General features: G+C 62.9%; 37 protein-coding genes and 2 pseudogenes. 12 read left to right on the top strand and 27 right to left on the bottom strand.

Annotation, left to right across the window (positions count from 1 at the left end; genetic code table 11):
- Positions 1–205, top strand: a pseudogene (locus BVH03_RS24075) (transposase); the annotation flags it as partial.
- 216 nt (positions 206–421) lie between these two features.
- Here BVH03_RS24075 and BVH03_RS24070 read toward each other — a convergent pair.
- The 14 genes from BVH03_RS24070 to BVH03_RS24010 form a co-directional block, all read right to left on the bottom strand.
- Positions 422–829 (bottom strand): SMI1/KNR4 family protein, encoded by a 408-nt coding sequence (locus BVH03_RS24070; protein WP_074886822.1) that lies wholly within the window; start codon positions 827–829, stop codon positions 422–424.
- A 271-nt stretch (positions 830–1,100) separates the two neighbouring features.
- Positions 1,101–1,958, bottom strand: a complete 858-nt coding sequence (locus BVH03_RS24065) for a Tim44 domain-containing protein (RefSeq protein WP_075963528.1) — start codon at positions 1,956–1,958, stop codon at positions 1,101–1,103.
- A gap of 183 nt (positions 1,959–2,141) precedes the next feature.
- The gene (locus tag BVH03_RS24060) at positions 2,142–3,239 is read right to left on the bottom strand and encodes a TRAP transporter substrate-binding protein (RefSeq protein WP_075963527.1); all 1,098 of its coding nucleotides are present in this window, start codon (positions 3,237–3,239) and stop codon (positions 2,142–2,144) included.
- A 465-nt stretch (positions 3,240–3,704) separates the two neighbouring features.
- Positions 3,705–5,906 (bottom strand): DNA helicase II, encoded by a 2,202-nt coding sequence (gene uvrD / locus BVH03_RS24055; RefSeq protein ID WP_075963526.1) that lies wholly within the window; start codon positions 5,904–5,906, stop codon positions 3,705–3,707.
- Between the two features lie 339 nt (positions 5,907–6,245).
- Entirely contained in the window at positions 6,246–7,661 is a 1,416-nt protein-coding gene (locus tag BVH03_RS24050) for a TolC family protein (protein ID WP_075963525.1), read from the bottom strand.
- Positions 7,661–9,811, bottom strand: coding sequence for a peptidase domain-containing ABC transporter (locus BVH03_RS24045; RefSeq protein ID WP_075963524.1), 2,151 nt, complete (start codon positions 9,809–9,811; stop codon positions 7,661–7,663). Before BVH03_RS24045 ends, BVH03_RS24050 begins: the two co-directional genes overlap by 1 nt.
- A 9-nt stretch (positions 9,812–9,820) precedes the next feature.
- Entirely contained in the window at positions 9,821–11,092 is a 1,272-nt protein-coding gene (locus tag BVH03_RS24040) for an HlyD family secretion protein (protein ID WP_075963523.1), read from the bottom strand.
- Between the two features lie 215 nt (positions 11,093–11,307).
- Positions 11,308–11,691 (bottom strand): hypothetical protein, encoded by a 384-nt coding sequence (locus tag BVH03_RS26210; protein WP_143486055.1) that lies wholly within the window; start codon positions 11,689–11,691, stop codon positions 11,308–11,310.
- Positions 11,692–12,297: 606 nt separating this feature from the next.
- A complete protein-coding gene (locus BVH03_RS24035; RefSeq protein WP_075963522.1) occupies positions 12,298–13,308 on the bottom strand; it encodes a PLP-dependent cysteine synthase family protein in 1,011 nt (336 codons plus the stop codon).
- Positions 13,305–14,513 (bottom strand): histidinol-phosphate transaminase, encoded by a 1,209-nt coding sequence (gene hisC / locus BVH03_RS24030; protein WP_075963521.1) that lies wholly within the window; start codon positions 14,511–14,513, stop codon positions 13,305–13,307. Before hisC ends, BVH03_RS24035 begins: the two co-directional genes overlap by 4 nt.
- An 18-nt stretch (positions 14,514–14,531) precedes the next feature.
- Entirely contained in the window at positions 14,532–15,908 is a 1,377-nt protein-coding gene (locus tag BVH03_RS24025) for an MATE family efflux transporter (protein ID WP_075963520.1), read from the bottom strand.
- Complete coding sequence (locus BVH03_RS24020; protein ID WP_218189569.1) at positions 15,902–16,858, bottom strand: hypothetical protein; 957 nt, start codon at positions 16,856–16,858, stop codon at positions 15,902–15,904. Before BVH03_RS24020 ends, BVH03_RS24025 begins: the two co-directional genes overlap by 7 nt.
- A gap of 74 nt (positions 16,859–16,932) precedes the next feature.
- Positions 16,933–18,342: an alanine racemase gene (locus BVH03_RS24015; protein ID WP_083640152.1), complete on the bottom strand. Its 1,410-nt coding sequence runs from the start codon at positions 18,340–18,342 to the stop codon at positions 16,933–16,935.
- A 134-nt stretch (positions 18,343–18,476) separates the two neighbouring features.
- Positions 18,477–20,666, bottom strand: coding sequence for a TonB-dependent siderophore receptor (locus tag BVH03_RS24010; RefSeq protein ID WP_075963518.1), 2,190 nt, complete (start codon positions 20,664–20,666; stop codon positions 18,477–18,479).
- 200 nt (positions 20,667–20,866) lie between these two features.
- Here BVH03_RS24010 and BVH03_RS24005 point away from each other — a divergent pair.
- Positions 20,867–21,070 (top strand): annotated as a pseudogene (locus BVH03_RS24005) (methyl-accepting chemotaxis protein); the annotation flags it as partial.
- Between the two features lie 52 nt (positions 21,071–21,122).
- Here the strand turns inward: BVH03_RS24005 and BVH03_RS24000 are convergent.
- A complete protein-coding gene (locus BVH03_RS24000) occupies positions 21,123–22,025 on the bottom strand; it encodes an alpha/beta hydrolase (RefSeq protein WP_075963517.1) in 903 nt (300 codons plus the stop codon).
- A 361-nt stretch (positions 22,026–22,386) separates the two neighbouring features.
- Between BVH03_RS24000 and BVH03_RS23995 the strand changes: the two genes are divergently transcribed.
- A complete protein-coding gene (locus BVH03_RS23995) occupies positions 22,387–23,637 on the top strand; it encodes an MFS transporter (protein WP_075963516.1) in 1,251 nt (416 codons plus the stop codon).
- Between the two features lie 77 nt (positions 23,638–23,714).
- Here the strand turns inward: BVH03_RS23995 and BVH03_RS23990 are convergent, their stop codons facing one another.
- The 3 genes from BVH03_RS23990 to betC form a co-directional block, all read right to left on the bottom strand.
- Positions 23,715–25,280, bottom strand: a complete 1,566-nt coding sequence (locus tag BVH03_RS23990; RefSeq protein WP_075963515.1) for a SulP family inorganic anion transporter — start codon at positions 25,278–25,280, stop codon at positions 23,715–23,717.
- 327 nt (positions 25,281–25,607) lie between these two features.
- Entirely contained in the window at positions 25,608–26,537 is a 930-nt protein-coding gene (gene choX, locus BVH03_RS23985) for a choline ABC transporter substrate-binding protein (protein ID WP_075963514.1), read from the bottom strand.
- Between the two features lie 92 nt (positions 26,538–26,629).
- On the bottom strand, positions 26,630–28,138 hold the full coding sequence (betC, locus tag BVH03_RS23980) for a choline-sulfatase (RefSeq protein ID WP_075963513.1): 1,509 nt from the start codon (positions 28,136–28,138) through the stop codon (positions 26,630–26,632).
- A gap of 110 nt (positions 28,139–28,248) precedes the next feature.
- Here betC and BVH03_RS23975 point away from each other — a divergent pair, with 110 nt between their 5' ends.
- The 4 genes from BVH03_RS23975 to pbpG all read left to right on the top strand — a co-directional run bounded on the left by BVH03_RS23975 (position 28,249) and on the right by pbpG (position 31,606).
- Positions 28,249–29,202: a LysR substrate-binding domain-containing protein gene (locus BVH03_RS23975; protein WP_075963512.1), complete on the top strand. Its 954-nt coding sequence runs from the start codon at positions 28,249–28,251 to the stop codon at positions 29,200–29,202.
- Positions 29,199–29,558 (top strand): DOPA 4,5-dioxygenase family protein, encoded by a 360-nt coding sequence (locus BVH03_RS23970; protein WP_075963511.1) that lies wholly within the window; start codon positions 29,199–29,201, stop codon positions 29,556–29,558. The genes BVH03_RS23975 and BVH03_RS23970 overlap by 4 nt, the downstream gene beginning before the upstream one ends.
- Before the next feature lie 54 nt (positions 29,559–29,612).
- Positions 29,613–30,476 carry a carboxylate/amino acid/amine transporter gene (locus BVH03_RS23965; RefSeq protein WP_075963510.1) on the top strand — a complete coding sequence of 288 codons (864 nt, stop codon included), beginning with the start codon at positions 29,613–29,615 and terminating at the stop codon, positions 30,474–30,476.
- 224 nt (positions 30,477–30,700) lie between these two features.
- The gene (gene pbpG, locus BVH03_RS23960; RefSeq protein ID WP_075963572.1) at positions 30,701–31,606 is read left to right on the top strand and encodes a D-alanyl-D-alanine endopeptidase; all 906 of its coding nucleotides are present in this window, start codon (positions 30,701–30,703) and stop codon (positions 31,604–31,606) included.
- A gap of 50 nt (positions 31,607–31,656) precedes the next feature.
- Here the strand turns inward: pbpG and BVH03_RS23955 are convergent, their stop codons facing one another.
- The 4 genes from BVH03_RS23955 to BVH03_RS23940 form a co-directional block, all read right to left on the bottom strand.
- Positions 31,657–34,041, bottom strand: a complete 2,385-nt coding sequence (locus tag BVH03_RS23955; protein ID WP_075963509.1) for a TonB-dependent receptor — start codon at positions 34,039–34,041, stop codon at positions 31,657–31,659.
- A gap of 59 nt (positions 34,042–34,100) precedes the next feature.
- A complete protein-coding gene (locus BVH03_RS23950) occupies positions 34,101–35,051 on the bottom strand; it encodes a DUF4880 domain-containing protein (RefSeq protein ID WP_075963508.1) in 951 nt (316 codons plus the stop codon).
- Complete coding sequence (locus tag BVH03_RS23945) at positions 35,048–35,566, bottom strand: sigma-70 family RNA polymerase sigma factor (RefSeq protein WP_075963507.1); 519 nt, start codon at positions 35,564–35,566, stop codon at positions 35,048–35,050. The genes BVH03_RS23950 and BVH03_RS23945 overlap by 4 nt, the downstream gene beginning before the upstream one ends.
- Positions 35,567–35,664: 98 nt before the next feature.
- Positions 35,665–36,567: a LysR family transcriptional regulator gene (locus BVH03_RS23940; protein WP_075963506.1), complete on the bottom strand. Its 903-nt coding sequence runs from the start codon at positions 36,565–36,567 to the stop codon at positions 35,665–35,667.
- Between the two features lie 147 nt (positions 36,568–36,714).
- Between BVH03_RS23940 and BVH03_RS23935 the strand changes: the two genes are divergently transcribed.
- Positions 36,715–37,326 carry an NAD(P)-dependent oxidoreductase gene (locus BVH03_RS23935; RefSeq protein WP_075963505.1) on the top strand — a complete coding sequence of 204 codons (612 nt, stop codon included), beginning with the start codon at positions 36,715–36,717 and terminating at the stop codon, positions 37,324–37,326.
- A gap of 121 nt (positions 37,327–37,447) precedes the next feature.
- Here the strand turns inward: BVH03_RS23935 and BVH03_RS23930 are convergent, their stop codons facing one another.
- Positions 37,448–38,749, bottom strand: coding sequence for an Nramp family divalent metal transporter (locus tag BVH03_RS23930; RefSeq protein WP_075963504.1), 1,302 nt, complete (start codon positions 38,747–38,749; stop codon positions 37,448–37,450).
- A 281-nt stretch (positions 38,750–39,030) separates the two neighbouring features.
- On the opposite strand from BVH03_RS23930, the gene BVH03_RS23925 reads away from it, so the two are divergent.
- Entirely contained in the window at positions 39,031–39,981 is a 951-nt protein-coding gene (locus BVH03_RS23925; RefSeq protein WP_075963503.1) for a 2-hydroxyacid dehydrogenase, read from the top strand.
- Between the two features lie 60 nt (positions 39,982–40,041).
- Here the strand turns inward: BVH03_RS23925 and trpA are convergent, their stop codons facing one another.
- Complete coding sequence (gene trpA / locus BVH03_RS23920; RefSeq protein WP_075963502.1) at positions 40,042–40,851, bottom strand: tryptophan synthase subunit alpha; 810 nt, start codon at positions 40,849–40,851, stop codon at positions 40,042–40,044.
- Complete coding sequence (trpB, locus tag BVH03_RS23915; RefSeq protein WP_075963501.1) at positions 40,848–42,059, bottom strand: tryptophan synthase subunit beta; 1,212 nt, start codon at positions 42,057–42,059, stop codon at positions 40,848–40,850. Before trpB ends, trpA begins: the two co-directional genes overlap by 4 nt.
- A gap of 282 nt (positions 42,060–42,341) precedes the next feature.
- Between trpB and BVH03_RS23910 the strand changes: the two genes are divergently transcribed.
- From BVH03_RS23910 to BVH03_RS23900, 3 genes are all read left to right on the top strand, one after another.
- A complete protein-coding gene (locus tag BVH03_RS23910) occupies positions 42,342–43,010 on the top strand; it encodes a DUF3592 domain-containing protein (protein ID WP_075963500.1) in 669 nt (222 codons plus the stop codon).
- A gap of 1 nt (position 43,011) precedes the next feature.
- A complete protein-coding gene (locus tag BVH03_RS23905; RefSeq protein ID WP_075963499.1) occupies positions 43,012–43,905 on the top strand; it encodes a LysR family transcriptional regulator in 894 nt (297 codons plus the stop codon).
- Between the two features lie 93 nt (positions 43,906–43,998).
- The gene (locus BVH03_RS23900; protein WP_083640151.1) at positions 43,999–44,499 is read left to right on the top strand and encodes a DUF3060 domain-containing protein; all 501 of its coding nucleotides are present in this window, start codon (positions 43,999–44,001) and stop codon (positions 44,497–44,499) included.
- A 33-nt stretch (positions 44,500–44,532) separates the two neighbouring features.
- Here BVH03_RS23900 and gloA read toward each other — a convergent pair whose 3' ends face one another.
- Together gloA and BVH03_RS23890 are read right to left on the bottom strand one after the other, a co-directional pair.
- Positions 44,533–45,060, bottom strand: coding sequence for a lactoylglutathione lyase (gene gloA / locus BVH03_RS23895; protein WP_075963497.1), 528 nt, complete (start codon positions 45,058–45,060; stop codon positions 44,533–44,535).
- 173 nt (positions 45,061–45,233) lie between these two features.
- Positions 45,234–45,692, bottom strand: a complete 459-nt coding sequence (locus BVH03_RS23890; protein WP_075963496.1) for a metallophosphoesterase family protein — start codon at positions 45,690–45,692, stop codon at positions 45,234–45,236.
- Positions 45,693–45,813: the final 121 nt, after the last annotated feature.

Below are 45,813 nucleotides of genomic sequence, written 5' to 3'. Positions count from 1 at the left end.
ACATCCTGAGATGATGAGCAGGCGTCGCAGCATCGTCGAACACCCCTTCGGCAATCTCAAACAATGGATAATGGGCAACGGCCGTTTCCTGATGCGTCACTTCAGTGGCGCGCGTGCGTAAATGTCACTGGCGGTACAGGCCTACAACCTCAAGCGAGCTATCAAGGTGCTGGGTGCGCAGCGAATGATCGAGCTGCTCACCTGAAAGGTTGGTCGCGACCTTTCGAATCGTACAAAAGCAAACGCCCCGAACAATGTCGGGGCGTCTGATGGGATCACTACCTGCATCAGCGACTTTTCACACGCTCTGTATAGGCGCCCTTGTCGTATTGGTCGTAGCCTGGTGTCGAGCGAAGCGATACCCAGGACAGCATTTCCCGGGTATCGCTGTGCTCAACCCGGGCTAAGAGGCTGGCTGGCATTACTCCTCCAGCCAGACTTCCCGCACCCAGTGCCACACCGAATCCCAGCTGTCGTCGGTGAGGTCTTCTTCCTCGCCGTCCCAGAGCAGCACGGTGCCGTCCTGTTCGACGCAGTAGTAGTTGCCCTGGTCTTCGCAGATCGGCACCAGCTCGCGTGGCACGCCCAGGGACCAGGCGACCGAGGCCACTTCGGGCAGGTAGGTGTGCGATTGCGGGTCGGTCACGGTGACCGGCTCCAGGCGGCCGTACACCACGTCGCTGACCTTGAGCAGGAATTCGCGTAGCTCGAAGGGCAGGTTGATGAGGATCTGCTCCTCGATCTCCACCAGCAGCTCTTCCTCGGGCAGCTCCAGCGGTACCGGCACCGGCTCGTTCAATTCACGCAGTTGTTCGATGACTTCTTCCACGGCGGCTCCACCTGAGTCCTGGCGATTCTGATCAGATTCCGGAGCGCACGACGCAGATGCAGGCCAGCTGGCCCGGCTGCATTGCTGCTCCTCGATAACGCAGCTTTTTACGCTGAATGGAAGGCCGTCACAAGCCACTAGGGGCAAAAGGCCATATGGGCATGTAACTGCATTCGCAGCGCATTGAGTAAGGCGGCTGCCTGGAGGTTCCGCAAAAAACGCTGCAAAAAAGAAACCCGGGCAAGCCCGGGTTCTTTCAGTGCGTGTGGGATCAGCCGTTCTGGCGGATACCGGCGACCAGCCAAGGCTGGTTCTCGCCAACGGCACGCTCCAGGCGCCAGCTTTCGCTGAAGGCCTCGCCCTGGTCGAAGCGCGAGGTCTTTGAAACACCGCTGAAAGTCAGGGTGGCAATGGTCTTGTCGGCGTGGTCGTCGACACCATCCAGCTGCACGTCGAGGTTGTCGATGTAGGTGGACTGGAAGCCATCGCCCAGATCGGCACGCTCACGCTTGAGGAACTCCAGCAGTTGCGGGGTCACGAACTCGGCGATCTTGTCCATCTCGTTCGCGTCCCAGTGCTGCTGCAGGCTCAGGAAGTGCTCGCGACCGGCATTGACGAAGCTTTCCTCGTTGAACCAGGCAGGTGCGTTGATCACCGGCTTGATTGCCGCGGCGCTGCTGCCACCGAAGATCGACGGCTGAGCCGGCTGCGGCTGGCCATGGGCCTCTCGCTGGAACGGCGCACCACCGGCAGCGGCGACGTTCGGCTGCTGCTTCTGGCGACGGGCGGCCAGGAAGCGGAACAGCAGGAAGGCGATCAGGCCGAAGATCAACATGTCCATGATCTGCAGGCCTTCGAAGCCGTCGCCCATGAACATGGAGGCCAGCAGGCCACCGGCGGCCAGGCCGGCCAGCGGGCCGAGCCAGCGCGAAGCACCGCTGGCGGCAGCCGGCGTGCGGCCTGGGGAAGCGGCGTTGGCGTTAGGTTGGGAAGGCGGCGTGGCCTGACGGGTCTGGTGGCTCGGCGCGGCGCCAAAGGATTTGCCGCCGCCCATACGCTTGGCGTCGGCAGTCAGGCTGAAAGACAGGCCCAGGCAGATTACCAGGGCGATGCTGAGGAAACGCTGCATTATCGGTTTTCTCTCGGTTATTGAAACACTGTTAGACATCTTGCCCGTGGCAGGTGGGCATGACCAGCAACAGAATGTTTCGAGCTTTTGCCCAGCGAAACGGTTCGCGCTACGCCAAGTCAATGAAAGCAGGAAGCGAAACGGAACCCGCAGGCTCCGTTTCACTGCACATCCGCTGACGCCTCATCGCCAGTTGTAAAGCTCTTTCTCGGTCACTTCGCCCACCGGCGCGGCTTCGTCCTGGAAGGTCTTCATCGATTTCCAGATGCGGCCGTTGAGCTCGTTCTGGCCGGCCAGGTCTTCGAGTACGGTGTGCGATTCACGCTTCATCGCCGCCAGTACTTCGTCGGGGAAACGTTTGATCGTCACACCCTGCTCCTTCAGCTGGGCCAGGGACTTGGCGTTGTGGAAGACGTAGTCGTCCATCATGTCCAGGGTCGCGGCGCGGGCGGCTTCGACGACGATCGCCTGCAGGTCGGTCGGCAGGCTGTCGAAGGCTTTCTGGTTGACCATCGACTCGACCACCGCCTGCGGCTCCTGCCAGCCCGGAAAGTAGTAGTACTTGGCCGCCTTGTGCAGGCCGAAGGCCAGGTCGTTGTATGGGCTGATCCAGTCGGTGGCGTCGATCACGTGGGTCTGCAGGGCCGTGAAGATCTCGCCGCCAGGCAGGTTGACGGTAATCGCGCCGAGTTTGGTCCACACCTCGCCGCCCAGGCCCGGCATGCGGATCTTCAGGCCCTTGATGTCGTCCAGGGAGTTGATTTCCTTGTTGTACCAGCCGCCCATCTGCATGGTGGTGTTACCCGCCGACAGGGGCTTCACGCCATAGGGCGCGTAGGTTTCGTCCCACAGGGCCTGACCGCCGCCCTTGCTCAGCCAGGCGTTCATTTCCAGGGTCGACAGGCCGAACGGCACCGAGGAGAAGAACTGCGCCGCCGGCACCTTGCCTTTCCAGTAGTACGGCGTGCCATGGCCCATTTCGGCGGTACCGCGGGACACTGCATCGAACACTTCCAAGGCCGGCACCAGCTCACCGGCGGCGTAGACCTTGACGGTCAGGCGCCCGGCGCTCATGGCATTGATGCGCTCGGCCAGCCGCTCGGCGCCAGTACCCAGGCCGGGGTAGTTCTTCGGCCAGGAGGTGACCATCTTCCAGTGGAAGGTCTCGGCTTTGGCAGCGGTGGCGCTGCCTTGCCCGGCGGGTGTTTCTTCCTTGCAGCCGGCCAGGCCGATGGCAGCACACAGCGCCATCGCGGCGCCGAACAGATTGCGGCGGTTCATGGTGTTCTCCCTTGAGTGTCGAGCAGCGTGCCCTGATTGCTTTTGTTATTGACAGCCGGCCGTTATGGCGGCTGCCATGGTTGTAATCGTCGAGCTGACTTAGAACCTGTTCAAAGTCTGCTGCGCGTCGGCACTGCGGCGTTAAAAACAGGCTGGATTGCCAGCCCAGTCAGACTGCTCATTTACAGCTCGTAAACTCCGCGTCCTCGCCTGTTTTTGCGGGGGCGCCTAGCCCTTGCATTGCTCTAGCTCGCGAGACTTCGAAAAGGCTCTTAGAGCGTGTTCACGCTACTGCAAACTGGCGGAAGCGGCCTTTCGCGTAATCCGTAGGCGGGGCTTCAGCCCCGAGCTTTATGAGCGTGCAAACAGCTCGGGGCTGAAGCCCCTCCTACACGTTCGCGCCACCGGCCACTCCCGCCACCTAGCTGCCCGTACGCATGCCCGGCAAGATCGTGAGCAGGCTCCTCAGATAGCCTCGAGCTTGGCGTAGGCCAACATCAGCCACTTGCTACCTTCGCTCTCGAAGTTCACCTGCACCCGCGCCTGGGGGCCCGAGCCCTCGAAATTGAGGATGGTGCCTTCGCCGAACAGCGAGTGCTGCACGCGCTGGCCGAGGTTGAACGGTGTGTCCGGCACGGCGCTGCCAGCGAACAGGCTGCTGCCGCTCATGCTGCGGCTGCCACTGCCGTACGGGCGGCTGACGCTGTTGGACAGGCGTACTTCCTGCACCAGATGGGGCGGCACTTCGCGCACGAAGCGCGAGACCTTGTTGTAGGTCTCGTTGCCGTACAGGCGGCGGGTTTCCGCGTAGCTGATCACCAGGTTGCGCATGGCCCGGGTGATGCCCACGTAGGCCAGGCGGCGTTCCTCTTCCAGGCGGCCGGGTTCTTCCAGGCTCATCTTGTGGGGGAACAGGCCCTCTTCCATGCCCACCAGGAACACCCGCGGGAACTCCAGGCCCTTGGCGCTGTGCAGGGTCATCATCTGCACGCTGTCTTCGTGTTCGGCGGCCTGGGTATCGCCGGCCTCCAGCGAAGCATGATCGAGGAAGGCCGCCAGCGGCGTTTGCGCGTCGTCGCCTTCCTCGCCTTCGTAGGAGTCGAAGGCCCGGGCGGCGGACACCAGTTCCTCGAGGTTTTCCACCCGCGCCTGGGCTTTCTCGCCCTTTTCATCACGGTGATAGGCGAGCAGGCCGGACTGTTCGATCACCAGCTGCGCGGTGCTGTGCAACTGCATGCCCTCGACCTTCAGGGCCAGGGTGTCGATCAGTTCGACGAAGCCGTTCAGGGCACTGGCGGCGCGACCGGCGATCACCTTGGTGCCGACCGCTTCGTGCAACGCGGCCCACATCGACAGGTCGTTGGCGCGGGCGAACTGGCGCAGGGTTTCCACCGTTTTCTCGCCGATGCCACGGGCCGGCACGTTGATCACCCGCTCCAGCGCCGCATCGTTGCCGCGTTGGTGGATCAGGCGCAGGTAGGCCATGGCGTTCTTGATTTCCGCGCGCTCGAAGAAGCGCTGGCCGCCGTAGATGCGATAGGGAATCTTCTCGCGCAACAGCGCTTCTTCCAGCACCCGCGACTGGGCGTTGGAGCGGTACAGGATGGCGATGTCGCTGCGACGCAGGCCGTCCTTGCGCAGGGCGTCCTCGATGGTCTCGACCACGTAGCGCGCTTCGTCGTGTTCGTTGAAGGCGGCGTACAGGCTGATCAGCTCGCCATCACCGACGTCGGTGCGCAGCTCCTTGCCCAGGCGCCCCTGGTTGTTGGCGATCAGTGCGTTGGCGGCGTTGAGGATGTTCGCCGTGGAGCGGTAGTTCTGCTCCAGGCGGATGATCTCGGCGTCGGCGAAGTCGCTGTCGAACTGCTGGATGTTCTCGATCTTCGCGCCGCGCCAGCCGTAGATCGACTGGTCGTCGTCGCCCACCACCATCAGGCTCTCGCCGCCCATGGCGAGAAAGCGCAGCCAGGCGTACTGCACGGCGTTGGTGTCCTGGAATTCGTCGACCAGGATGTGCCGGAAGCGCTTCTGGTAATGCGCCAGGAGGCCCGCATTGTTGCGCCACAGGTCGAGGGCGCGCAGCAGCAGCTCGGCGAAGTCGATCACGCCGGCACGGGCACAGGCCGCCTCGTAGGCTTCGTAGATGCTGCGCATGGTGGCCAGGAACAGATCGCCGCTGGCCTGGATGCCGGCCGGGCGGATGCCTTCGTCCTTCTGGCCGTTGATGAACCACTGCGCCTGCTTGGCCGGCCAGCGTTGCTCATCCAGGCCCAGCTCGCGGATAACCCGCTTGATCAGCCGTTGCTGGTCGTCGGAATCGAGAATCTGGAAGTTCTCGACCAGCCCGGCCTCTTGCCAGTGGGCACGTAGCAGGCGATGCGCCAGGCCATGGAAGGTGCCGACCCACATGCCCGCCGGGCTTTGCCCGAGCACGTCCTCGATGCGATGACGCATCTCGGCCGCCGCCTTGTTGGTGAAGGTCACCGACAGGATGCTGTGCGGCGATACGTCCAGGCGCTGGATCAGAAAGGCGATGCGGTGCACCAGCACGCGGGTCTTGCCGGAACCGGCACCGGCCAGCACCAGTTGATGACCGGGCGGCGTGGTGACCGCATGGTGCTGGGCTGGGTTGAGAGAGCTGAGTCGCTGATCGAGGTCATTTTGCATCGCGGCATTCTAGGGGGCCGGCGCAGCTTGGGCAAACGGCGCAGTGCAGCGCTGTTGCCTGCCGTCTATCCGGCGCTGTCCCCCTGCGCCTGGATTGCTGTGCAAAAGCTCATTTAGCCGCCGGTTGCCGCGTGAGGTGACCAGTGGCAAACGTCCGCTGAAGTCGGTTTGCCGGCGCACGCGCTGGTGGACTTCCTTCGTCATCACCTGGCTTTTCAGTCTGAGAATCCGGACGGGTACGTGCTCGCATCTTCGGCCAGCGCCAATCCAGCCTGCGAAACTCGCGCCGCAAACGATCCTGTTGATCTGAAAGAGATTTCCATGGGCGCGAAATCCGTCTCACTGCAATAACCAGAACCCCAGACGGCCGAGGCTCTCGGCGAGTCTCAGACGGGATATCTGCCAATTGCTGAGCGCGCGGATATACTGCTCCTCGGCGCTGGAATAAGCGCTCAATGCGTTGAGCAGCTCCACCATGATGCCGACACCTGATTGATAGCGTCCTCTGGCCACCTCGAGGCTCTGGCGCGCCTGGTCGACCAACTCACGGGTCAGCGTCAGGTTACGCGTTTCCATGCTGAGCGACTGATAGCTGCTCCAAACGTCCAGGGAAACCTGCTGCTCTAGCTCGGCTAACTCTGCAACACTGGCTTCGCGCCGAGCGAGTGCGTTGCGAATCTGGTACGTGCGGTTGAACCCTTCGAAAAGCGGAACAGTGAGTTGCAGACCTATGCTGCGGTCATGGCCGCGGAAGTCTCCACTGAACTCTCGAGACTGGTGAGTGGTGCTGCGACTCAGGTTCGCGGTCAGCGCCAGGCTTGGCCGACCCGCGGCATGACTTTCTTCCACGCTCGCGGTCGCGGCGCGAAGGCGTGCCTGAGCCGCCAACAGCCCCGGATGATCGCGCTTGGCGTCGACGATCAGTCGTTCGATATCCGTGGCGAAGGTGGCATCGAGTTGCTCACTCAACTCATCGTAAAGGCGCAGCGAGGTGTCCGGTGCAAGCCCCATGCGTATAGCGATAATGCCTAGCGTACGTCTGAGCGTCCCTTCATCGCGGATTTGCGCCAAGCTTGCCTGGGACAGGGCCGTTTGCGCTTGCAGGCGGTCTGACAGGGCCGCGGCGCCCGCATTGTACTTGGCGTTGGCAGCCTCCAGGTTCTGCGCGGCAAGCTCAGCCACCTGCCGCGAGGCTTCCAGGCTGCGCTGGGCAGCCAATGCCTCGTAGTAGGCCTGAGCAGCAAGGGAGAAAGCGCGCTGCAGAGCCGAGTCCTGGCTGGCATTGGCAGCCAATAGCAATTGCTGCGCATTGCGCAGAGCAGCGCTACGTCGCCCAAAATCAAAAAGCTCCCAAGTCAGCTCAACGTCAGCAGCGTAACGCTGACTACGGTTCTCTCTTGAGGGCACGTCGCGGTAGTTCAACTCGTTGTAGGCTTGATTGGCGCCCAGGCGCCCGTTCAGGCGCGGCAGATAGGCTGCCTTACTGCTGCCGACTTGCGCTGCCTGAGCCTTGGCGCTCGCCCAAGCCAGTTGAGTGCTTGGGTCGCGGCAGAGGATCCGCTCGATAGCATCCTCCAGGCGTAACCGCTCCGGCAAAGGCGCATTGGACGAGCAGTGCAGATTGCTGCCTCCAAGATCGTAGCTTGCCTGGTTGGCGAGGCCGCGAGCGGTGCCAAATACGTCGGGCTCGTACCCCGCTGCACTCTGGCTGGTGCTTAGCAGGCCGGCACACAGCAAAGCGATGAACCGTCGCATCAGCTCGGCTCCTGACGGCCGGAACCTGAGCTGTGCTCAACCCTCTGATCCAACGCCACCTTACCCTTGTGGAGTTGCACGACCCGATTCGCTGAAAGTATGGTCTCTGGGCGATGGGCAATCATAATCCGGGTAATGCGCAAGGCACTGATCGCGGCGTTGACCTGCTGTTCGCTGTGAAGATCCAGATGACTGGTGGCTTCATCCAGGAAAAGAATCTTGGGGCGCTTGTACAAGGCCCTGGCAAGCAGCACGCGCTGCTTTTGCCCACCCGACAGCACCGTCCCCATATCACCGACCAAGGTGTTGTAGCCCATCTGCATCTGCTGAATATCGTCGTGGATGGCGGCAACCTTTGCGCATTCCATCAGCCAGGGCATATCCGGCTGCGGGTCGAAGAAACTGATATTTTCCTTGAGCGAGCCCGCGAACAGCACGTCATCTTGCAGCACCGTTCCCACTAGCCCGCGCAGCCCGCCCAGCCCCAGTTGCGACAGTTCCAGGCCGGCGACCCGGATTTTGCCCTCTGCCGGTGGCAGGATACCGAGCAGGACATTAAACAGCGTGCTTTTGCCGCAGCCGGAAGGACCTATGATCGCTACCGATTCGCCCGCCTCGATGTGCAGGTCGATTCCGTCCAACACCCAGGGCTCTTGCTCCGAATAGCGGTAACGCAGGCCCTCCACCTGGATGTCCGCTTGACGATCGTGCACGCTCTCAAGAGGGGTATCCCCGTGGCTCTCTTCCGGTGCCTGGAGGACGATGTCAGCCAGACGCTCGCCTTGCAGCTGCAGCATTCGCAACTCGAAAAACTTATCGATCAAGCTGCCGACACGGCCATTGAACTGGGATTTATAAGCGGTGAATGCCAGTAAGGCACCTACAGTGAAATACCCGTCCATTACCATGTTGGCGCCGAGCCAGATAATGAGCAGGTTTTCTATGCCGAACAGGATGCCGTTGAGCTGTTGATAGAAGAGATGCAGTTTCTGCGTTCGCAGCCCAGCGTTGATCTGTTCAACCAGCAAACCAAGCCACACGGATCGTCTTTCATCTTGTCGTTGAAACAGCTTCAGTGGGCGTATGCCGCGAATGCTTTCGAGAAAATGGCTCTGTTGGCGCGCCGCATGGATGATTTCCGCTTCCGTGGCACGGCGCAGGGGCTGGTACCATAGCCAGCGCCCAAGGCCGTAGAGTGTCATCGCGGCAATCGCAATGCCCGCGAGTTTAGGGCTGTATAACAACATCATCGACAGCGTGGCGATGGTCATCAGGCCATCCAGTATGGCGGCGAGGAATGCTGTCGTCAGCGTCTGCTGGATGCTGTTCACGGCACCGAAGCGCGATACCACATCGCCAAGGTGGCGTTTCTCGAAGTATTGCGCCGGAAGGTGCAGCAAATGGCTGAAGACTTTAGCCTGCCACTGAACGCCCAGCAGTGTGCTCATGTGCATGATGACCCAGTCGCGCACCCCGCCGACCGCCTGCTGCATCACCAGCAGTAAGCCAAACCCGATGATAAGTGTCGTCAGCAGATCACTATCCTCGCTGACGATCACGTTATCGATGGTCCACTGCATGAGAAAAGGGCTGATGAGGGAGAACACTTCCAATGCCGCTGACAACAGCACGATCTGGCCGAGCGAGCGGTATAGCCCGGTCACCTTGCCAAGCAAGTCACGGAGTTTGATGCGCGGCGGCTCTTCCTGCTTTTCAAAATTGCTGCCTGGCCAAAGCTCCAGTGCGACGCCAGTGAAGCTTTCTGATACCTCGTGCAAGTTCAGGCGGCGGACACCATGGGCTGGATCGTGAATGACAACAGCGTTTCGCTCGACGGACTTCAATACAACAAAGTGATTGAAGTTCCAGTGCAACAAGCAGGGTAGTTTGAGGCTGCCAAGCTCGTTGAGCTGCAATTTCACGGCACGTGTTTGTAAGTCCAGGCGTTGGGCAGTTTGATTCAGCTGTTTGAGCGAAACCCCTTTGAGCGACGTAGAAAATCGCCGGCGCAGTTCCACCATATCGGTGTGATGGCCGTGGTAGCCGGTAACCATCGCGAGACAGGCCAGGCCGCATTCGGTGGATTCTGTTTGCAACACTAGCGGCAGGCGACGGCCCAGGCGCAAGGCTAGGGCATCGAGAAATTGCATGGGCGGATCCTAGAGCTTACCGGTCAAGCTGTAGAGTGGTTCTAATACCCACTCGTAGAGTCGGCGAGTGTCCTGAAGAATTTGAGCGTCGAGCAGCATGCCGTTCTGAAGCGGTCGTGGCTCGCCATAGGCTTTCACGGCTTGGTCATCTAGCGTCACCCGCAAGCGATAGAGTGGCTCACCCTCCAGCCCCGCCAACGGTACGCCACCGACCATGTTGGATAGCTGGGCATAGGGAATGCTGGTTCGGGATATGGATTGAACCCTACCGTGGTATTGGCCGAACTTTTGATAGGGATAGGCTTGGTAGCGAATCCGTACCGGATCCCCGGCGCGAATAAAGCCGATGGCTCTGCTTGGTGCGTAGAGCTCGGCCTGAAACGACGCATTGGCGGGTGCGATGCTTAATAGTGGGCGTGAGCTATCCACAGCCCTGCCCGGTTCGGCGAACACCGCTGTGGCGATGCCGGGCTCAGGTGCGGTGATCAACAAAGTACGCCGAGCTTCGCTTTCCGCCAGCTCCTGCTCGACGACGCTGAGCTGGCGTTTGATGCCGGCCCGTTGATTGGCCTGGTTAGCCGGGAGGCTGGAAAGCTCGTTACGGCGTTCTGTAAGGCGCTGTTTGACAGAGGTATATTCTCGCTTCAGGCCTTGCAGGGTCTGGCGCTGGGCCAGCAACTCGGCTTGTCGCTGTTGCAGCTGGTCCATGGAGATGTAGCCTTGTTCCATAAGCCCCTGGTAACGCGTGGCTGCATCGCTGGCTAATGCCAGTAGGCGCTCCTGGCTGTCGATCTGTGAATCAAGAATCACCAGTTCACCTCCTAGGCTGGCGACATGGCTGTTCAAACTGCTGCGTTCGGTGTTCTGCAGACCATTCAGTTCTTCCAGCTCCTCGCGCAGCGACTGACGACGTTTTTCCAGTTGTTGAATGATGGAGGCCTGGATCGGTCCGGCCTCGCTGTCATAACGCTCACTGGAAATGATCATCAAAGGATCACCGCCCTGTACGAGTTGCCCTTCCTCGACGAATGTGCGCAGTACAGTCCCTGTCTGTGGCGAATATACGGTGGCCACACCGCCAATCGGCACCAGTTGACCACTTACAGTGCTGCGTTTGGTATAACTGCCGAATATAAATAAGCCCACGACCATCAAAACCATCACGGCGGCTAGCAACGTGAGTACGCTGAAAGAGACGGGGCGGATCAGTATTATCTTGCCGAAGCCGTCAGCTTGCTGGGCATCAAGCGCTTCTTGGCGAAATAGTCGATTGTCGGTCATGGATACATAGATGCAAGGATGAGGCGCGCAACGCTGCAACACGCTCTACCTGCAATAGTGATATTTGGTTGAAGTGAACCGTAGCCAATTCGAACCAAATCAAGCCCGATGTTTTGGCTGCCAGAGCCATCCTGCAATTCACAAAGCATCACGTTAGGCCCCGATATGCACAGGCCTAGCGTGATGCAGCACAGACTCGATGATCTGGTTGGTTCTTATGCAGCGAATACACCTGGCGCACGACTATAGATAGCACCAGACAAATCAGGGATTTGTGGCATGCCAACTCCCGTAATTTGGGAAATACCGCGGATGCTTGCCTCTGCGGCTGCCCCTACGGCAAAGCCTGCAACTGCACCACCTGCAAACCCAATGCCTCCGCCCACAAGCCCGCCGCCAGCTGCGCCCAGCGTCGCGCCAACGACTCCAGTCACCGGCGTACCAACCGCTGTGCCGAGCAGACCTGCAGCTGCACCGCCAATAGCGGCGCCAGCACCCACACCCAGCATGGCGCCACCCACTGCGCCAGCAGCGGTCGTCGTGCTGGCCAGGCCAGCCCCGGAAACAAGCTCGATTTCAACCAGATTGAGTTCTTGCATGAGAAATATCCCTTAGCTGCTTATATAGATGCGTCACACTGTTGACTTAAAAGGCTATCCATAGAGCCAATTGGTTGCCTACCTGGCGTTTTGATATTATCTCGTTAGTTGGCGAATTCATATGACAAGTTGGTGAAATTCGCGCCGTCGCATAACAGCTATCGGCGTTTGTTGGGCGAGTCGAATTCGCGATCCCACAGCTAACATGAGATAGCCAAGCTCGTTCAGTAAGGAGCAGTATGAATTAGCCTGATTATTAAAAGTCTATGATATCGGGGTGATGGATTATTATTGGTAACTTGCGGTTCAGCATAAAAAGCTTTACCGACGAGGACCTCGGACAGGTATGAACTCTTGATCCGACAACAGGAGCTCCCGGCCCCTGTCAGTACACCGGTAACTTGCGCCAAACACTCACCCCCACTTGGGTTGGCTCATTCAAATTCGGAGGGTAATCTAGGCCGAAATATCCACTTTATAGACTTGGGGTGGGTCACTATAAATCTGAATATGTAACTTTATTATTCGGCCTGGGTTTTCCGATAGGTTCCAGTCTCACAGCGAGGCGGTGTCGTCAGTTTTTAAAACTCCCCGATCGTTGTCAGGCTAGGGGCGCATGAATAGGTTTAGCTCTTCGATGATTTTGGGGTTGGTGAGCCCTCTGGCGTTCATCCAGGCGTCGTTAAAGACTGTATCAAGGTACTTCTCGCCACCATCGCACACGAGTACCACCGTGGTGGTATCGGGCGGTACGCTCCGTGCGTGGCGCAAGGCTTCGTAAATGACCCCGCCTGCCGAGCCACCCACCAGCAAGGCGTGTCGACGCGCCAGGTAGCGTGCTGTCTCGAAGGCCGTGCTGTCGCTAACCTTGAGCCCTGTGTCAATCAGGTCGTAGTCAATCAGTGCACCGATCTCTGCACCTGCCGGAGTACCTGTTCCGGATTGGTAGTAGGGCGAGCCCTCGCCTCCGAAAATCACAGAGCCTTCTGGCTCTACCCCGACTATCTTCACCGCCGGCAAATGCGCCCTCAACGCTCGGCCGGTACCGCACAAGGACCCGCCCGTGCCGATGGCGCCGAACAGGTAATCGATCGAGGAGCCCAGGGAGTGCCGCAGCTCGTCGGCCAGGGCGTTGTAGCCGTTGGCGTTGCCTGGGTTGTTGTGCTGTTGGGTCCAGTAGGCACCTCGCTCCGTGGCAATACGGGCGGCCGCCGCATCTCGGTCGGCGGTGGCCAGGCCACCATCGGGCTCACCGACACGAACAAGCTCCGCGCCGTAGGCCTGCATGCCGCGCAGTTTGTCCATGCTCGCGTGAGCGTCCACGACTGCAGTGAAGCGATAGCCACGCTCAGCTGCAATCAGCGCCAAGCCCAGCCCGGTGTTACCTGACGTTGACTCGACAATGCAGCCACCAGGCTTGAGCCTGCCTTGCGCTTCGGCCTCGTCGATCATCTGCCGCGCCATGCGAATCTTGGCGGTTGCGGTGGGGTTGAATTGTTCCAGCTTGAGCAGCACCCGCCCACTGTCCGGCGCTACGGGCAGCGCGAGTAACGGGGTGCCTCCAATCAGGTCGGAAACGCGAGTTAGGATGGGCGGTTGGAACGTGAGGGCAGTCATGGCGAACTCCTTCCAGAATCATTGGCAGTCTTGGCTTCGTTGGGGCGTGGTGGTGACTCGTCAGGCCGGGCGCCCGGTGAGTGTTTCTGCAGCCGGGAAAGCGCCCGCAGAAAAGCGTCGTTGTCCTCGGGTAGCGATAAAGAGGCGCGGATGAAGTGCTGGTAGTCCGGTTCACGCCAAGCCTTGACGATGATCCCTTCGGACAACAGCCTCTCGACGACCTGCAGCGCATCCTGCGCGGTGTCGATAAAGAGAAAATTGGTAAGCGAAGGCGCTACGCGGTAGCCCATCTCCTGCAAGGCGGTACTCAGCCGGATGCGCTCGCGGCTGATCAGGCCGACGCTTTTTTGCAAATGCGCAGTGTCCGTCAGTGCCGCTATGGCCGCCTCCTGTGCCAGCAGGTTGACGTTGTAGGGGGTGCGTACGCGATGCAACGCGTCTACCACATGGGCGTCGGAGGCGATGCCATAGCCCACGCGCAGGCTGGCCAGCCCGTGAGCCTTGGAAAACGTACGCAGAACGATCCAGGGCCGCCGTTGCTTCGCCAGTACCTGCAAGGCATCGGGGTAGTCTGGATGGCCGATGGCATACTCGAAGTACGCTTCGTCGATCACCAGCAGGCTGTCTGTTGGGCAGGCCCGCACAATGGCTTCGAGGGTCTGCCATGAGAAGGCGCTGCCGACGGGATTGCAGGGGTTGCTGATCAATATCAGCTTGACCGGCTGGGCCAAGGCGTCGCACCAGGCGGGCAGGTTGCAGGAGAAATCTGCGTTCAACGCTACCTTGCTGACTCGCGCACCCATCATCAAGGCGAAGATTTCATAGAGGCTGAAGCAGGGCGCCTGCGTCACCACCAGGTCTCCCGCGTTGAGGAACGCCTGGCAGAGCAGCTCCAGCAGGTTCTCGGAGCCGTTACCAAGGATGATGCGATCCTTGCCTATGCCATGGCGCTCGGCCAATACGCCACACAGGGCATTGCCTTGCGGGTCGGGGTAGCGCCCCAGTCCCGACGACAGGCATTCTTGCACCGCCTGTGCGGCCGCCGGCGAGAGGCCATAGGGGTTTTCGTTGTTGGACATCTTGATGATGCGGCTTAAGCCGTACTGCTGCGCCACGTGCTCGGGGCTGGAACCGGGGTCGTATGCGGGTAGGCGGCCGACCTCGGGTCGTATGAGCGACTGCGCTGCATTGAAATGATCATTCATGGCCGTGCATTCCTCTGCTTAGCGCACTCCGATGTTCAGTGCATCGGCACTCGACGGTCGCGACAGGCGGGCAATACGCTTGCGAAAGGCGATCACCAACAAGGCCGCCGTGGCCGCCAGGCCGACCGTTTGGCCTATCCACACACCATGGATGTTGTAGCCTGCGGTGATGCCGAGCAGGTAGGCGCAGGGCAGGCCAATCAGCCAATAGCCGAACAGCGATATGCGCAATGGCCCCACGGTATCGCCGGTACCGCGCAGAATGCCGTTGCCGATGTTCTGACTGGCATCGAATATCTGCATGACGATGGCGATCAGCAAACCAGAGGCGGCGAGGGCCAGGGTTGTGGCGTTGGCGGCCTGGTCAGCGGAGATGAACAACGCCACGATGCTGTTCGGTATCCATACATAAGGCACCGCCACCAGCAGCATGGCGGCTACACCCAACCAGAGCCCCACCAGGCCCAGGCGTCGTGCCCGTGCATAATCGGCCGTGCCGCAGGCTTCGCTGATATGGATCGACGCCGAGTGTGAAATGCCCGCAGAGATCATGAAGACGATATAAATGATCTGGTTGAGTACCGTCTGCGCGGCCAGCGCCTCTATGCCCAGCGTGCCGATGAGCAGCGTCAGCACGCTGAAGAACCCGGCCTCCGAGGCATAGGTACCGGAAATGGGCAAGCCCAGTTTCCAGACGTCACGCACCGCCGGGCCGGACCACCGCCATGTCGACAGCGAGAGGTACGGGCCGAGCACGCTGTTCCTGATCACCACGCCAAGGAACATCAGGAACGACAGCAGGAACACCAGCGTCGTGGTCAAGGCCACACCGGGAAATCCGAGCGCAGGCAGGCCGAACTTGCCGTACACCACGATGTAGTTCAAGCCAGCGGTCAGGACGATCGAGATCAACGTGATCGCCAGCAGCGGCCCGGGATGCTTCAGGCCTACGGTGAAATGCCGTAGGGTCTGGAACCACAGGCAGGGCAGTAGGCCGGGGGCGGCCAGCAGCAGATACTGGAAGGTCATGGCCGCGACTTCTGCCTCCAGGCCCAGCCATATCAATGGTCGCTCCAGCAGCAGCAATACGGCGACGAACAACAGGCCCGACACGGTGGCCCAGAACATGCCCGCGAAGAGCAGCTCGCGAATCCTGCCATGGTCGCCTCGGGCATGTGCCTCCGCCACCAAATTGCTGACGCCCGTCACCAGGCCGGTGCCCATGGTGCGCAACTGGTTGAAGAGGACGATGGCCAGCCCGCCGGCTGCCAACTCTCGGGCACCGAGCGTGCCAAGGACAATGATGTCGATGGTCGTCAACGCCACATGTGCGAAATTGGTCAGGATCAGTGGTAACGCCAGTACCATGATGAGGCGTACGTCGTGCTTCACCATAGCTTGACCCTCACGCCACGGTTGTTCTGCAGTGCCAGGTCGGCGAAGTAGCGGCCAAGAGCGACGTCTGTCACGACCATGCCGCTGTTGTAGGCGAACACCACGTCGCGTTTGTCGCGACGTGCCGCCGCCGTGCCCAGCAAGATGTCCGGCAGTTGCGCATCGATGCTGGGAATGCTGCCGTCCGCAGCAGCCAGATCACCGCAGGTGACTTTCATCTGATCGGTGTCGGTGGCAATGCGGTAGTCGGCGCCATGCAGTACATCGGCATCGATGCCATAGCCGAGCAGCACCGCGACTGCGCCAGGTTTGAGCCAGTCCAGGCGGACCTGCTGTTTCGCGGTCAGGCCTGAGGCACCGATGACGATGTCAGCACGACGAGCTGCCGCTTGCAGGTCTTCGACGACCTCCACGCCGCGCCCAGGATAACGCTGGCTGACCTCGTTCTGAACCGCTTGGAGCCCGTCCTGGTACTGCCCGTAAACCAGCAGGTGTTCAAGGTCGGGTAGGGCCGCCAGTAGCATGGCGTGGGCAATTTGCCCTTGTACGCCGGAGCCGACGACCAACGCGGTACGCGCATCCGGGCAGGCCGCGCGAGCCATCAGTGCCGAGCTTGCCGAGGTACGCAACGGGCCCAGCTTGACGACATCCATCATGGCGATGGGCTCGCCGGTAAGGTCGTCGCACAGGAAGATGAACGAGTGGAAACCGTAGGCGTCGAGTTTGCGTTGTGGGTCGAACTCGTAGACCACCTTGAAGCCCAGCGTGTCGCTGGCACCATCACGGCCAACCATCGAGTAACTCAGCGAGCGCTGATCAGCCGGCTGTACCACGGTTTTCAGAGGATTCTGCGAGTCACCTGTGCGCAGCGCCATGAACGCCTGCTCGACAACCTTGAGTACCTCTTCATAGCTCGCATTCAGGCCTTCCAGATCCGTTTGTGAAAGCAACCAGAGCTCACCTGGCTGACCATATCGATGCGGTGACTGCATCATTTACCACCTCTCGTCTTAGCATGAAAAGCTCACACACCATCCAGCCGCCACTGCAGTTCCAAATCGGCATCGAGATCCACCACGACTTTCTTTGGCAGTTCCGCTTCATGGAAGGGGGACTCGTTGGAATCCATCTGGTAGCCCGCGGTATTGAGGTACACCAGCTGATCACCAGGGCGAAGCACTCGTGGGAAACCGATCTTTCGCCAGGTCAACATGTCGCACTCAAGGCAGGTAGAGGCGCCAATACAGGCCTGAAACACCGCCTGGCAATGAGCCTGATCGTCACTGTCGAGCAGGATTGGGTCAGGTAAGAATTCGCTGTTGAACCACTGCTCCGATAGGCTGAGGCTGCTGCCCTGCACCGTCACCAGCGCGTAGTCCTGAGCGGCCTCGCGCTGTTTGACGCCGAGCACTTGAAAGAACGACATTCCCGCCTGGTCGAGCAGGGCACGGCCGGGTTCGACGATGAGGCCGATACCGTGGCGGCGTGCCTTGTCCGCCAGGCTGACGCCGCTGTCGACAGCGCAGGCCAGCAGGTCAACCAGGCTCTGGCCACTCTGGGCAAGGCCGCCGTAGGGATAGAACTCGCCGAAGGTTTTGGCGGCGTGATAGTGCTCGGGAGCGTCCTGACGCAGGAACGCCTGCCATTGCCGAGGCGCCACGTATTGAACGGGAAGGCCACCGCCGATATTGACGCGTCGGCAGGTCGCGATGCCTTGCTTCTGCACCTGCAAGCACAGATCCATGGCTTCACTGGCGCAGCGTGCTCGTTCCTCAAGCGAGTAACCGCCAAGGTGGAACGAGAAGCCTTCCAGCGTCAGTGCCTGCCGATGGGCCTGGCAGAAGTCGAGGGCTTGCGCCAGCGCCTTGGTATCGAGGCCGAACCGGCTGTTGGCCTGATTACTGGTTTTTCTACGTAATAGGATGCGTGCATTGCAGTTGATCACATTCGCCAGCGACGTCAGGCGTACGAGTTCCTCGACAGAGTCAATGGCAATCAGGCACTGGTGATAGAGGGCTTCGGTGAGCAGTCGACTGGGCTTTTCCGGGCCGGAGATGCCGATGTGTTTACCGAGCACGCCGGCGGCCAGCGCTTTGCCCAGCTCGCCACTGCTGGCCACGTCTATACCAATACCCTGTTGGGCACAGGCTCTCGCGAAGCAGTCGGCTTTGTTCGCTTTCTTGGCAAACAGTATGTCGCCGCTCAGCCCCGTATCGGTAAAAGCCTTTTTCAAGCGGCAGACATTCTCAGTGAAAATCTGCGGCAGCACGACGTGCAACGGCGAGCCCAGGCCGCGAACCAGTTTGCTCAGTTCTGCGCTGTGGCGTTTCAGCAGCTGCGCTACCAGAGGATGCTGGTGCGAGCGCAGCTCGAAAGCCGGGGAAAGGTTGTCCGCAAGGACAGCGGCGGCCTCTTGAGCGGTAGTGGAGTTCATCGTCGCCTCTCGGCCATTTCCGGTGGCTGAGCGCAGGCCGCTCAGCCACCGGAGTGGCGTGTGGGATGGATGCTGCTTGGCGTTGGAAATGTCGAGGCGGTGCACTGCGGCGGCCCGCCCTTGTTTCACCGTCGTTAGAACGAGAAGCGCGTCGTTAGAAAGATTTCCCGCTCCCGGCCTACCTCCAGCCCCCCGTCCAAGGCGCCTAGGTAGTAGTACTTGTTGGTGAGGTTCTTGCCATGAAGGCGCACAGTTGTGGGGGTGTCGCGCAGCATGAAGTCATAGCTGATGCCGGCGTCCCACAGCGTGTAACTTGGAATGAAACCACTGTTCTGGGCATCCACCGGCCGGCTGCCGACATAGTTGAGCATGGTATCCACGGAAAGCCCCTGAACCTGCTCGAAGGCATAGCGAGCACCCAACGAGCTTTTCCAGCGGGGTACGCCCTGGCTGCGTTTGCCTCGGGTGGTATCGTCGACAACGTCTTTGAGTTCGGTGTCCAGGTAGGCCACGTTGCCGAGCAATGTCAGCTCGCGGGTGATCTTTGCACTGCCATTCAACTCGACGCCGCGATGGCGGAATTGACCGTCGCTGACAAAGGTATTCGAATTGTTCACGTAGCTGGCATCGCGCTTGATGTCGAACACTGCCACGCCCGCCTCGAAGCGCTGGCTGATATCGACCTTCATGCCGATCTCGTATTGCCTGGATTCGATGGCATTGGTCGGTTGGTTGGGATTGGTGACGGTTTGCGAGGAGTAGTCGCCTTTTTCAAAACCGCGAGAGTAGCTGACATAGGTCATGACGCTCTCCATCGGGCGATAGATCAGCGCACCCGTGGGGACGAAAACATTCTCGCTCTGAGGCTCTGCCGTGGCTGACAGATTGCGAGCCCTGTACCAGATGTAGCGGCCGCCCAGCAGCACCTGGAATTGATCGGTGAGGCTGATCAGGTCACTGGCGAAGACCGAGCGTTCTTCGATGCGTGACCTGAAGTCGATATCGTTCTTGGGGCCGAAGTGCCACCGGGGTGGCTGCACGGGATTGCGGATATTGCCTACCGAAATGTCACCAACACTGATCCCCTCCTCGCTCTGGATGTCGTCCCAGAACGGGCTCTTGTCCCGGAACTGTCGGTAGGCGGCTCCGACGAACAGGTCATGGCCTAACGTGCCGGTCGCAAGCTTACCGGCCAGATAAGACTGCAGGGCCCAGGTACTGAACTCTTCCCCACGCGACTGATACAGGCCTGCATGCCCGATGTCGCCATTAGGCTGGATGTCGAACAGATCCGCATAACCGCCGTGGCGGTCGACCCGAGAGTAATTGGCCTGGGTGATGGAGGTCCAGTCATCGCTCACGCTGTAGTCGAACTTGGCTTCCAGGTTATAGGCCTCGGTTTTATGCCGGTACCATGAGGGGGCCAGGGCATCGCGCCGGTCGATTTTCGGTGGCAGTACATAGCTCGATGGATTCAGTGCGTCGGCACGTTGTGTCTGGTCGGCACGCAACAGCGGATCAGACATGTTTTCCTTCCAGTTCCAGTCCGCATTGAGTTGCAGCAACGCACGCTCGCTGATCCGGAAGTCGGTAGCCAACCCGATGAACTTGCGCTCGAGGTCTCCGAAATGATTGAAGTTCCCCGTCTTTTCATAGCCAGTGTTCAAGCGGTAACCCACTGCGCCATCGGCCAGGGTATTGCTGGTGTCCACGGCCACGTAACGGTTACGCAGGTCACTCCCTTGCAGGGCCACGGTCGTAAAGGGTTCGAGCGTCGGCCGTTTGGGGATGTAGTTGATCGTGCCGCCGGGTGAGTTGAAACCGTATAGAAAGCCAGAGGGCCCTTTGAGCACATCCACTCGCTCGACGAGTTCCATCGGCACGTCGTAGTGCGGAGCCAGCGCCATGCCATCTCGGCGTATGGTGTTGAAGTTGTCCATGGCAAAGCCGCGCAAGCGGAAGTTGTCGAATCCGCCACCGTAGGAGGCGTTGAGTACCGATGGATCCGAGGCGAGCACCTCGCGCACGGTACGCGGGGACAGATCGGCAATGCTACGGGCGTCGTAGCTTTGGATCGCCAGCGGTATGTCCATTTTATCTTTGGCGCCGAAGCCACCCACATTGACCTCGAACGCGTTGTTCAGAGGCGGCGCCGAGACCGTAAAGGCGTCCAGCGTCAGCGAGCCTGCAGATTTGTCATCTTGGGCATTCACCGTTGTGCTGACGAGCCCCGACAGGAGCGCCGCCGCTACCAATGTGCCTGAGTAGCGATAGTCAGCCGCGCACGTCGCGGCCTGATTTTTCTTAACGTTTGACTTGGGCATGGATACCCTCCTTTGGCGCCCGCACGTTCTCTATGGCTTGCCTGGCGTGAGTCGATTGGAGTGAGATGAGAATGAATGTGAAATGATATAACGTAACATTAAGCGAATTTACTCCAGGTGCCTGTCTAGCTGCAACAGAAAAGAGCGTCGATTAACCGTGATGCGTTCGCCGCCGAAAACTCAGGCGTGAGAGCGGAAAATCCGTGCTGGTCGACGTGATTCGCGCGCTGGCCGAGCAGACCAATCTGCTCGCCCTCAATGCGGCCATCAAAGCGGCGCGTGCCGGCGAGCACGGTCGCGGGTTCGCGGTGGTCGCTGACAAAGGACGGGGCTTGGCGTCGCGTACCCAGCAGTCGACCGAAAAGATTGCCACACTGGTCAGCGCGTTGATGGGCGGCATCCGAACATCGGCAGCCTGCGCCTGTGCCTTGGTGGCCTCCCCTGGGCTGGGTGAAGTCAGCCCTTGCCGATCATCTGCTGGGAAAACAGCGTACGAATCGCCTCGCGGTATTCGCGGCTGCCGGTACGCATGCTGTTGTTGTGGTTGCCGCCGTCGATCAGCAGCAGACGCTTGGGCTGGTTGGCGGCCTGGTAAAGGCTTTCGCTGAAGCGCGCCGGCACGTAGCGGTCGCCGGTGCCGTGGGCGATCAACACGGGTACCTTGATGTCGCCGATCTTGCTCAGGGAGTCGAACTTCTGCGACAGCAGCCAGCGTACCGGCAGCGAGGTGTATTCGGACGCGACCTCGGTGGCGGCATCGGCCAGGTTGGTGAAGGTCGACTCGATGATCAGCCCGGCCAGCGGCGGTGTATGGCGATCACGGCCCAGGGAGTCGGCCAGGTTGACCGCCACCGCGCCGCCCAGGGAATGTCCGTAGATGAAGCGCTTGGCAGGATCCGGCTGCAGTTCGGTGAGGCGCTGCCAGGCGATCTCGGCGTCTTCGTAGAGGGTGCGCTCGGACGGCAGCTCGCCGCGGCTTTCGCCGAAACCGCGGTAGTCGATGGCCAGCACCGAGAAGCCCATGGCGTGCAGTTGCTCGATGCGAAACAGCTGGCCGGTCAGGTTCCAGCGCGAGCCGTGCAGGTACAAGAGGGTTGGCGCGTCGGCCCGGCGCGCCGGCCACCACCAGGCGTGGATGTTCTGGTTGTCGCCGAACTCCGGCACGCTGAGGGTCATGTCTTTCACGCCGGCAGGCAGGCCGTGGAACCAGCTGGCGGTGCCCGGCTCGATGCGGAACACCAGCTCGCGCTCCTTTTCTTCGAGCTTGGCGCAGCCGACCGGCAGGCCGACGGCCAGGCACAGCAGCAGGCCGACGCTCAGCCAGCGACGACGCAGGGTATGGACGAGTGAAGTAGCCATGGCTCTCCGCGGAGGTTACTAACGTGGCGCGCGCTGCGCATCGCTCACAGGCGGCGCAGAGGCATGGGAAGGTGATAGGCGAGTAGACCGAAACGCCTTGTCGGCGTTCGTCAGCTCCAGCGCTTTCGGGTATCGAGTTGTTTGCGAAGTATGACAGGGTCTGTCCCGCTTATTGGCCCGTCAAAGTCCGCAGTTGTGTGCCTCACATGGATGTGGGAGATACCGCAAACCCGCCGGCAGGGCGCGCTCGTGCAACAGCTGGCTCCTACGCGGCCATGCGTGAAACGCGAGAAGATTCTGGGGCTGCTGGCGCTTTCAAGCCTGCGCTATGCTGCGCCGCTGACCTCTCGCGGACGCCACCATGTCATCCAATCCTGCCGATTTGCGCCGCCCGGCCGGCGCCACCCTGGTGCTGCTGGCCTCGCTGTATTGCGCCCAGGGTTTGCCATCCGGGCTGATCGCCCATGCGCTGCCGGTGCTGCTGCGCCAGCATGGCGTGGATCTGGCGGTGATCGGGCTGCTCAAGCTGCTGGCGCTGCCCTGGCTGCTCAAGGTGCTATGGGCGCCGTGGGTGGATCGCCTGTCGTCGCGGCGCCTGGGCCATCACCGTGGCTGGATTCTGCCGCTGCAGGGCGCGGTGGTGGCGATCCTGCTAGCCCTGGCGCTGTTCTCGCCGGATGCGCTGTTCGGCGCCCATCTGCCACTGTTGCTTGGCTTGCTGGTGCTGGTCAACCTGGCGGCGGCGACCCAGGACATCGCCACCGACGGCCTGACCGTACGCCTGTTGCCCGAACGCTGGCGCGGCCTGGGCAATAGCCTGCAGGTGGGCGGCTACAAGGTTGGGATGATCGTCAGTGGTAGCGGCCTGTTGCTGGTGATCGACCGCTTCGGCTGGAACCTGTCGTTGCTGGCGCTGACCTTGTTGGTCGCCCTGATGCTGCTGCCGGTGTGGCGCTTTGCCGAAGCGCGGCAGCTGCCGCCCGCCGCTACAGCAGCCGAGCCAATGGGCGTTGGCCTGCTATGGCGCCACTACCGCGGCCTGCTGGCGCTGCCGGGCATGGGCCTGTGGCTGGCGGTGGTGCTGACCTTCAAGCTCGGCGACGCCCTGGGCTCGCCGATGATCAAGCCGATGCTGGTCGACCAGGGCTGGAGCAACGCCGAGCTGGGGCAACTGATCCTGGTCAGCAGCCTGGTCGGCATCGGCGGGGCGCTGTTGGGCGGCCTGCTCTATGCGCGTCTTGGCGTGCTACGTGCTCTACTGATCTTCGGCACCTTGCAGGCGCTGAGCCTCGCCGCGTTGGCGCTGCTGGTCAGCCGTGGCGGCGATGCGTCGCTGGTGTATGCCTTGACCCTGATCGAGCAGGCGGCTGACGGCTTATCCACAGTCGCCTTGTTCGCTGCGATGATGCGCCAGTGCCGCCGCGGCCACGAAGGTGCGGACTTCACCCTGCAGGCGTCCACGCAGATTCTGCTTGGCGGCTTCGTCGGTGCGGCCAGCGGTGTGCTGGCCAAGGCGCTGGGGTATGACGGGTTGTTCGTGTGTGCCGGGGCACTCGGGCTGGCGGCCTTGCTGCTGGTGGGATGTTACTTTCGTCGACACGGCTGGCGGTAGCCCAGGTCGAGCGTAGCGACGCCCGGGGATTCCTGGGTTTCGCTACGCTCAACGCCAGGCTACGGGCGGCTACTGGCTCACTCCTCGAACTGCACCGGGCAGGTGGCGCCTTCGAGTTTCTGGATCTCCTCGATCACGTGGGGGCGGGCGTGGCGCAGTACCAGCTGGCGGTTCTGCGCCTGCAGGCGGCGCGCTTCCAGATGAAGCATCTCCACGCCGGCGTAATCGATGAAGTTGATGTGCCGGGCATCCACCACCACCCGTTCGCCACGGCTGAGCTGCAGCACCTGTTGCACGTAGTGGCAGGCGCCGAAGAAGATCGAGCCTTCCAGGCGCAGCAGTTCGTCGTCGCCGTCGCGGGTGTATTTGAAGCGCGGCTGCGAGGTGCGCTTGAGGTAGAAGAACAGTGAAGCCAGCACGCCGGCGTAGATGGCGGTCTGCAGTTCCAGCACCAGGGTGGCGAGCAGGGTCAGCAGCATCACCACGAACTCGGCGCGGCTGACCCGCAACAACGCGCGCACGCCCTCGACGTCCACCAACCCCCAGCAGATCAGCAGGATCGCCGCGCCCATGCTGGGCAGGGCGATATGGGCGATCAGCCCCGCGCAGAACAGCGCGAACATGGCTACCAGCAGCGCCGAGAACACCCCGGCCATCGGCGAGGTGGCACCGGCCTGCAGGTTAAGCGCCGAGCGGGTGAAGGAACCGGCTGACAGCGAGCCGGAGAACCATGGCCCGATGAGGTTGGACAGGCCCTGGGCGCGCACTTCCTGGTTGGCATCCAGCAGTTGCTGGGAGCGGGCGGCCAGGGAGCGGGCAATGGACAGGCTGGTGACCAGCCCAAGCATGCCGCAGGCGATGGCCGCGGGCAGCAACCCGAGCAGGCTGTTGACCTCGACATGCAGCAGGGTAAGCGGCGGCAGCGAGCCCTCGAAGGCATCGACCAGGCGGATGCCGGCGAAAAAATTGGGCAGGGCGGCGACCAGCAGGCTGCCAGCCACTACGCCGATCAGCAGTGCCGGCAGGCGTGGCCACAGGCGCCGACAGAGCAGGCTGACCACCAGAGTGAAGGCCGCTACCAGCAAGGCGTGCCAGTCGGCCTGATGCAGATGTTGGCCGAGGTCGAGCAGGGTCGCCACAGCCGTGCGCTGGCTGTCCAGTTCCAGGCCCAGCAGGTTCGGTAACTGGCCAAGGGCGATCACCAGCGCCGCGCCCAGGGTGAAGCCGAGGATCACCGATGGTGAGACGAAGTTGACCAGGTTGCCGAAGCGCAGCAGCCCGAGCAGCCACTGGAACAGCCCGGCGAGAAAGGTCAGCACCAGCACCAGGGCGACGAATTCGTCGCTGCCCGGCCTGGCCATGGGGCTGACGCTGGTGAACAGGACGATGGAAATCGCTGCCGTCGGCCCACCGATCAGGTGCCACGAAGAACCCCACAGGCAGGCGATGATCACCGGCACGATGGCCGCGTAGAGGCCGTACTCGGCGGGCAGCCCGGCGATCAGCGCGTAGGCGATCGATTGTGGCAGGGCGAGGATGGCGCCGCTCAGCCCGACCAACAGGTCCGTACCCAGGCTGCGCCGGGTGACGGTCGGCCACCAGAGCAGGAAGGGCAACAGGCTGTAACGGCTGGGTAGGCGCATGCGGTTTTTCGTTAAGTGGTTCGGGTGGTGGGCAGGGTAGCAGAGGTGTCCGTGATTATTGCTCGAGGACCTAGAGTGCGCCTTCGATTTGGTGGGCTGAAGCCCACCCTACGAGTGTGGTTGCAGGACGTGTCTACTAGGCGTACCCCGCCTGCTCCCACATTCGATCACCGCAGTCAGTTTGTAGGGTGGGTTTCACCTAGCGGCCCGACCCATCCTACAAGCTGCAGGCAAGCCCATACCTGTGGGAGCGGGCCATGCCCGCGATTTCGCGCGCATGAACTAGGCGTCCCCGCGCGCTCCCACGTTTGACTTCCGCAACCAGGCCTACAACTTGGCCTTCACCGCCGCCAGCGCGTCGCCGCCCTCGCGGGTGGTCACGCCGTCGAGCCAGCCGTTCAGCACCTCGGGGTTGGCTTTGAGCCAGTTCTTCACGGCCTGGTCGTTGCTGGCCTGCTTGCTCAGCACCTGGTCCATGATGGCGTTCTCCATGTCCTGGGTGAACTTCAGGTTGCCGAGCAGTTTGCCGACGTTCGGACACTGCGCCGCGTAGCCCTTGCGGGCCAGGGTGTTGACGCTGCCGCTTTCGCCGAAATACTTCTCGCCGCCCTTGAGGTATTTCATGTCGTACTGCACGTTCATCGGGTGCGGGGTCCAGCCCAGAAACGCCACGAACTCGTCGCGCTTCACCGCCCGCCCGACCTGTACCAGCATGGCCTGCTCGCTGGATTCGACCAACTTCCAGTCCTTCAAACCGAACTCGTTGGCGGCGATGATTTCCTTGATCGACTCGTTGGCCGGGGCGCCGGAGGCGATGCCGTAGATCTTGCGGCCGAACTTGTCGGCGTGCTTTTCCAGGTCGGCGAAGGTCTTCACGCCGGCGTCGTAGGCGTAGGTCGGCACCGCCAGGGTGTACTCGGTGCCGCTGAGGTTCTCGGCGACTTTATCCACAGCCCCATTGGCGACGAACTTGTCGTAGTTGGCCTGCTGTGCCGGCATCCAGTTGCCGAGGAACAGGTCCACCTGGCCCTTTTGCAGGCCGGCGAAGATGATCGGTACGCCCAGGGTCTGGGTCTTCACGTCATAGCCCAGGCCATCGAGCACCAGGCTGGCGATGCCATTGGTCACGGCGATGTCGCTCCAGCCCGGATCGCCGAGCGTCACCGTGGCGCAGCTGGCGTCTTCGGCGTGGGCCTGGCTGGCCAGGGTAACGGCCAGGAGCAGGCTGCCCGCGACGGCTTTCTTGAATGTTTTCATGCCTCTGTCCTTATGCTGGTTTTCTGTTGGGCAGGCTATGCGACGCAAGCGAGCGCGCCAGGTTCCCGCTTTTTGGCCCCCGGCGCGTGCCGTCACGGTTGGGGAAAGCGGGCACGGCGCTCCAGATCGTCGAGGTCGATGTGGTTGCGCATGTATTGCTCGCTGGCATCGACCATCGGCTGGTGGTCCCAGCTCTTCAGGCGGCCCTTGGTCAGCGCCTCGGCAACCAGGCGGCGCCGGCGCTGGCTGGCCAGGGTGGCGCCATGGATGGCGGCCATGTCCCAGCGGCTGCGCGCCTCGGCGAGAAAGGCGGTGACCTGCTCGCGATGATCCGCCGAGGCAGCCAGGTTCTCGCGCTCCTGGGGGTCGTTGGCGACGTTGAACAGCAGCAACGGATCTTCTTCGCTGTAGACGAATTTCCATTCGCCGCGGCGAATCATCATCAGCGGGCTGGTGGTGCCTTCGGCCATGTACTCGCCGAGCACTTCGTCATGGCCACCGTTGCCCTGCAGGTGCGGCAGCAACGAGCGGCCGTCCAGAGCCAGGCCGGTATCGACCTGGCCGCCGGCCAGTTCCACCAGGGTCGGCAAAAGGTCGACGGTGGACACCGATTGCTTTACCCGATGCGCCGCGAAACGTGCTGGCGCATGCACCAGCAGCGGCACCCGGGCGGCCATCTCAAACCAGTGCATCTTGTACCAGAGGCCGCGCTCGCCAAGCATGTCGCCGTGGTCGCCGGAGAACACGATGATGGTGTCGTCGGCCAGCTTGCAGTCCTTCAGGGTCTTGAGCAGCTTGCCGATGTTGTCGTCGATGTAGCTGCAGGCGCCGAAGTAGGCGCGTCGTGCGTCGCGGATCTTGTGCTCGGGCAACGGCTTGTCCCACAGGTCGATGACCTTGAGCAGGCGCTGGGAATGCGGGTCCTGTTCGGCCTGGTCGATCACCTGACGGGGCAGGGGGATGTTGTCATCGCTGTAGCGATTCCAGTATTCCTCGGGGATGGTGTACGGGTCGTGGGGGTGGGTCATCGACACGGTCAGGCAGAACGGCTGGTCGGGCGTCACCCGCACGTGGTCGTAGAGGTACTGCTGGGCCTTGAACACCACCTCTTCATCGAAGTCGAGCTGATTGGTGCGCACGCAGGGGCCAGCCTGCAGCACCGAGGACATGTTGTGGTACCAGCTGGCACGCACCTCGGGCTCGTCCCAGTTCACTGCCCAGCCATAGTCGGCGGGATAGATGTCGCTGGTCAGGCGTTCTTCGTAGCCGTGCAGCTGGTCCGGACCGCAGAAGTGCATCTTGCCGGACAGTGCCGTGCGGTAACCGAGGCGGCGCAGGTAATGGGCGTAAGTCGGCACGTCGGCAGGGAAGTCAGCGGCGTTGTCATAGGCGCCGATCTGGCTGGGTAGCTGGCCGCTGACCAGGGTGAAGCGCGACGGCGCGCACAGCGGGCTGTTGCAGTAGGCGGAGTCGAACAGCACGCCCTCGGCGGCCAGACGCTGCAGGTTTGGCACCTTGATCGGCGAGTTGGCGTCGTGCAGCGGCAGCAGCGGTGCGGCCATCTGGTCGGCCATGATGAAGAGAATGTTGGGGCGTTTCATGGCGGCGTATTCCATATCGTTGTTTTATGCGAAATTGATCAGCCGATGATCAAGGCTCGATGAACAAGGGTAAACCCGGATGCAGCACATGGCTCGGATAAGCAGCGCTTATGTTTGAGGCGCTTGAGGGCATATCGCTCGATACGCTGCGGGTGTTCGAATCGGCGGCGCGCCATCTGAGTTTTACCGCCGCTGCAGCGGAGCTCGGCAGCACCCAGCCGGCAGTCAGCCAACAGATCAAACGGCTGGAGGCGCAATTGGCGACCCGCCTGTTCGACCGCGTTTACCGCGGAATCGTGCTGACCGATGCCGGCGAGGCCTTGCTGCTCCCGGTGCAAGAGGGCCTGGCGGCCATGGATGCCGGGCTGGCGGCGGTTGCCGGCCGCCAGCAACATGAGGTGTTGCAGGTGGCGACCGATTTCGCCTTTGCCGCCTACTGGCTGATGCCGCGCCTGCAGCGTTTCCACCAGCGTTACCCGGACGTGGACGTCAGCCTGATCACCAGCGAGCGCGACCTGGCCAGCCTGCCGGCGGAGATCGACGTGGCCATCTCCTTTGGTGACGGGCGCTTCAAGCACGGCGAGCAGCACCTGCTGTTCAGCGAGGAGGTGTTCGCCGTCTGCAGCCCGCTGCTGCTCAAGGATGTCGAGCCCTCTGCGGGTGAGCTGCTGGCGCGCCTGCCCTTGCTGCACCTGCGCCCGGAAAGCCGCTCGCGCTGGTTCGACTGGAGCGGCCTGTTCCGCGCCCTGGGCATCGCCGAGATGCCCAGCCCCGGCAGCCTGCGTTTCGACAACTACACGCTGCTGATCCAGGCGGCCATCGCCGGGCGCGGCGTGGCCATCGGCTGGCGGCATCTGGTCGACGAGCTGATCGGTCAGGGCCTGCTGGTACGGCTCGACTCGCGCTCGGCCACCTCGCGCTTCGGCTATTACGTGGTGCTGCCAGCGCGCAAACGGCGTATTCGCCTGGTGGAACACTTCGTCGCCTGGCTGCAGGATGAACTGCAGCGCGAACCCCTGCCGGAGCGGCCGGGCGGTATCGACCCCAAGAGACTTGCCCTATGAGCGAAACCAGAATCCGCGGCTACCACGCCCACGTGTATTCCGACGCCAGCAGCATCAGCCAGGCCCGGGCGCTGTGCGAAGCGGCCGCCGCCCGCTTCGCGCTGAAGATGGGGCGCATGCACGAAAAACGGGTCGGCCCGCACCCGCAGTGGAGTTGCCAACTGGCGCTGCGCGCCGAACTGTTCGGCGAAGTGATTCCCTGGCTGATGCTCCACCGTGGCGAGCTGGTGGTGCTGGTTCACCCGATTACCGGCAATGATCTGGTCGATCACCGCGACCACGCGTTCTGGCTGGGCGCTGCGCAGCGGCTGGATCTGTCGACCTTGTCGGGTGGGCCGGTGACCTTCGAACTCTGACGCCCGGGCTCGGGCAAGGTATGATCCGCGGCTGATTTTCCAAGAGCCCGCGCCATGCCTTACCTGCTCGCCGTCACCGTCCTCTGGGCGTTTTCCTTCAGCCTGATCGGCGAATACCTGGCCGGCCGGGTGGACAGCGACTTCGCCGTGCTGGCGCGGGTGGCGGTGGCGGCGCTGGTGTTCCTGCCCTTTACGCTCTGGCGCGGCCTGCCGCGGCGGTTGCTGGCCGGTTTCTGGCTGGCCGGGGCGCTGCAGTTCGGCGTCACCTACCTGTGCCTGTACCGCAGTTTCCAGGTGCTGACGGTACCCGAGGTGCTGCTGTTCACCGTACTCACGCCGATCTACGTGACCCTGCTCGACGATGCCCTGGCGCGGCGTTTCAGCCCCTGGGCGCTGGTCGCCGCGCTGGTGGCGGTCGGCGGCGGCGTGGTGATCCGCTTCGAGCGCCTGGAAGGCGAGTACCTGATCGGCTTCCTGCTGCTGCAACTGGCCAACCTGACCTTCGCCGCCGGCCAGGTGCTGTGCCGCCAGTTGCTGATGCGTTACCCGACCGAGCAGCCGCTGCACCGCTTCTTCGGGCACTTCTTCCTCGGGGCGCTGGTGCTGGTGCTGCCCTCGTTCCTGCTGTTCGGCAACCCGGACAAGCTGCCGAGCACTGCGCTGCAGTGGGGCATCCTGCTGTGGATGGGGCTGTTCGCCACGGCGCTGGGGCTGTTCTGGTGGGTCAAGGGCAGCGTCAAGGTCGATGCCGGCACCCTGGCAGTGATGAACGAGCTGCACGTGCCGGCCGGCCTGGTGGTGAACCTGCTGATCTGGAACCGCGACGCCGACCTGCCGCGTCTGGCCCTGGGCGGCGCGATCATCCTGGCATCGCTATGGCTCAATCGCCTCGGCAGGCGGCGACTGGCAACGCCCTGATCCATTTATCGGACAATAGGAACCTGCCTTGACGGGTGCTAACATCGCACCTTCAATTGCGAATGCAATTGGCTGTTTTTCAAACCCTATTTCCGGGGCCTCATAAAAGCACCGAGCAGAAGTCTGCAAGGCGTTTTTATCGCGCGCCCAAGGGTCATGGACGAAGTTCCTTCACCGGCATGGAGCGCCTTTTCCAGTCCATTTCTTGCCTTGTGAATGCCATCGTGAATATTCGTCGCCCCTTCGCCAGCCTCGCCCTGGCCTGCCTGTTCCTCGTCGCCCCCCTGGCCTCCGAAGCCGCCGCTCCCGCCAAGCAGGAGCTGGCCTCCGGCAGTGCCCTGCTGGTCGACCTGACCACCGACAAGGTGCTGTATTCCAGTAATCCGAACATGGTGGTGCCCATCGCCTCGGTCACCAAGCTGATGACCGCCATGGTCGCCCTGGACGCCAAACTGCCGCTCAACGAGCAACTGCCGGTGATCATCCGTGACGTGCACGACATGCGCGGCGTGTATTCGCGCGTGCGCATCGGCAGCGAGATCAGCCGCCGGGAAATGCTCCTGCTGACCCTGATGTCGTCCGAGAACCGTGCGGCCTCCAGCCTGGCGCACCATTATCCGGGCGGCGTCACCGCCTTCGTCGCGGCCATGAATGCCAAGGCCCGCGCCCTGGGCATGACCCAGACCCGCTACGTGGAGCCGACCGGCCTGTCCGAGCACAACGTTTCCACCGCCAACGACCTGGTCAAGCTGCTCAAGGCGACCCGTAGCTACCCGCTGATCGGTGAACTGAGCGCCACCGGCGAAAAGACCGTGGCCTTCCGCAAGCCCAACTACACCCTGGGCTTTCGCAACACCAACGCGCTGACCCGCAAGGCCGGCTGGGACGTGCAACTGACCAAGACCGGCTTCACCAACAGCGCCGGCCACTGCCTGGTGATGCGCACCACCATGGCCGGCAAGCCAGTGGCCTTCGTGGTGCTCGATGCCTTCGGCAAATACACCCACATGGCCGACGCCAGCCGCCTGCGCAAATGGGTGGAAACCGGCAAGGTCACCCCGGTGGCGCCCGCCGCCCTGGCCTACAAGCAGCAGCGCGCCTCGCAGCGCCAGTTGCAGGCGTCGCAGTAAGCCGCCTGCCACTCGCCCGCACTCCGTGCCGGCGAGTGGCCCCGCGCTGCCTAGAAGTCCACCTGATAGGCCAGGGCGAAGGTACGCCCGCGGCCTTTGAAGTTGGAGTCGTTGGCCACCCGGCCTGCCTGTGAGTAGTAGGTGAAGTAGTCTTCATCGAGCAGGTTGTCGATGCTCAGCGACAGGCTGCCGACCGGCAGGGCGCGGCTGACGGACGCAGACAGGAGCGAATAGCCGTCGAAGTCCAGATTTGGATTGTCGAAGCTACGGCTCACGTAATGGTCGTACTGCAGGTAACTCGACCAATCTTCGTTCCAGGTGGCGTTCCAGCCCAGGCTGTAGTGGTTCGGCGCGATGTTCAGGCCGTCGAGGGTGGTGTCCACCCGGCCGTCGTCATTGGTGTCGGACCACCCCTTGCTCTGGCTGTAGGCGAGTCGCAGGCGATGATCATCGCTAATCCGCCAGTTCGCAGTGGCTTCGAACCCCTCTATTTCGATGCGTTCGCGGTTCGCCACGTACAAGCCGTCGACCATGGCCAGGCGCTCGCCCTGGTTGGAAAACGACTCGTAGTAGCTGAGTTCGGCATCCACGCGGCCGAAGTCCAGACGCAGGCCCAGCTCTCGCGAACGGGTGATGATCGGCTCCAGTTCCAGCAGGCTTTCCACGGCCAGGCCGGGCGTGCGCAGGCCGCGCAGCACGCGACCGACATCGGGCATGCCGAAGCCTTCCGAGTAGCCGCCGTAGAGCTGCGCCCAGTCGTTGGCCTGGTAGGTGAAGCCGTAATTGCTCAGGGTCTTGCCGAAGGACAGTTCGCCGCCAGTGACGGTCACGCTGTTGTTGGCGGCCAGGGTGCGGTAGGTGTCCACCTCCAGCTCGGCGTGCTCGCGGCGCACGCCGGCGGTCAGGGTCAGGCGCTCGGTCGGGTGCAGGTCGCCCTGCAGGAAGATGGCCTGGTTGTCGTAAGTGGACGGTGGCACGTAGACGCGGTTGGTGAGCGACAGGTATTGCTCGGATTCGTCGCGCAGCAGATCCACCCCGCCGGCCAGGTCCAGCCAACCGTCGAAAAGCCCGCTGCGCCGCAGGGTGAACTTGCCGCCCCATTTATCCGAGATGCTGCGTGACTGGTCGAAGCCATCGGGCGCCACCTCGGGTTCGACGAAACTGGCGGAAGTCAGGGTGCCGAACTGGCCCTGGTAGCGTTGCCGGTAGAGCTGCACGTCCAGTTCGTTGCCGAACAGGTCGTGGTGGGCATAGCCGAGAGTGAACTGCTGGGTGCGGTTGAAGGCCGGTTCGCCACCGGGATCGCCCTTGCGCGCGGTGGTGGGTATTCCTGCAGCCACGTTGCCGGGCACTGCAATGTAATCGTTATGGCCCTTGAGCTCGTACTGGTTGGCGCTGAAACTCAGGTGCTGATCGTCGTCGAGCCAGTAGCCCAGCTTGAGCATCAGGTCGTGGTCGCGGCTGTCCTGGATCTCGCCCAGATAAGAGGTGCCGATGAGCCTGCCGTCGGCATCGCGATAGGCGCCGCGCTCCTGCCAGGTAGCGGCCAGCAGGGCTTCCCACTGATCCTGTTGCAAGCTGGCCTGGTAGTTGAACTTGTAGCCGAGGCCGTCGCTGCCGTGCTCGCCGCTTTCCACGCGTACGCCTGCCTGTTGGCGCAGGCCATCGCCACTGGCGCGTTTGGTGATGAAGTTGATGATGCCGCCGGTGGAGCCCAGGCCGTGTTCGGCGGTGGCACCGTGAACCACCTCGATGCGCTCGACCTGTGCCAGGTCGATGGCGTAACTGCTGCGTGAATCATCTCGCAAGGAACTGCCCTGGGGCACGCCGTCGACCAGGAACAGGGGCGAGCGACCGCGCAGGGTTTCGCCTGACGAGGACATCTTCTGCCGGCTCGGCGAATAGGACGGGATCAGGCTGCCGAGCACCTGGCCGGGGTCGCTGCTGAGTGCGAGCTGGCGTTGGATGTCGGCGCGTTCGATGACCGTGACGCGCTGCGGTGTACGGCCCACGGCCTTATCGTTGCGCAGGGTGCTGACCGTCACCTGGGTCGCGGAGAGCTCCAGCGGCGCTGCAACTTTCGCGTTAGCTGCAGGCACCAGCATGTACGCGCCATTGGCCTGGCGCTCGGCCTGCTGGCCGCTGCCCGACAGCAAGTGGGCAAAGCCTGCCTCGATGCTGTAGTGGCCTTGCAGGCCTGGGCTCTGCAGGCCCTGCAAGCGAGCGGCGTCGAAGGACAGGGCGACGCCTGCCGAGCCGGCGTACTGCGCGACGACCTGGGCCAGCGGGCCTGGCGCGATATCGTGTGCGGCAGCCGTCGCGCGGCTGGTCGCCTCCTGGGCGAGCGCCGGCTTTGCCAGCAGCACCGGCGACCAGAAGGCGGCGTGAATGACCAGGCACAGTGGCCGTGCCAGGAAAGTGCTTTTGCGTGTCATGGAAATCCCCTTGGTGTGGCAATCAAGAAGGGGCCGAATAACGTCTAGAAAAAGTGCAATCAGCGCGGCACCACGGTGACCCAGTAGCGGCTGCGCTGCTGCAGGCGCACTGCAAAGGCGTTTTCGAGCGAGGCCAGGGCCAGGTCGGTGTCGTCCAGCGGAAAGGCGCCGGAGACTTTCAGCCCGGCAATGCGTTCGTCGCAGTCCAGCAGCCCGGGGCGATAGCGACCGAGCTCGGCAAGCAGCACCCGAAGCGGTTGATCGAGCGCCACCAGATTGCCCTGCACCCAGGCAGCGGTGCTGGCATCGTTCGGCAGCGCCGGTTGCACCCGATGCTCATCGAAGCGGGCGTGATGACCGGCCAGCAGCGGCCTCGGCGCGAGCCCTGCCGCGCTTGGGCTGATCCGAACCTGGTGATCCAGCACGGCCACCTCGGTATAGCCGTCGTGCTGGCGCACGGTGAACCGGCTGGCCGGCGCGCGAATTTCACCCTCGCGCGTGCGCAGGATCAGCGGTGCCTGTTCGTCCCCGTTCGTGGCGGTCACCATCACCGCGCCGGCGCGCAACGTCAGGAGGTGGCGTTGGTGATCCACCTCGACGGCGCTGGCGGTGTCCAGCAGCAGGCGATTGCCATCGACCTGGAACTCGCGGCGCTCGCCCGTGCGGGTGCGCAGGTCGGCCAGCCAGGTTCGCCCGCTGTCGCTTCGCGAAGCGAGCCAAGCCAGGGGCGCCGCGCTGGCCAGGGCGAACAGGCTGGCGAGTACCTTGCGCCGTGAGGCGCGGGCTGTGAGCAGGGTGTTCGCGGCGAGCGTGCCCGGCAGCCCGGCGAAATGACCGCAGATGTCTTGCACCTGTTGCCAGGCCTCACGGTGCAGGGGCGACAGCGCGTGCCAGCGCTCCCAGGCCTGGAGATCGGCTGCGCTCGCCGTATCGCCATGCAGGCGGGTATGCCAGGCGGCCGCTTCGCGGATGGCCTGGGCCTGCGCCGGGCTGACCGGCGGCGCGGTCATGATAGGCTGCGCAACCGGCTCAGGCAGCAATGCTCCAGGGCGCGAGCCAGGTAGTTGTTGATGGTGCGTAGCGACAAGCCCATGGCCTGGGCTATTTCGCGGTAGGTCAGGCCCTCGACCTGGGACAGGATGAAGGCTTGGCGCACCTTGTTCGGCAGCCCGTCGAGCATGCGGTCGGCCTCTACCAGCGCTTCCAGTAATAGCGCCTGGGTTTCCGGTGACGGGTGCTGGTCCTCGGGCATTCGTGCCATGGCGTCGAGGTAGGCGCGTTCCAGGCTGCGGCGGCGATGCAGGTCGATGGCCAGGCCGCGGGCGATGGTGCTCAGGTAGTTGCGCGGATCCTGAATACGCGCCGTGCTGCCCGAGCGCAGCAGGCGTACGAACGTGTCCTGGGTGAGGTCGGCGGCATCGGGTCGATTGCCCACGCGCTTGCACAACCAGCTCAGAAGCCAGGCATGATGATCCACATAGAGCGTTTGCACGCAGGGGCTGGGCGAGGGCGGGGAGCAGGGCATCTGGCTGCCTTGATAATGATAATTTGTCGCATTTTCCAGTCGCGCGCTGGCCAATGCAACCGTACCGAGGCTGGCGCCCCTGCAGGCGGTGCGAGCTGTTACAAGGCCTGCCAGCGTGGATCGGCCGCCAGGCGCTCGGCGATGAAGTCGAGCAGGGTGCGCAGCGCCGGCAGCATCTGCCGGCGTGATGCGTAGATGGCGTGGATACCCAGCGACTGCGGTTGCCAGGCAGGCAGCAGGCGCACCAGGCGGCCGTCTTCCAGCAGCGGTGCGGCCGCGTAGAGTGGTTGCAGGCAGATGCCGCCGCCGTTGATCGCCGCCTCCAGCAGCACGGCGGTGTCGTTGCTGCTCAGGTTGCCATCCACCGGCACCTGCATCGGCCCTTGCTGCCCCGTGAAGTGCCACAGGCTGCGCCCGAAGTAGCTGTAGGTCAGGCAGTTGTGCTCGGCCAGCTGCCGGGGTTGGCGCGGAGTACCGGCGTGTGCCAGGTAGGCGGGGGCGGCGCATACCACCGAATGGCAGTCGCCCAGGTGGCGGGCGACCTGGTTGGGTTCGAGCTGGTTGGTAATGCGCAGGGCCAGGTCGATGCGTTCCTCGACCAGGTTCACGGCATGGCTGCCGACCAGCACATCCACTGAGGTTTTCGGGTAACGCGCCAGGTACTCCACCAGCACCGGGCTGAGCCAGGTCTGCGCGAAGGACTGGCTGGTGGCGATGCGCAGGTTGCCGCTCGGCCCGTCCGTGGCCTTGATGCCGGTGGCCAGCATCATCTCGGCGGTGTGCAGCATTTCCCGACAGTGCGGCAGCAGTTCGTTGCCCACCTGGGTCAGGCTCAGCTTGCGCGTGGTGCGATGCAGCAGGCGCGCGCCCACCCAATCCTCCAGTTCGGCCAAGTAGCGCGAAACCATGGCCCGCGACAGATCCAGATGCTCGGCCGCCGCGGTCTGGCTGCCGCGATCGACCACTTCGACGAAAACGCGGGTTGCGGTAAGTCTGTCCATGATTAGCCTGTTTCGTGCAACTGTGTTGCGGTGATTATGCGGCTTTTTGTGGCGCGACAGGTGAGTAAGCTCATGTCTCGTCCCTCGGCACCGGCGGCAATACCGTTGGTTGGCCGATATTCACTTGCCTGTCACAGGAGAACTCACATGAAAGTCGTCATTCTGGGTATCAGCGGGCGCGCCGGTTCGCGTCTGCGTCATGAACTGTTGCAGCGTGGCCATCAGGTCACCGGGATCGCCCGCGATGTCGGCGCGGTGCCGGCCCAGGATGGCCTGACCCTTGCCAGCGCGGACGTGGCCGATGTCGAGCGTCTGGTGCCGCTGCTGCGCGGCCACGATGCGGTGATCAGCACCACGCGCTTCGTCGGCAATGATGCAGCCAGCCTGATTGGCGCGGTTAAAACGGCGGGCGTGCCGCGTTTGCTGGTGGTCGGTGGGGCCGGCAGCCTGGAGGTGGCGCCGGGCGTCGCGTTGGTCGACACGCCGGAGTTCCCGTCGGCCTACAAGGACGAGGCCAGCGCGGGGCGAGATTTCCTCAACGTGCTGCGTGGCGAGCAGGCGCTGGACTGGACCTTCCTGTCGCCCTCGGCGCTGTTCGAGCCTGGCCAGCGCACCGGGCGCTTCCGCATCGGCAAGGACAGCCTGCTGGTCGATGCCAACGGCGGCAGCGCGATCTCCATGGAGGATTACGCCATCGCCCTGGTCGACGAACTGGAAAAGCCTCAGCACTCGTGCCAGCGCTTCACCGTAGGTTACTGAGCCCTTCGCCGGCAAAAAAAACGCGGCTCAAGCGCTACCCCCACTCGGCAATGTGGGGGAGCGGCTTGGCCGCGTGCAGGGCCTCGAGTCACTCAAGGCAAGTTGCTAGGGTTTGTCGACGTCAGGCCAGCATCTGCATGCCGAGCTGGATGGCGACCCATACCGCCAGGACGGTGGCGGCGCCGAGAGCCAGGTTCTCGAACCAGTTGTTGCAGTACTGGCCGAGCAGTTTCTTCTGGTTGGACATGATCAGCAGGCCGAGGGAAATGATCGGCAGGCCGACGATGTTCAGCGCGTTGACCGCGATGGTCAGGGTCACGAAGTCCGGCATGCCCGGCAGCGACCAGATCAGCGGGGTGACCAGAATGAACAGCAGGAACCACTTGTGCAGCGGGTCTTGCTGCGGCGTCTCGCCGTACTGCTGGCGGCGCTTGGGCTGGATATGGTGCAGGGCATCGGTGATCAGCATCGGGAACGCGGTGGTCTTGCCCACGACGCTGGCGAACAGCGTGGCGAACACGCCGATGAAGAAGATGTACCAGCCGCCTGGGCCGAAGAACATCTGCAGGGCGGCGCCAAGGTCATCGAGGGTTTCCACCTTCAGGCCATTGGGACGCAGAATTTCCGCACCCACAACCCAGATCGCCAGGTTGATGACGATACCGACGAACACCGCGAACAGCAGGTCGTTGCGCTGAATGCGTTTGTGTTCAGGGCCGGTCCAGCCCTTCTGCTTCATCACGTAGGGGTGCACGAAGTTGGCGATCGAGCCGGCTACGGCACCGATCACCGACACGGCGACCAGCAGCGCGCCATGCACGCCTTCGTCTTTTGGAATGCTGAAACCGAAAGTACCGGAAACGATGCCGCCCACGTCCGGGCCGGACATCACCGCCAGGGACAGGAACGCCAGCGTCATGATCGCCAGCAGCACCTTCATCACGCCCTCGATGAGGCTATAGATGCTGCGGCCAACCAGCAGCCAGACACCGAGCACCACGGCAAAGGAGCACAGCAGCGGTTGGTTCAGGTGCAGCAGCGTGGACAGCGCCTCGCCAGCGCCCTTGATCATGTAGGCGTTCATCAGGTGGCCCATGAACAGCGCGTAGCCGAACAGGAACCAGGCGAAGCTCGGATGCAACTGAGCGTAACCGCCGAGGATGGACATACCCTGGTTATTGCACAGCTGGAAGCGAGCGATGATGTTGACGATCAGAAAGCGCAGCAGCAGCGACACCGCCAATACCCACATCATCGCGTAGCCGTAGTTGGCGCCGGCGACGGACGAGGTGATCAGGTCGCCTGCGCCCAGCCAGGAAAGCACGGCAATGATGCCGGGGCCGAGCAGCTTGGCCATTCTGCTCAGAGGATTGCTTGAAGAGCTTGCGGACACGCCTTTATCGGCAACGTCGGTACGAGCCATGGGAGGAGCCTCTATCGTTGTTTTTGTTGGGAGTAGCACGCTGCGAGATACGACATCATACAAATTACTTTGTTGCAAAGTAGCAGTGAGAATTACCGGCATCTAACCGATAAGCGGCATTAGGCCCCGTAATCAGTGATCTTTTGCGGTTTCTTCGAGTTTAGATATGGCTGCCGAGCTGTATCCAGATGTTGCGGATGTATGATGTCTTTATGGTAGTTTCCTGGAAACCTCGCTGCCGCGTGCAACGTGCCCGCTCTGTATCGCCTCCAGGAGAGCCCATGACGACACCCGCCCCTACTGCGCAATTGCTGATGGTCGGCCCCTTGCCGCCAGCACTCGTCGCCCGTATCGAGCAGACGTACCGCGTACACCGTTTCTGGGAAGTCGATGACCCATCCGCCTGGTTGCAAGCCAATGCCGGCAGCATCGATGCCATTGCCACCAGCGGCGTGTTCGGTGCCAAGGCCGAACTCATCGAGGCCCTGCCGAACCTCAAGGCGATCATCAGCTTCGGCGTTGGTCATGACGCGATCGCCGTCGATACGGCAAAAAAACGCGGGATTACCGTGACCAACACGCCGGGCGTGCTGGACAACTGCGTCGCCGATACGGCGGTGGCGATTCTGCTCGACGTAGGGCGCCGGATCAGCGAGGCGGATCGCTTCGTACGGGCGGGCGAGTGGCAGAGCGGGCGCTTCCCACTGGCCGGCAGCATCGGCGGCAAAGTGTGCGGTATCGTCGGCATGGGCAATATCGGCCGTGCCATCGCCAAGCGCGTCGAGGCGTTCGGCATGACGGTCGCCTATCACAATCGGCGGCGCCGCGATGACGTCGACTACACCTACCACGAAACCCTCGAAGGTCTGCTCGAAGCGGCCGACTACGCCGTGCTGGTAGTGCCCGGTGGCAGCTCGACGGACAAGCTGATCGGCGCCGAGCAACTGCGTGCCCTCGGCCCTGAGGGCTATCTGGTGAACATCGCCCGCGGCTCGGTGGTGGACGAGCAGGCGCTGGTCGAGGCGCTGCAGAACGGCACCATCGCCGGCGCGGCGCTCGACGTGTTCGCCGACGAGCCCCAGGTGCCGGCCGAGCTGCTGGCGTTGGACAACGTGGTGCTCACCCCGCACATCGGCAGCGGCACCCATGAAACCCGCCAGGCCATGGCCGACCTGTTCTTCGCCAACCTCGACGGCTTCTTCAAGCACGGCAAGGCAGTGACGCCGGTATAACGCCCGGCAATAAAAAACCGCTGCCCGTACCGGAACAGCGGCTTTTTATGCGCGAGTTGCTTAGCGGCGAGCGCTGCGCACGCCTTCGGCCAGTTGGCTGCACAGCTCCAGCACGCCGTCGATGGCCTGCCCATAGTTGTCGGCCTTGGCGATCTGATCGATCAGCGCCGAGCCGACCACCACGCCGTCGGCCAGGCGGGCGATGGTCGCCGCATGTTCCGGGGTGCGGATGCCAAAGCCGATACTGATCGGCAGGTCGGTGTGGCGGCGCAGGCGGGTGACCGCTTCCTGCACGTGTTCCACGGTCGCCGAGCCTGCGCCGGTAACACCCGCCACCGACACGTAGTAGACGAAGCCCGAGCTGCCGGCGAGTACGGTCGGCAGGCGCTTGTCGTCGGTGGTCGGCGTGGTCAGGCGAATGAAGTCGATACCTGCGGCCTGGGCCGGGTCGCACAGGTCGCGGTTATGCTCCGGCGGCAGGTCGACCACGATCAGGCCATCGACGCCGGCCTCCTGGGCATCGGCGATGAAGCGCTCGACGCCGTACTTGTGGATCGGGTTGAAGTAACCCATCAGCACCAGCGGCGTAGTGCTGTCGTCCTGGCGGAATTCACGGACCATCTGCAGCGTCTTGGCCAGGTTCTGCTTGGCGGCCAGAGCGCGGATGTTGGCCAGCTGGATCGCCGGGCCGTCGGCCATCGGGTCGGTGAACGGCATGCCCAGTTCGATCACGTCGGCGCCAGCTTTCGGCAGGCCCTTGAGGATCTTCAGCGAAGCCTCGTAGTTCGGGTCGCCAGCGGTGACGAAAGTCACCAAGGCGGCGCGGTTCTGTTCTTTCAGCTCGGCGAAGCGCGTCTGCAGGCGGCTCATATGTGTTCTTCCTGTTCGTCGAAGTGGTGCATGACGGTCTGCATGTCCTTGTCGCCGCGGCCCGACAGGTTGACCACCATCAGGTGATCCCTGGGCAGGGTCGGCGCGCGCTTGAAGACTTCAGCCAGGGCGTGGGACGACTCCAGCGCCGGGATGATGCCTTCCAGGCGGCAGCACTGGTGGAAGGCGGCGAGCGCCTCCTTGTCGGTGATCGAGGTGTACTCGACGCGCCCGATGTCGAACAACCAGGCGTGTTCCGGGCCGATGCCGGGATAGTCGAGGCCGGCGGAAATCGAGTGAGCATCGATGATCTGGCCGTCGTCGTCCTGCAGCAGGAAGGTGCGGTTGCCGTGCAGCACGCCCGGCACGCCGCCGTTCAGGCTGGCGGCATGCTTGCCGGTTTCCACGCCGTGGCCGGCTGCTTCGACGCCGATGATCTGTACATCTTTGTCGTCGAGGAACGGGTGGAACAGGCCCATGGCGTTGGAGCCGCCGCCGATGCAGGCGACCAGCGAGTCCGGCAGGCGGCCTTCCTGATCCTGTAGCTGGTCGCGGGTTTCCTTGCCGATGACGGCCTGGAAGTCGCGCACCATCGCCGGATACGGGTGCGGGCCGGCCACGGTGCCGATGATGTAGAAGGTGCTGTCGACGTTGGTCACCCAGTCGCGCAGGGCTTCGTTCATCGCATCCTTGAGGGTGCCGGTGCCGGCGGTGACCGGAATCACCTCGGCGCCGAGCAGCTTCATGCGGAAGACGTTGGCCTGCTGGCGGTCGATATCGGTGGTGCCCATGTAGATCACGCACTGCAGGCCGAAGCGCGCGGCGACGGTGGCGGTGGCCACGCCATGCATGCCGGCGCCGGTCTCGGCGATGATGCGCTGCTTGCCCATGCGCTTGGCCAGTAGAATCTGGCCGATGCAGTTATTGATCTTGTGCGCGCCGGTGTGATTGAGCTCCTCGCGCTTCAGGTAGATCTTCGCGCCGCCGCAATGCTCGGTCAGCCGCTCGGCGAAGTACAGCGGGCTCGGGCGGCCCACGTAGTCGCGCTGGAAGTAGGCCAGCTCCTTGGCGAACTCGGGATCGGCCTTGGCCTTTTCGTACTCGGCGGCCAGGTCGTGGATCAGCGGCATCAGCGTCTCGGCGACGTACTGACCGCCAAACGCGCCGAACAGGCCGGTGGTGTCTGGGCCGTTGCGTAGTGAAGTCATGGGATTCTCCTGTGAATTCAGAGGGCCTCGAGCGGCCCGCCCGCCAGATGGCGTGGCGTCGATGGTGGCCAGACTAACGCTGCGCTGGCAGGCAGAAAAGCGATTAGTTTTATCGGATAGTTGAGTAAAAGTCACATTTAATCGATTAGTATGTGGTGCTTTATTTCGGGCCTTGATGCCTTGGTTTGTTATTTTTAGGGCCCATGGCCACTGTTCAGCGGTCTGAGACGATTTGGCCGATAATCAAGGTGCCGATAAATTTACGCACAGGTGAGGCAGGCGATGAAACCAGGCTGGTTGTGGATATTCCCGGGTGTCGGTGCGCTGATGCTGGCAGGTGCCCTGGGCATTCAGGTGGCGCGTTTCAGCGCCGAAGCGCAAATGACGCGCACCGAAGGCTCCATCGTGGATATCGAGGGCGGTTGCCCTACGGTGTCGTTCACTACCCTGGACGGCACGCTGGGCGAGTACCACAGCAGCACCTGCAGCACGCCGCCGGCCTTCGCCATCGGCGAGCGAGTGGCGGTGTATTACCACCCGCAGGACCCCGAGCGGGCGCGCATCGACAGCTTCACCGAGAACTGGATCGGCAGCCTGATCGTCGGCGGTATCGGCCTGATCTTCCTGCTCATCGGCCTGGTATTGGTGCTGCCGCCTTTGTTGGCCAGGCGCTGCGCCGCCCAATTGCAGGTCAGCGGCACGCCGGTGCAGGCCGAAGTGGTGGACGTCGAGCTCAACGGTGCGCTGACCGCCAACGGCCGTAGCCCCTACCGCATCGTCGCCCAGTGGCTGAACCCGCAGACCAACCAGCTGCACGTGTTTCGCAGCGCCAACCTGTGGTTCGATCCGGGCCCCTATATCAGCGAGTCACTGGTCACGGTGATGATCGATCCGCAAAACCCCAAGCGCTACAGCATGGACACGCGCTTTCTGCCCGAGTTGGCGGACTGACATGGCCCAGGACCTGCCATCGCTCAACGCCCTGCATGCCTTCGAGGCGGCGGCGCGGCTGGGCAGCGTCAGCCGTGCGGCGCTCGAACTGCACGTCACCCACGGTGCGGTAAGCCGGCAGATCCGCATCCTGGAGGAGCGGCTTGGCGTGGCGCTTTTCATCAAGGACGGGCGTGGTCTCAAACTGACCGATGCCGGCATGCGTCTGCGGGACGTGAGCGGCGAAACCTTCGCGCGGCTGCGTCAGGTCTGCGGCGAGCTACGCCAGCGCGAGGCGGACATGCCCTTCGTGCTCGGCTGCCCGGGCAGCCTGCTGGCGCGCTGGTTCATCCCGCGCCTGGATCGGCTCAACGGCGCGCTGCCGGATCTGCGCCTGCAGCTGTCCACCAGCCAGGGCGAACTGGACCCGCGCAGCCCCCAGGTCGACGCCACCCTGCTGTACGCCGAGCCACCCTGGCCGGCGGACATGCAGGTCTTCGAGTTGGCGCGCGAGTCCATTGGCCCGGTGCTCAGCCCGCAGCACGTGCGGTTCGCCGAGTTGAGCGCGGCGGCGCCGGCCGCCTTGTTGCATGAAGCCCTGCTGCACACCACCTCGCGGCCCCAGGCCTGGCCGCAATGGCTGGCGGCGATGAGCCTCGACCCCGCCGCGATGCGTCTCGGCCAGGGTTTCGAGCACCTTTACTACCTGCTCGAAGCAGCGGGGGCCGGCCTTGGCGTGGCCATCGCCCCGCTGCAGCTGGTGGCCGACGACCTGGTTGCGGGGCGCCTGGTGGCGCCCTGGGGGTTCGTCGAGACCGACGCGCGCCTGGCGTTGTGGGTGCCGGAGCGGCGCAGTGGCGGGCGGGCCGAGCGCTTGGCTGACTGGTTGCGAAGTGAGTTGCAAATCGCGCACTGAGCCCCTGGCGGGCGAGAACCTTGATTGCCCCGCGTCGGTCATAGCTTCGGCCCTGTCATGTGCCCTGGGCCGTTATCGAGAGAGGGATTAACGATGAACGGGATGCAAAGGGTAGGCGGCCTGCTGGCCGCGATGGCCTTGGCGAGCCTGGCGCACGCCGAGCCGCTGAATATCGAAGGCATTGGCCTGTCGCGCGATGTATCGTGCAAGGGCCAGGGCGTGAACATTTCCGGCAACGCCAACGTGATTCACCTCAAAGGTGACTGTGGTGCGGTGATGATCTACGGCACGGAGCACAAGGTGACGCTGGACACGGCCAAGTCGCTGAGCGTTGCGGGTGCCGAGCACGAGGTGGTGGCCGATCGCGTCAATGCGCTGAGCGTCGACACCCTCGACAATCAGGTGCGCACCGCAGTAATCGCAGGTGAGCAACCAGCACTGATAGCGGTGGCAGGTGCCGAGCACCAGCTGGATCTGCGTCTCGAGGGTGAGACCAGGATGGACGTGAGCGGCATCGATCAGCAGGTGCGCTGGAGTGGCGATGAGCCGCAGGTGCAGCTTTCCGGCGCCGACAACAAGGTCGAGCGCCAGTGAAAGCGGGCGCCCCGAGCCGGGGCGCCGTATTCATCAGTCCACTTCGGTGAACTGGATGATTTCCACCCAGTAGCCGTCCGGGTCCTTGATAAAGGCGATGTTGCGCATGCGCCCGTCGGTCAGGCGCTTCTGGAAGTCCACGCCGAGGTCTTCGAAGCGTTGGCAGGCGGCCTTGATGTCCGGCACCGCGACGCACAGGTGACCGAAGCCGCGCGGGTCGCTGTTGCCGCTGTGGTAGGAAAGCTCCGGGTCCTTCTCGGTGCCGTGGTTATAGGTCAGTTCCAGCACGCCGGGGATGGATTTGCGCCACTGGTGGCGAGCGTCCGGGTCAGCCGGGATCTGCGACTTGTCGGCTATCAGCGCCAGGAAGTACAGGCTGAATTCGGCATCCGGGAAATCCTTCTTCTCCAGCAGGGTGAAGCCCAGCACGCGGGTGTAGAAGTCCAGCGACTTGTCGAGATCCTTCACGCGGATCATGGTGTGGTTGTAGACGAAGTCCGCGGTGGCGACGTCAGGCTTGCCGGTCACGCCGGGCAGAGAGTTGAGTTCGTCGAGGGTCATGGGGCCTCCATCAGGCAGTGATTGGGCGTATCGAAAGGTCATGAGGTCAGTAGATGGCCTCGTGAGGTGGATTTTTCAAGGTGAGAGGCTGAAGCAGCCGTCTGCGATCCATTGTGGGAGCGGGCCATGCCCGCAAAAAAATCGCGGGCATGGCCCGCTCCCCAGGTACTGCATCAAACCTCCAAAGTAATCAGTTCGAACCGCACCCCATCTTCATCGATATGCAAAACGGCCACCCCAATCGGCAACTTGAATCGCCGTGGGCCGGCGCTGCCAGGGTTCAGATAAAGCACGCCATCGCGCATTTCATGCAGCGGCTTGTGCGAGTGCCCGGCGATCACCACGTCGATACCTTCGGCCTTGGGGTCGATGGTCAACTGTTTGAGATCGTGTAGCACATGCAGGCTAACCGCGCCGAAGCGCAGCGTCAGGTGCTCGGGGATGCCATCGGCCCAAGCCTCTGCATCATTGTTGCCACGCACCACCGACAGCGGCGCGATGCGCTCCAGCTCGGCAAGAATCTGCGGCCCGCCAATGTCGCCCGCGTGAATCAGGTGGTCGACGCCTTGCAGCGCGGCCAGCGCCTGGGGCCGCAACAGGCCGTGGGTGTCGGCGATCAGGCCAATCTTCATGGGTTCTCCTGCATGGTCTTTCTAGGAGCAGCCCACCGGAGATCCGTTCCACACAAAACCGTAGCCCGGGTCGAGCGAAGCGACACCCGGGGCGTTTCCAAAAACAGAAAACCCGGCACAA

Origin of the sequence: Pseudomonas sp. PA15(2017) (assembly GCF_001945395.1) — a bacterium.
Classification (GTDB): Bacteria; Pseudomonadota; Gammaproteobacteria; order Pseudomonadales; family Pseudomonadaceae; genus Aquipseudomonas.
The sequence above is the reverse complement of the archived record's forward strand: the minus strand, read 5'-3'. Positions and strand labels throughout refer to the sequence as shown.

Coding starts and splice junctions, on each gene's coding strand:
- BVH03_RS24065 (WP_075963528.1), bottom strand. CDS start 1,958: ATGCAGCGTTTCCTCAGCATCGCCCTGGTAATCTGCCTGGGCCTGTCT.
- BVH03_RS24060 (WP_075963527.1), bottom strand. CDS start 3,239: ATGAACCGCCGCAATCTGTTCGGCGCCGCGATGGCGCTGTGTGCTGCC.
- uvrD (WP_075963526.1), bottom strand. CDS start 5,906: ATGCAAAATGACCTCGATCAGCGACTCAGCTCTCTCAACCCAGCCCAG.
- BVH03_RS24050 (WP_075963525.1), bottom strand. CDS start 7,661: ATGCGACGGTTCATCGCTTTGCTGTGTGCCGGCCTGCTAAGCACCAGC.
- BVH03_RS24045 (WP_075963524.1), bottom strand. CDS start 9,811: ATGCAATTTCTCGATGCCCTAGCCTTGCGCCTGGGCCGTCGCCTGCCG.
- BVH03_RS24040 (WP_075963523.1), bottom strand. CDS start 11,092: ATGACCGACAATCGACTATTTCGCCAAGAAGCGCTTGATGCCCAGCAA.
- BVH03_RS26210 (WP_143486055.1), bottom strand. CDS start 11,691: ATGCAAGAACTCAATCTGGTTGAAATCGAGCTTGTTTCCGGGGCTGGC.
- BVH03_RS24035 (WP_075963522.1), bottom strand. CDS start 13,308: ATGACTGCCCTCACGTTCCAACCGCCCATCCTAACTCGCGTTTCCGAC.
- hisC (WP_075963521.1), bottom strand. CDS start 14,513: ATGAATGATCATTTCAATGCAGCGCAGTCGCTCATACGACCCGAGGTC.
- BVH03_RS24025 (WP_075963520.1), bottom strand. CDS start 15,908: ATGGTGAAGCACGACGTACGCCTCATCATGGTACTGGCGTTACCACTG.
- BVH03_RS24015 (WP_083640152.1), bottom strand. CDS start 18,342: ATGAACTCCACTACCGCTCAAGAGGCCGCCGCTGTCCTTGCGGACAAC.
- BVH03_RS24010 (WP_075963518.1), bottom strand. CDS start 20,666: ATGCCCAAGTCAAACGTTAAGAAAAATCAGGCCGCGACGTGCGCGGCT.
- BVH03_RS24000 (WP_075963517.1), bottom strand. CDS start 22,025: ATGGCTACTTCACTCGTCCATACCCTGCGTCGTCGCTGGCTGAGCGTC.
- BVH03_RS23995 (WP_075963516.1), top strand. CDS start 22,387: ATGTCATCCAATCCTGCCGATTTGCGCCGCCCGGCCGGCGCCACCCTG.
- BVH03_RS23990 (WP_075963515.1), bottom strand. CDS start 25,280: ATGCGCCTACCCAGCCGTTACAGCCTGTTGCCCTTCCTGCTCTGGTGG.
- choX (WP_075963514.1), bottom strand. CDS start 26,537: ATGAAAACATTCAAGAAAGCCGTCGCGGGCAGCCTGCTCCTGGCCGTT.
- betC (WP_075963513.1), bottom strand. CDS start 28,138: ATGAAACGCCCCAACATTCTCTTCATCATGGCCGACCAGATGGCCGCA.
- BVH03_RS23975 (WP_075963512.1), top strand. CDS start 28,249: ATGTTTGAGGCGCTTGAGGGCATATCGCTCGATACGCTGCGGGTGTTC.
- BVH03_RS23970 (WP_075963511.1), top strand. CDS start 29,199: ATGAGCGAAACCAGAATCCGCGGCTACCACGCCCACGTGTATTCCGAC.
- BVH03_RS23965 (WP_075963510.1), top strand. CDS start 29,613: ATGCCTTACCTGCTCGCCGTCACCGTCCTCTGGGCGTTTTCCTTCAGC.
- BVH03_RS23955 (WP_075963509.1), bottom strand. CDS start 34,041: ATGACACGCAAAAGCACTTTCCTGGCACGGCCACTGTGCCTGGTCATT.
- BVH03_RS23950 (WP_075963508.1), bottom strand. CDS start 35,051: ATGACCGCGCCGCCGGTCAGCCCGGCGCAGGCCCAGGCCATCCGCGAA.
- BVH03_RS23945 (WP_075963507.1), bottom strand. CDS start 35,566: ATGCCCTGCTCCCCGCCCTCGCCCAGCCCCTGCGTGCAAACGCTCTAT.
- BVH03_RS23940 (WP_075963506.1), bottom strand. CDS start 36,567: ATGGACAGACTTACCGCAACCCGCGTTTTCGTCGAAGTGGTCGATCGC.
- BVH03_RS23935 (WP_075963505.1), top strand. CDS start 36,715: ATGAAAGTCGTCATTCTGGGTATCAGCGGGCGCGCCGGTTCGCGTCTG.
- BVH03_RS23930 (WP_075963504.1), bottom strand. CDS start 38,749: ATGGCTCGTACCGACGTTGCCGATAAAGGCGTGTCCGCAAGCTCTTCA.
- BVH03_RS23925 (WP_075963503.1), top strand. CDS start 39,031: ATGACGACACCCGCCCCTACTGCGCAATTGCTGATGGTCGGCCCCTTG.
- trpA (WP_075963502.1), bottom strand. CDS start 40,851: ATGAGCCGCCTGCAGACGCGCTTCGCCGAGCTGAAAGAACAGAACCGC.
- trpB (WP_075963501.1), bottom strand. CDS start 42,059: ATGACTTCACTACGCAACGGCCCAGACACCACCGGCCTGTTCGGCGCG.
- BVH03_RS23910 (WP_075963500.1), top strand. CDS start 42,342: ATGAAACCAGGCTGGTTGTGGATATTCCCGGGTGTCGGTGCGCTGATG.
- BVH03_RS23905 (WP_075963499.1), top strand. CDS start 43,012: ATGGCCCAGGACCTGCCATCGCTCAACGCCCTGCATGCCTTCGAGGCG.
- BVH03_RS23900 (WP_083640151.1), top strand. CDS start 43,999: ATGAACGGGATGCAAAGGGTAGGCGGCCTGCTGGCCGCGATGGCCTTG.
- gloA (WP_075963497.1), bottom strand. CDS start 45,060: ATGACCCTCGACGAACTCAACTCTCTGCCCGGCGTGACCGGCAAGCCT.
- BVH03_RS23890 (WP_075963496.1), bottom strand. CDS start 45,692: ATGAAGATTGGCCTGATCGCCGACACCCACGGCCTGTTGCGGCCCCAG.